Here is a 52,942-nt window from a genome sequence, read left to right on the forward strand (position 1 = left end):
GTAAAGACACCATTCATTAGCGTGAAGTTAATGGGTGGTGTTTTTAATTTTCCTATTGCACAAATATAAATACAATGCTATATTAGTGTTAGAAAACATTATAAAGCGTGAGTTGCATACAAAAGATAAACTATACTACTGTATATAGTGAATAGGAGGTGCAGCGTATGCCAGTTATACAAAGTCCGGGACAAAGAATTAATAATATGAGAGTTATAGAATTTCCATTATGGCTTAGAATTGTATGCTATATTACAGCGATAATATTTGTATTATGGATACTTCGTTCGGTATATAAGTACATTGTATATCAGAAGCTTATAGCTAAGAGAAAGAATGAAAATGCAGTTCTGATATCCAAAGTCAAAGAAGCATACCGAGAAGTAAAGGCATATAACACATCGTTAGGCTCTAACAGACCAGCACCGGGGTATGGAAGCACATCTAATAAGGGAATAGCTTATAGATTGTACTTTGATGTCAATGGGAAAGATGTTGAACTTGATGTAGATGAGAAGACATTTGATAATATTAAAGAAGGAGATAAAGGAGTACTAGATTATAAAGGCTGTGAGTTTTATTCATTTACAAAAGAATAGGACGGTTATTAATAGAACGGTTATTGAAGAATAGAACTTTCAGGAGATGTTGATGTCATCAATGAAAAGGAGGATTTTTATGGGGAAAGCTAAGAGCGGTAATAGCAATGTTTTAAAGGTTGTATCGATTGTGGCAGCGATAGTAGTGGCAGTCGGCATAATAGCTGTATTTGTAGCACCATTGATACCTGTAAGGAAGGTAGATGAAAGTGCGTACAAGAAGCTGGATAACAACGATGTATATGAGCGTGCATACAATATATATGGCGTACAGATATATAAGGACAGGGATAAGGCACTTGCGCAGTTTAAGGCAGATTATAATGCTGCTTTAGTGTATTTGGACGAAAAGCTTGGTCTGGGTGAGTTTAACACAAGCTATGATATGCTTTCACAGTATGGCGAGAATGGATGGCAGTATACATTTTCAGCTGATGAGAGGAGAGAGCTTGGGGAAGAAAAGGTCAATGAACTTAAGCAGAAGATGGCAGGAATTTCAGCATTTTGTGATATGTATGAGAATACAAACTGGCGTTATTATGTCGGACTGCAATAAGCAAAACTTAAGCTATAGATATTTTAGATGTAAATAGTCTTTTTTTGTTTCTTATAGTCTTTTTTTGTAAGGTATATTGTTATTGAATTAATGACGTGATAAATTATACCTATATAATTAAATATTCGTATTGTTATGAACATAATTTCACACAATATAAAAGCAGAGTAGAATAGATAGACAGGGGTAGATTGTGATGAATATAGCTATATGTGATAATGAGGAGATGTTCGTAAAGAATATAAGTGGGCTTTTAGAAGAATATCTTAATGAGAATAAATTGCAATATAGTATAGATATGTACAGTTCGGGCAGTGAGCTGATTGGTTTAAAAGATAAGATAGTGAATTACGACATAGTATTTCTGGATATTAATATGACAGGAATAGATAATATTAAAGTAGCTGAATGGATAAGAATGTATTCGGATAGAGTTATAATAATATCTATAACCTTAATGTCAGATTATAATATACAGGGTTATAAGTATGATGTGTTCAGATGTGTATTGAAGGATAGTATGGATTTAAAGGGTTCAATCTATGAATGTATGAATGCAGTATTATATAAGCTGAATTACATTAATTCTGATAAGAGAATTATCAGTTGTGACTCTGGCAGTAAAGAGGTTGATGTCAGTAAGATTATCTATATAGAAAGCAGTGGTCATAAAGTTACATATCATATACACGGTAAGGAATTTGGTGATTATGTTGTCAAGAGCAAGCTTGATGACATAGAGAATGAATTAAAGGAATATAAGTATCTTTTAAGGGTACATCAAAGCTATATAGTTAATATGATGTATGTTAATAACATCAGCAGTTATCGTGTGTACCTAAAGAATGGCATAGATTTGGGAGTTCCGAAATCACGATATAAAGAAGTTAAGAAGAGAATACTGGAATTTAAAGAAAATAATTAGCGGTTAAAAGTTTAAGCGAGAATATTACTTGATAATGAAATAGTGGTATTTAATATCAGATATATATTGGTCATTATAGATGACTATATATATCTGATTTTTTTGTGGTTAAATTATTCTAATAAAATGTAATAGTAAATATAGTCGTTTTTTGTCTGCTATAGTCGTTTTTTGCAAATAGGGTTGTATGAAGTAAAATAATGTGATAATTTTGGGACATAGAAGCAATGTGTGTGAGAAACGGAAGATAATAGATTAGTTGAGAGATAATAACAAGACGGAAGATGAGTCGGAAAAGGAGCAGCTTATGAAGAAATTAACATTAATAGCAGATGTATTATTAATAAGTTTATCAGCAGGTTTATTTTTGCCAAATTCTACAATCAATATGGCAAAGTATCAAAGTGATAATAATAAGAGCTTGATAACAGAGAAAGATAATATTACACCAGAGGAAGTTATGGATAATCAGATACCTGATGAGCTTTATGATGTAGGTAACGAAGACCAATGGTATATAAGTCAGGCTGTTCGCAGAGCAGTTGATAAAGAAGAAGCAGATAATAATGCAGAATTATTTAGAAAAGATGATACATCAATAGTAAATTGCAGAGAGATAAAAGACAAAGAAGACAATATATTAAGATACATATATAAATACAGTGATGGTGGATACTGTATTAGCGGCAGTGATATAGGGTACAGGAGTGCATCATATACGCAGCTTAAATATGAATATTATATTCCAACACAATATGGAATTAAGATGAGTGATGAAAGCTGGTATCAGTTAGATGAACTTGATGATTTATCAAAGGAAGATTGTTTGGCAGATGTTAGTAATATTCTTGCAGAATTAGAAATTGAAGTATGCGATGAGCCAGATATATATGTTATAGATGTTGATAGTCAAAAGAAAGTTAAAGCTAAATTACAATTGACAAGTGAATTAGACGATTGGACTAAAGATGATGAATGTTATTGTATGATATTTAAAAGAAAGCTTGATAACCAGACAATGTCAGATGTGGCATTTGATAATATTTTAAAGAGTGGTGTACCAACACAGGTTAAAGTTATATATGGAAAGCAGGGACTTATCTATCTTGATACATCTTATCAATATGATTTTATTACAAAGGAAGATGTTAAGGATAAAGTTATAAGTTATGATACTGCTGTAAATATTGCAATGACAAAGTATGATTATGTGTCAGAACAGAATATTATTCGGGCAGAATTACAATATATACCTCAGGTAACAGGTGGCGATGGCATAGATTACAATACCAGATATGAGATAGCTCCATATTGGGTGATTGTTATTGAAATACCATCTGTTATAGGAGAAAATGCATCAAAGAACGAAATTATATTTGTTAATGCGATAGATAAAACTGTGTATAAGGATACATTTTCAAATGTTATAAGGTGATGTATTAGGGGTGAAATGTTTATACCGTATTGTCATATCTAGTTAGAGGCTAGTGATAGTATATTGGGAATTGTATTCTTTTATACGAGATACAGATATAATGCAATTAATGGGGAATTCCTAAATATTGCTATTATATATCAAAATGCTATGAGAGGGGTGAATAAAGAAATAGAAATGTAGAAGGGTATTGCACAATTGCATGTGCAATCAATTGTAACTTGCCTATTTTAGGTTATGATGAGGGATAGGTGTAACTAAATTTATAGAAATTGGAGGTATTAGAATGGTTAAGAACAAGTTAGTTAGAAATGCAGTTGCAGTTGTAGTTGCATTAGGGGTAATTGGAACAATTCCAGTATTTGCAGAAAGTTATGATATGGAAGATGGACACGCTTATAATAATGCGACAAGTTCAGGAGGCATAAAGTGTTGCGATGCCGGAACTATTAATGATAGGAGTGGGGAATATGCTTCTTTGTATTTGCGTACAACATATCAGGATGGACAAGAGTCCGATTATTGGTCAGGAGTGGTACAGGGGTCGGTACACGAAAATACTGGCTGGGATTGGGCAGAAGATTATTATAGTATACATCGTTTGCACAGAACAAGTTCAGGGGAAGCAAGAGATAGAGTCGAATTATCTTCTTGCTGGTAATTAAATGAAAATATGACTTAGCTTCAATAAATAATGTATTGAAGCTAAGTTATACCTATATAAGGGAGGGGGTGGAGCTTATGAAAAAAGTATATATTATATTACTGCTTCTGGTAATGACGATAAGTGCTGGTTGTGGAACAGGAACAACATCATCTCATAATACAGAGGCAGATATAGAATTAGATAAGCCAAGTGTAACAATAACGGAAAATAATACATTGGGTAAAGATGTATCTGATATTGAGAGCGAAAAGAATTCATCAGACAACAGTGACGATAGGATTATAGATAGTGGATTTTGGGTAAATGAGTTAAAGACAGATAATGGAATGGTGTGGAAATATACTCCATTAATTAGTCCCAAAGTTGCTGGGGTATTTGATTGTGAAGATGACGCTAAATTTGTATTTTCATATGAATATTCTGGATATAATCGTCCAGATGGCACAAAGACAGCAACATTAAAGAGTTATGGATGTCAATTTATATATGTGAGCAATCCAATGTTGGGATATAATGCTGATGAAGAGGTATATCCAACACAGGAAAAGCAGATTAAAGAAACCTTTTCATTAACAGCTAATAATGGAATTAACAAATTGGGTATATATGATGTGGGATGTATAACTTTTGCGTTGTATAAAGATTTATATCCCGAATATCCAGAGATGAAACTGCAAGTGTACGGAATACCTAATAATCTGATAGAGCAGAGGTTTGGCGATATAACTAAATGCGATGGAAGAGCATATAAGGATTTTTTGGTGAAAGACTGTCCAAATGAAGATTTTGTAAGTTGTGTATATTTAGGAGAAAAATATATAACAGATACAAGTATATTTTATATAGATTATAAGAAGATGGCAGAGGAGAATGATTGTGGTCAGTTTTTACTTGTGTTAAAAGTATCTAAAACAACAGGGTTTGCTTACCTTATGAATGGTGATAATTGCTACAATATATCTGATAATGAAAAGTATCAGGTGTGGAAACAGGAACATATAGGGCAGTTCATAGGGGAGTGAGAAATATGAGAATTAGATATATATTAAAGCTTATGCTTGATGATATTTTTCAAAAAAAGATAATGATTATACTGCTTCTTGCTATGAGTTCAATATCTATATATATGACTGATGTTATAGCAACAAGATATTTTTCTAATCAGTATAGAATTAATTCAATGAGTTCGATGTTTGCGGTAAATCCGGATAAGGTTAACTATGTAAAATATCTTAATCTAATGAGTCCTGAATATACTCCTCAGATAGGTGATGAGCTTATACAATATATTCGTAATTATCAAGGTGTTGTTGCTTGTGGAAGATTTAATAACAATAAAATGATACTTAATGGTGAACTTGTAAAGACACTTGTTATAGAAAAAGATATTGCTAATATGGGTAATCTGCTGTTGGATAACGATAATCTGAAAAGCAAAAAAAATGGTAGTGAGAATATGGCATATGTGGGCTATAGTTATAGGAATGAGTATAAAACAGGAATTCAATTTAATTATTATGAGGAAAATGAGAAATCAAGTTGCGAGATTGCAGGTTATTTAAAAAAGGGAGCATCGTGGCCTTTAAAGGGAAAGTTATTTGGCGGTGTTAGTGATATAGACTCATATAATCTTGATAATACGATTGTTGTGATAACTCCCAATTATGAATATTTTGATAATATAGGAGGTATGCCGGATACACCATATTATATAGTTGATGATGAGGCAGTGGCAGATAAACTTAAGATGGACATTGTTGAATGGGCGGCAGAGCGTAATCTTGGAGTAAGTGTGATTAATGAGGCAGAGGAAATAGCAAATGAAAAAGAATTAAGAAATATAACAGCGGACAGCTCATTTAGTGCAGAAGTTTTGCTGTTTCTGCTTGCATTAATATCAATGTCTTCTGCGGCAATAGTTTCGTGTATTTTGAATAGACAACATATGGGAATTATGGTTGCTTGTGGAGTTAGCAAGCGAAGTATTATGGCAATTAATTATATGGAAAATGTCTTTGTAGTGTTAATTCCAGAAATAATTATATGGCTTATATGTCAGAAAAATATATTTGGAAAAGTATTTATGAATAACATTTCAGAGCTGGATATGATTAAATATGGTGACTGGTTTAGTCATTGTGTCGCTGTTCCAATAATGTATCTGGCAGAACTTGTGATTGTTACTGTTATAGCTGGTATTGTGCCTATGTTTATAATATCACGAATGAAAGTGGCAGAAGTTATCAAACCAGTAGATTAATTATAGAAAATACCGGGTGTGCAGATTGATGGTGAAAGCTGTTAAATCAGTAGGTTAGTGACAGAGGTTTTCAAAATATAAGATTAGCGGTGGAGAAGTTATTGAACAGCATATTCAGGGGGCATTTGAATGAGAAAAATATTTAATAAAATATTCAGATACAGGCTTGTTTCGATATATTTCATATTAAGTCAGCTTGTTATTTTAACAGCAATATTTGGAGTGCTTAATACGATTAATAAAGCTTATGCAAAAGAAAATGACAGGCTTAAGGCTCTGGCTAAGAATAGGATAGAGCTGAATATAGATACATTTGCAAAGAAAGATATATTATCATATGCGGCAGTAAATGTAGATGTAGGAAATGTGTTAGCACAAGGACGTATGTCGGTAGAAGTGGCACAAATTGGAAGTACGAACCGTTGTGAAGTGCTTTTGGCAGTTAATGAGTCAACCCCTTATCCTATGATTAGAGGACATATACCCGATAAAGAAACGGATAATGGCAGAAATTGTGTGGCATTAGGACGTGATAAATACAGATATGTATATAATAGGGATGGCAAGGATTATATAACACTTGGTCAGGAGGAATATGAGGTTGTAGGTGTTATAGGAAGTCCGGTATCTGATTATTGGGACTATAAGATTGTACTTAATATAGATTGTATGAGTGATAGTCTTAAGCAGTCATTTAGTTCACTGTCTAATATATCTTTGACAGTATATAGTAATAAGGAAGATATTATGGAAATTTATAATAAAGTATATTCAAATGTAGTCAATGTTGATAATACCTGTAATATAGTGTCATATAGCAAGAAAGATACGGGCGAAAGCACAGTGAGTGAAACTCTTCAGAAAGAAAATATTAAAACTAATGTTATGGTATATACTTTTTGCCTTATTAACAGCATAATTATATCAATATTCTGGACGGTACAGAGAAAGAAAGAGCTTGCAATAAAACGTGTATTTGGATTTAGTAATATAAGAATGATAGCCGATATCGCAGTTAATCTGTTACTGCTAATGATAATTACTGTAATAATGTATTTTGTAGGATATGTGTTATATAGCTTTATAAGGTATTCAACAATTCAGGGTATGGGATTGTGGAGTGTCAAATTAATATTATTAGCAGTTGGTTTATTTCTGATAACACTTGTTATTGCGATGATATATCCAGTTGTAGATATATATAGGGGGCAGGCATATGATAAGATTAGATAAAATAACAAAAATATATGATGCAAAGGTTGAAAATAAAAAAGCGTTAGATGAGGTATCATTAACTATAGATAATGGGGAGTTTGTAGCTATTATGGGACCATCAGGGAGTGGTAAAAGTACACTTCTTAACATAATAGGCTGTATGGATAGTGTTACAGACGGAAGTTATTATGTTGATGACATAGAAGTGTCACGATTGAATAAATTGGACATACATAGATTTAGAAAGAAGAATATAGGATTTGTATTTCAACATTTTGCATTAATGGATTATTATACAGCTTATGAGAATATTGAGCTGCCGCTGCTGGCTAACAATATAAGACGAAAAGATAGAAAAAGAATAATTAATGAACAATTGAAAAAGTTGAATATTGTGGAAGAAAAAGATAAATTGCCAAAGAAAATGTCGGGAGGACAGCAACAGCGCGTGGCAATAGCACGCGCACTTGTAACTAATGCAGATATTATTCTTGCTGATGAACCGACTGGTGCATTAGACCAGAGCACCGGACAAGAAGTCATTAATATTTTAAGAGAAATTAATAATCAGGGTAAAACGGTTGTTCTTGTTACGCACGATATCAATATCGCCAGCAGCACTAACAGAATTATTAATATATGTGACGGAAAGATTATAAGTGATGAAATGGTATAATTGACTAAAGAGTTGCCTTGCAACTCTTTTTTATTTGTGTAAAATGTGGTATTCTATTATTTATTAAGATAATTTATCAAATAAAATATGAATTTTAGCCGTAGAACATATGTAGTATTTTAAAGAAAGCTAGTACATATATTTATTCAATAATGGAAGGGAAAATGCTATGCCAGTAACAGAATATTTAATAAGAAATGCCGAGTTATACCCCGATGAAGTTGCCTTGGTTGAACTAAATCCAGATGAGAAAGATACAAGGAGAACAACTTGGAAAGAATTTGATTTAATACAGCCAAGTGCCAATATGCCATATAGGCGTGAGATTACATGGAGCGTATTTAATGAGAAAGCCAATAGGTTTGCCAATATGCTTATAAGCCGTGGAGTTAAGAAAGGGGATAAGGTTGCTATTCTTATGTATAACTGCCTGGAATGGCTGCCAATATATTTTGGTGTATTAAAGACAGGTGCAATAGCAGTGCCATTTAATTTCAGATATGACTCAGATGAGATATACTATTGCGCTGAACTTGCACAGGTAGATGTCATTGTATTTGGCTTTGCATTCATTGGAAGAATAGAGGTTAATGCTGAGAGATTATTAAGAGGAAGACTTCTTATATATGTAGGAGACAACTGTCCAAGCTTTGCAGAAAGCTATCACGAGCTTGTTGCTGATTGTTCAAGTAAAGAGCCAGATGTTAAGATAACGGAAGATGATTATGGTGCGATATATTTTTCATCAGGAACAACAGGATTTCCTAAAGCAATACTTCATAAGCACCAAAGCCTTACACAGGCGGCTGTTATGGAACAGAAGCACCATTCTACTGGCAGAGATGATACATTTTTATGTATACCACCACTTTATCATACAGGAGCAAAGTTCCACTGGATGGGAAGCCTTGTTGCAGGAAGTAAGGCGGTTCTTCTTAAAGGAACGAAGCCGGAACAGATATTGTCAGCAGTATCAAGTGAACACTGCACTATAGTATGGCTGTTAGTGCCTTGGGCACAGGATATTCTTGATGCATTGGATTCAGGAAAGATTAAGTTATCAGATTACAATTTATCGCAGTGGCGTCTTATGCATATAGGTGCTCAGCCAGTTCCACCATCACTTATTAAGAGGTGGAGGAAATATTTTCCTAATCATCAATATGATACTAACTATGGTTTGTCAGAGTCAACTGGACCGGGCTGTGTTCATCTTGGAGTTGAGAATATAGATAAAGTTGGTGCAATTGGAATTCCGGGTTATGGCTGGGAATGTAAGATTGTTGATGAGAATGATAATGAAGTCTGTCAGGGTGAAGTCGGTGAGCTATGTGTTAAAGGACCCGGAGTTATGACTTGTTATTATAGAAATGAAGCTGCTACAAAGGAAGTATTAAAAGACGGCTGGCTGTATACAGGTGATATGGCTATGCAGGATAAAGATGGCTTTTATTTTCTTGTGGACAGGAAGAAAGATGTTATTGTATCAGGTGGAGAGAATATATATCCTGTGCAGATAGAGGATTTCTTAAGAAGATTTCACAAGATAAAGGATGCGGCGGTAATTGGTCTTCCTGACAGGCGTCTAGGCGAGAAGACAGCAGCAATTATAGAGATTAAAGACGGAGTCAGTTGTACAGAGGAAGAAATCGAAAAGTTCTGTCTTGAGCTTCCACGTTATAAAAGACCTAAGCAGATAATATTTGCGGATATACCAAGAAATGCAACAGGTAAGATAGAGAAACCAAAGCTTCGTAAAATATATGGAGCAGATAAGCTTGTTGCGATGGAGAACAAAGCATAATTGTGATTATAGATTAATATGCAATACAGATATTATTATAGATGATGGAAGGAAAAGGTATGAAAGAGTTAATGTTAGGCAACAAAGCGGTTGCCAGAGGGTTATATGAAGCTGGTTGTAAGGTTATATCAAGTTATCCGGGAACTCCTAGTACAGAGATTACAGAGGAGGCAGCAGCTTACAATGAGATATATTGTGAATGGGCACCTAATGAAAAGGTTGCATTAGAGGTGGCTCATGGAGCAACACTTGGTGGTGTAAGAGCGGCGTGTGCTATGAAGCACGTAGGCTTAAATGTTGCGGCAGACCCATTATTTACAATATCTTATCAGGGGCTTAATGCAGGACTTGTAGTGTGTGTTGCAGATGACCCGGGTATGCATTCATCACAGAATGAGCAGGATTCAAGGCATTATGCAATTGCGGCGAAGCTTCCAATGCTTGAGCCATCAGACTCAGAGGAGTCGAGAGTATTTGTTAAGAAAGCATTTGAAATGTCCGAAAAGTTCAATACACCAGTCCTTTTAAAAATGGTCACGAGAGTAGCCCATTCACAGAGCATAGTTGATACAGAGGAAAGAGTTGAGCCAGATAGAGTTCCTTATGTAAAAGACCCAGCTAAAGTAATGATGACACTTAACTCAAGAAATGCTCATATAAGGGTTGAGGAGAGAACTAAGGCATTGATAGAATATGCTGAAAGCACAGAACTTAACAGAGTTGAGATGGGTGAGGATACAAGTGTGGGAATTATCACAGACTCTACTTCATACCAGTATGCAAGGGAAGTATTAGGTGATAAAGTTAGCATATTAAAGCTTGGAATGATTAATCCACTCCCAGAAAAGCTTATAAAAGACTTTGCACAGAAGGTAGATAAGGTTATTGTTCTTGAAGAGTTAGACCCTATAATTGAAAATCACTGCAAACAGCTTGGAATTAAGGTGGCTGGTAAGGATACATTTCCTATATGCGGCGAGTTCTCCCAGAACCTTGTAAGAAAATGTCTTGGTATGAAAGAACCAGAGCATATTACTATAGAAGAAAATGTTCCAGCACGTCCTCCAGTTATGTGTGCAGGCTGTCCACATAGAGGAATATTCTACATTTTAAAGAAGAAAAAATGTATGGTATATGGTGATATTGGCTGTTATACATTGGGCGCAGTTGCACCGCTTAATGCAATGGATTTGAATGTCTGTATGGGAGCTTCCTGTTCAGGACTTCACGGCTTTAATAAAGCTATAGGTGAGGAAGCAGAGAGTAACAGCGTAGGTGTTATCGGAGATTCAACATTTATTCATTCAGGAATGACAGGTATAACAGACATTTCTTATAATATGAGTAATTCGACAGTGATTATCCTTGATAATTCTATTACAGGAATGACAGGACACCAGCAAAATCCAACTACAGGAAAGAACCTTCGTGGTGAACCAGCAGGAAAGGTTGATCTTGAAGCATTATGCAGGGCATTGGGCTTTAACAGAGTAAGGGTTGTAGACCCATATGACCTTAAGGCAGTTGAGGAAGCTGTTACAGAGGAGCTTGCAGCTAAAGAACCATCTATTATTATAAGCCGCAGACCTTGCGTTATGATTAAAGGAACAGTACATAAACCACCAATCAGTGTAGATGAAAGCAAATGTGTTGGCTGTAAACAGTGTATGAGCATAGGCTGTCCAGCAATTGCAGTTAAAGATAAGAAAGCACATATTGACCCTACACTCTGCATAGGCTGTAAAGTATGTTCACAGATGTGTAAGTTCGAGGCAATATAATGTTGTAAGGCGATGTATATTAGGTGTTAATGGAATAGAAAAAAGTATTAGATGTCCGATTTGTTCAAATTAGATTTGCTTGATGTGAAATTAGGCAGGGCATCTGATAATGTCGGAAATGAGGAATATGTATGAGTAATTCAGTTAAGAATATTATGATTGTTGGTGTTGGCGGACAGGGAACACTTCTGGCAAGTAAACTGCTTGGTTATGTTCTTATGCAGCAGGGATATGATGTTAAAGTGTCAGAGGTACACGGAATGAGCCAGCGAGGCGGAAGTGTTGTTACTTATGTAAGATTTGGAGATAAGGTATATTCTCCAGTTATTGATAAAGGTGAGGCTGATTATATTCTTTCATTTGAGAAGCTTGAAGCGTTAAGATGGATTGAATATTTAAAGATTGGCGGACAGATAATAACTAACACGCAGGAAGTTGACCCAATGCCGGTAATTACAGGTGCTATGCAGTATCCAGATAATATTATTGAAAAGCTTGAGAGTGCAGGTGCAAAGGTCGATGCTAAAGATTTCTTATCAATAGCAGAAGAAGCAGGGTCGGCCAAAGCGGTTAATATTGTACTTATGGGAAGATTATCAGATTATTTCAAAGACATTCCATATGAGGTGTGGGATAAAGCAATAGATGAGATAGTCCCAGAGAAATACAGAGAGCTTAATCATAAGGCATTGAAGCTTGGCAGAGGCTGAGTAAATGTAAAATAATAAAGGTAAAATGGATATACATTTGTGATATTATGGTATCATATGTATATCCATTTTGTAATATTAGTGGCAGGAGTTATTATATAGAATTAAAGAGGCTTATATGTTTAATCTAGAAGAAGAATTAAAGAAGCTCCCAGATAAGCCGGGAGTGTATATTATGCACGATAAACACGACACAATTATATATGTCGGCAAGGCTAAGATATTAAAAAATCGTGTAAGACAATATTTTCAGAGTAATAAAAATCATTCGGCAAAAGTTGTCCAGATGGTTTCACATATTGCATATTTTGAGTATATCGTGACAGATTCTGAGCTTGAAGCACTGGTGCTTGAATGTAATCTTATAAAGGAACACAGACCAAAATATAACACGATGTTAAAGGACGACAAGAGTTATCCTTTTATTAAGGTTACTATTGGAGAGGAATTTCCAAGAGTGTTATTCTCAAGAACAATGAAGCACGGAACTGGCAAATTCTTTGGACCGTACACATCAGCAGGTGCTGTCAAGGAGACAATTGAACTGCTCTGTAAGCTTTACAAGGTAAGAACGTGCAACAGGAGACTTCCTAAAGATATAGGCAAGGACAGACCATGCCTTAATTACCATATCGGACAGTGCAATGCACCTTGTCAGGGTTATGTGAACAAAGATGAATATAAAAAAAATATAGATAAAGTAATAAGCTTCCTTAATGGTAATTATTCTGAGATTATTAATGAGCTGACGAATAAAATGCAGGATTGTTCCGAGCGTATGGAATATGAGGAAGCCGCTAGATACAGGGATTTGTTAATCAGCGTTAAGCAGATCGCACAGAAGCAGAAGATAACAGCAGATGATGCAACAGACAGAGATGTAATTGCGTGCGCTATGGACGCGGAAGATGCAGTTGTACAGGTATTCTTTATAAGACAGGGCAAGCTTCTTGGACGTGAGCATTTCCATATGAAGGTTGCAACGAATGACAGCAGAAGCGGCATTTTGTCAGAATTTATGAAGCAGTATTATGGTGGAACACCATATATTCCCAATGTGATAATGACACAGGAGGAGATTGAGGATGCTGGTACAATCGCCGACTGGCTTTCAAGCAGGAAGAAGCGGAAAGTTACAATTATCACGCCAAAGAAGGGCGATAAGGAGAAAATGGTTGAACTTGCCCATAAGAATGCACTTATGGTATTAACTAAAGATGCAGAGAAGATTAAGCTTGAGGAGAAAAGGACAACAGGTGCTATGAAGCAGATAGCAGACTGGCTTGGGCTTGTTTCGATAAGGCGTGCAGAGGCTTATGATATATCTAATACAAGTGGTGTTGAGTCAGTTGGTTCAATGGTTGTATTTGAGGACGGAAGACCTAAGAAAAATGATTATAGAAAGTTCAAGATTAAGACGGTCAAAGGGCCTGATGATTATAAGAGTATGAGAGAAGTACTTACAAGACGTTTTACAAGAGGAATGAGAGAGCGTGCAGGTGAGGAAGAGACAAGGGGGTTTGCTGTGTACCCGGACCTTATAATGATGGATGGTGGACGAGGACAGGTGAACATTGCACTGGAGGTTCTTGATGAACTTCATATTAATATTCCTGTATGCGGTATGGTTAAGGACGATAACCATAACACAAGGGGACTTTACTATAATAATGTAGAAATTCCAATAGACAGGCATAGTGAAGGTTTTAAGCTTATAACAAGGGTTCAGGATGAGGCACATAGATTTGCGATAGAATACCACAGGTCATTAAGAAGCAAGAAGCAGGTAAGCTCAGTTCTTGATGAGATTGAAGGAATCGGACCAGCAAGAAGAAAAGCGTTGATGAAACATTTTCTTGATATTGACAAAATCCGTAATGCCAATGTAAGTGAGCTTATGGAGGCAGAAGGAATTACAGAAAATGTAGCGCAGAACATATACAAATATTTTCATTGATGTGTTATTTTAATGTCTTTCAATATTAATTGCACTGTGTTAAACTATTAATAATAGATAGTCAGAAGATATATAGTCTTAAGTAAGGCAATGAAATATAAAATGTGGCATAATTGCGCAGGATTGGAGTAGATATGAACGGAAAAGAAAGAGTTAATTTATTCAAGGTAATCGAGAAGATGAATCTTGTTAATCTTACACCTGATATTGATGTTAAGGGAATATGGATTCACGTTCCAGAATTTAACAGGCCAGCGTTACAGCTCACCGGATTTTATGACCAGTTCGATAATGACAGAATACAGATTATAGGTAATGTAGAATATGCTTATCTTAAGAGCCTTTCAGAAACAGAGCGTTATGAAAGATATATGCAGTTGTTATCAAGCAATATTCCCTGCCTTATCTTCTGTAGGAATTTAGAGCCGGAGGCAGAGATTATAGAGCTTGCAAAGAAATATCAGATTCCAATATTAAAGTCTGCTGAGTCAACATCTTCATTTTCAGCAGAAGTTATAAGATGGCTTAAAGTACAGCTTGCACCTTGCATAGTAATACACGGTGTATTAGTTGATGTATATGGCGAAGGTGTGCTTATTACAGGTGAGAGTGGTATAGGTAAGAGTGAAGCAGCGCTTGAGCTTATAAAGAGAGGCCACCGTCTTGTAACAGATGATGCTGTCGAGATTAGAAAAGTAAGTGATGAAACATTAGTTGGTTCAGCACCAGGAGTTACTAAGTATTTCATAGAGTTAAGAGGTATTGGTATTATTGATGTAAAGACACTTTTCGGTGTAGAGAGTGTTAAGGAAACTCAGGAGATTGATATGGTTATCAAGCTTGAGGACTGGAATAAGGACAAGGAGTATGACAGACTTGGACTTGAAGAAGAATACACAGAATATCTTGGCAATAAAGTAGTGTGTCATTCGCTTCCAATAAGACCAGGACGTAATCTTGCAGTAATAGTTGAGGCTGCGGCTGTAAACCACAGACAGAAGAAGATGGGTTACAATGCGGCTAAGGAGTTATATAGAAGAGTACAAGAGAACCTTATGAGGGGTGATGATGAAGATGAGTTTATTTAAGGATATAGTTCTTGGCATTGATATAGGTGGAACAACTTGCAAATGCGGCGTGTTCACAACAGATGGCACGCTTGTATACAAGGATGAGATACCAACAAGGAAAGATGAGGGCGGAAGTCTTATTTTATCAGACATTAAAGAACATATTCCAGAGCTTGTGAAAGCGGCAGGACGAAGCTGTGATGAGATTAAAGGCGTTGGAATAGGAGTTCCGGGTGCGGTAAGAGAAGATGGAACAGTCAACAAATGTGTCAATCTTGGCTGGGGTGTATTTAACGTTGCACAGACTTTTAAAGATATGACAGGCTATGAAGTTAAAGTTGGCAATGATGCCAATATGGCGGCACTTGGTGAATACTGGATGGGAAGTGCGAAAGCATATTCAAGCGTTGTATTAGTTACAATAGGAACAGGTGTTGGCGGCGGAGTTATAATTGACGGTAAGCCAATATGCGGATACAATGGTGCTGCGGCAGAGATAGGACATCTGCCTATAGTAGAGGAGGAGACAGAATACTGTAACTGCGGTAATAAGGGCTGTCTTGAGCAGGTGGCATCAGCAACAGGCATAGTCAGAACAGCGACAAGAATGTTAAATGCAACCGATGAGCCATCGGCACTTAGGGCACTTCCTTATATATCTGCTAAGGCAGTATTTGATGAAGCCAAATCAGGAGATGCGTGTGCCATAAAGATTGTTGATTATGTATGCAGATATTTAGGAAAAGGCATTGCCTGTGCTTCTGCTATGACTGATACAGAGGTTATATGTATTGGTGGCGGAGTATCAGCGGCAGGTGATTATCTTATAGAAAGAGTTGCTAAGTATTACAAAGAATACGCATTTCATGCGTGCAAGAATACTAAGATAGTCAGGGCTGAACTTGGTAATGATGCAGGTATGTATGGAGCTGCCAAGCTGGCATTAGGTTAATATAAAAGATTGGAGAGTAAGAAGCTTATGGATAACAATGAGCTGTTAGATAATCTTAAATTAATTGTAGGTGACACACAGGTAAGAACTGGTGAACCTATGAATATTCATACTACATTTAGAATTGGAGGCTGTGCAGATTATTATGTACAGCCATCTTCTATTGAGGAGTTACAATCATTAATTCAATTTTTGAATAAATCAGACATCGAATACTGCGTTATAGGTAACGGAAGCAACCTTTTAGTATCAGATAAAGGAATAAGAGGAGTTGTAATACAGCTTTCAGATACATTTGACGAGGTAGAATATATTGATGATGTTACTGTAAAGGTTATGTCAGGAATGATGTTGTCAAGACTCGGTAACAAGCTGGCAGATAAGGGACTTGCAGGCTTTGAATTCGCAACGGGAATACCGGGAAGCGTAGGCGGTGCAGTTAGAATGAATGCAGGTGCATATGGTGGAGAGATTAAAGACATAATAGTTAGTGCCGATGTACTCGACCGAAGCGGCAGGCTTATAAGCCTTAGCAGGGACGAACTTGAGTTAGGTTATAGAACAAGCTGTATAGCGGCTATGGATTATATAGTTGTCAGTGCTGTGTTCAGATTACAGAAAGGTGATACTGACACAATCAAGGCACTTATAAAGGAACTTGCTGTTAAGAGAAGAGCTAAGCAGCCTTTGGAATATCCTAGTGCAGGAAGTGCATTTAAACGTCCACAAGGCTTCTTTGCAGCTAAGCTTATAGAAGATGCAGGACTTAAAGGAGTGTCAGTTGGCGGAGCAATGGTTTCAGAGAAACATTCTGGTTTTGTTGTTAATACAGGCAATGCAACAGCAAAGGATGTGTGTATGCTTACTGATATGGTTAAGGATAAAGTTAAACAGCAGTCAGGTGTAGATCTTGAACTGGAGGTTATAAAGCTCGGAGATTTTAGTTAAATGCCGTGGAGGAACTTATGAAGATAGTTATTGTAACGGGAATGTCAGGTGCAGGTAAATCAACAGCATTAAATATGCTTGAAGATGAGGGATATTATTGTGTTGATAATATGCCTATATCGCTTATACCTAAATTTGCGGAGCTGGCAGACTGTCAGGAACAGGATAACGGATATAATAATATAGCATTAGGCGTTGATATAAGAAGCGGACATTCTCTTGCAGAGTTCGAGTCCGTACTTGATTATATGAAAAAACGCCAGTATAACTATAAAATATTATTCCTTGAATCTAGTGACGAAGTGCTTGTAAAGCGTTATAAAGAAACGAGAAGGACACATCCGCTTGCGAAGGACGGACGAGTTGACAGAGGTATTGAGCTTGAGAGGGAACAGTTAAAGTTCCTTAAGCAGAGGGCAGATTATATTGTTGATACAAGTACGCTTCTTACAAGAGAATTAAAGCAGGAGTTACAGAAGATAATTCTTGAACGTAAGGAGTATAACAATTTATTTGTAACTGTGCTGTCATTTGGCTTTAAATACGGAATACCAGTAGATGCAGATATTGTATTTGATGTAAGATTTCTGCCTAATCCATATTATGTTGAAGAATTAAGGCCGCTTACAGGCAATGACAAACCAATACAGTCATTTGTAATGAAAGCACCAGAGGCGAAAGAATTTCTTAATAAGGTAGATGATCTTATACAATTTCTTCTTCCTAACTATGTAAAAGAGGGCAAGTCAAGCCTTGTTATAGCTGTTGGCTGTACAGGAGGAAAGCACCGTTCAGTAACACTTGCCAATGAGCTGGCGGCAAGAATAGCAAGTACACCATATGGCTGTAAAGCTGAACATCGTGATATAGACAAAGATGCTAAGAGAAAGGGAGATAAGTAATGTCGTTTTCTTCAGATGTTAAAGAAGAATTAAGCACCAGAATTGATATGGCAAGACACTGCCAGATAGCTGAATTTGCTGCGATTATGGGAATGTCAGGACGTATCAGGAGAGCATCGGGCAAAAGAATGCAGATAGAGATGTCTACTGAGAACGAGATTGCAAGATACAAGTTTATAGTATTATTAGAGCAGATATTTGATATTGATACAGGCGATATAATATATGTTTCAAAGAGCAGTCGTGACACAACAATCAGAATAGAAAATCAGGAATATGTCGCTAAAATATTGCAGACACTTAAATGGGCTGATGAAACATTTGATAATATTGAACCTGTATTTGTTGACCCAAGAATAGTGCAGAAGGACTGCTGTAAGAAAGCATTTATAAGAGGTGCATTTATAGCGGCAGGTTCTATAAGCGATCCTAATAAGTTCTATCATTATGAAATAGTATGCGACTATGAAGAAGATGCACAGTGCCTGTGTGATATGCTTATATTCTTCGGGCTTGATGCTAAGATTACAGTCCGCAAGAATGATTATATAGTATATATGAAGGAAGGCAGTAATATAACAGATGTGCTTAATCTTATGGGAGCATATGTTTCGCAGATGAATCTCTACAATGTTATGATTCTTAAAGAAATGCGTAATGACGTGAACCGTAAGGTTAACTGCGAAACTGCGAACCTTAACAAGACGGTTGCCGCTGCGGTAAAGCAGACTAAGGACATAATATATATAAGGGATACAGTTGGTCTTGGAAGCCTTAAGGACAGCTTAAGACAGGTTGCCGAGGTAAGGCTTGAACACGAGGATATGAACCTTAAAGATATAGGTGCATTGTTAGACCCGCCTGTTGGCAAGTCGGGTGTCAATCACAGACTCAGAAAGATAAGCGAATACGCAGAACAGTTAAGACTTGAAAGAGGGGATTGACAACAAGCGTATAATAAAAATTAGGTAAGGTAAATTATTAGTTAAATGTATAGACAGAATGGAGGATAATATGACAAAAGTAGATATTATATCAGGATTTTTGGGAGCAGGTAAGACTACTCTTATTGCAAAGCTTTTAAAAGAAGGACTTGCTGGTGAGCAGGTTGTGCTTATAGAAAATGAATTTGGCGAGATAGGTATTGATGGCGGTTTCTTAAAGGAGTCAGGCGTTGAAATCAGAGAGATGAATTCAGGCTGCATATGCTGTTCTTTAGTTGGTGATTTCGGAACATCTTTAAAGGAAGTTGTTGAGAAGTACCACCCAGACAGAATTATTATCGAACCATCAGGTGTTGGAAAGCTTTCAGACGTTATTAAGGCTGTAAAGGATCTTCATATTGAGAATGAAATCCGTTTAAACAGTGCTTCAACAGTAGCCGATGCTTCTAAGGTAAAGGTATATATGAAGAACTTTGGTGAGTTCTTTAACAACCAGATTGAGCACGCTGGAACTATTATTCTTAGTAGAACACAGAATGTGTCAGAAGCCAAGTTAAAGACAGATATTGAACTTATCAGATCACTTAATAAGGATGCTCATATTATAACAACTCCTTGGGATGATATTGATGGCAAGCAGATACTTGATGCTATGGAAAATGTTACTAATCTTGAACTTGAAATGCTTGCAGAGGCAGCAGCAAAGGTGGCAGAGGAACACGAACATCACCATCATCACGATGGGGAGTGTGGCTGCGGACACGACCACCACGATGAAGAGCATGAACATCACCATCACGATGGGGAGTGTGGCTGCGGACACGACCACCACGATGAAGAACACGAACATCACCATCATCACGATGATGAATGTGGCTGCGGACATGACCACCACGATGAAGAGCATGAACATCATCATCACGATGGCGAGTGTGGCTGTGGACATCATCACGAGCATGGTCATCACCACGCCGATGAAGTATTTACAAGCTGGGGCGTAGAAACTCCTAACAAGTATGACAAGGAAGAACTTTCAGAGATATTAAGAAAGCTTTCTGAGACAGATGATTATGGTAACATCTTAAGAGCTAAGGGTATGCTTCCTTGCACAGATGGTAAGTGGATGTTCTTTGACCTTGTACCAGAAGAATATGAAATCAGGGAAGGTAAGCCTGATTTTACAGGAAGAATATGTGTAATAGGAGCAGAATTAAAAGAAGCTGCTCTTAAAGAATTATTTAATGTATAATTGCGGAAGTTAAAGTACTGGACAATCCGCAGACATCACAGACTGGGGGCATAAGCCCCCAGTGTTATATATAGTTAGAATAGATGGAGGACATATAATGGCACAGGAAGAGTATCAGATTCCTATATTTTTAATAAATGGCCAGTTAGATAGTGGCAAGACCAGATTTATCTCAGATACTATAGCAATGGGACAGTTTGCAGAGGCAAAGAATAAGCTCCTTATCGTATGTGAGGAAGGCGAAGAAGAATACAGCGAGAAGCTTTTAAAAGATAATGGTGTGGATATGGTAGTTCTTGAAAAAGAAGAATTAACAGAAGCCAAGCTTAATGAACTTGATAAAGAGTATGACCCTTGGATAGTAATTGTTGAGTATAATGGTATGTGGGATCCAGCCCTTCTTATGGGAACAGCTAAGCCAAGAGGCTGGGAGATATACCAGTCAATAACACTTATTGATGCTACAGCATTCAATCTTCAGTGGAACAATATGAGATCAATAATTGCAGAGACTGTTAAGTATACAGATATGGTTATATTTAACAGATGTAAGTCAGGTATGGATCTTGGAAGCTACAGAAGAAGTATGAGAGCACTTAATAACACACTTCAGATTGTATTTGAGGACGATAAGGGAGAGATGATGTCGATTGCAGAACAGCTTCCTTATGATGTTAATGCGGATATTATCGAGGTTGATGATGCTGATTACGGAATATGGTATATGGATGTATCAGAAAGACCAGATGTATATGTTGGCAAGAAAGTAAGATTTAAGGGGCAGGTATTAAAGAATAAATATTTCAAAGATAAGAACTTTGTACCAGGACGAAAGGTTATGACCTGCTGTGCTGAGGATACACAGTTTATTGGCTATATAAGCTTTTATAATAACATTGCTTCTTTAGAGAATAGACAGTGGATAATGGTTACAGCAACAATCAAGAATGAATTCCAGATGGCATACAAGAAGAAAGGGCCTGTTCTTTATGTAGAAAAGGTTGAAAATGCAGAGCCACCAGTGGAAGAGATGGTTTATTTCTAGGATTGCAGGTGTAGAGAAAATGGAATGTTCTATTATACATTTTTGAATAAATCGGACATATATAACAATTAGTAATACGGCTGGAGAGAACAATGATACAGGATATATTTCCTAATAGACTTGATAACCAATATGTAGAATGTAGTCCGCAGGATAATGATGTAATTTTCTTCTTTGAGGGTTCATCACTTCTTGCGAAGTATATTAAAGAAGATACATTAACTTATCCACTGTACAAGCAGTTCATACAGGGGATAAAGACAGGCATATCAAAAGATTCTGTTGATAATTATTCATTTACATACCTTTTATCTGTGGATGATACGAAATATTTTCTTGCACAGAGAAAAGGCGAATTATTAAGAGGACAATATGCTGGTGAAATGGCAGATTCCAAAGTGCATAATGAGTATACATCAGTGGTGGAAGGATTTTCATTTGTCGGGGTAGACTCATTTAGAAAAGCCAAACCGAAAGCCACAGCATTTGCTGCGATAACAGCATATCATCTATATGGCTGGTACAGGGACAATCATTATTGTGGAAGATGTGGCAGACCTACAATACACGATAATAAAGAGCGTATGGTAAAGTGTCCTGTATGTGGCAATATGGTATTCCCAAAGATAAGTCCTGCGGTTATCGTGGCAGTTACAGATAACGACAGAGTACTGCTTACAAAGTATGCAGGAAGAACATATAAGAATTATGCTTTAGTCGCGGGCTTTAATGAGGCTGGAGAGACGATAGAGCAGACAGTCAGGCGTGAGGTAATGGAAGAAGTAGGACTTAAGGTCAAGAACCTTAAATATTACAAGAGCCAGCCTTGGGGACTTAGCGGTTCACTGCTTTCAGGGTTTTTCTGTGAGCTTGATGGTGATGATAAAATCACATTGCAGGAAGATGAATTATCACTTGGAACCTGGGTTAAGGCAGACGACCTTGACTTAGAAGATGATGGAATAAGTCTTACAAGAGAGATGATATTAAAATTCAAAAAAGAGCATACAATTATTCAGTCTAATTAGAATAATACATAATTATTAAGCATAGAATTATCCCAAACATATGTGGGGTGGTTCTATGCTTAATTGGTTATGGGGCTTTATGATTATCATAGGAATAGTATACGCCCTTATCACAGGTAATATAGAAAGTGTCACGCAGGGGGCATTTGCCTCCGCCAAGGAAGCTGTCACATTATGTATAACTATGTTCGGTATTATGTCATTCTGGTGCGGTCTTATGGAAATAGCAGAAAAATCAGGACTTATAGACAAGTGCAGATACATGATAGAGCCTCTTATAAAATGGCTGTTTCCGGGGGTTCCAAGCAGCTCCAAAGCATTTGGCTATATAGTTACCAATATGATATCTAATTTTCTTGGACTTGGCTGGGCGGCTACACCGGCAGGAATAAAGGCTATGAAAGAGATGGCAGTGCTTAATGAGAATAAGAATATAGCAAGCTGTGATATGTGTACATTTCTTGTGATTAACATTTCTTCAATTCAGTTAATTCCAGTAAATATAATAGCATACAGAAGCCAGTACAAAAGTCCTGACCCGACTGCAATACTATTTCCCTCAATAATAGCAACAACTATAAGCACGCTTGCGGCTGTTATATTTTGCAGGGTTATGACAAGGAGGGAGCGATGATGACTAAGATTTCAGCGTATATAATGCCGCTTGTCATATTGATTATTGTTGGATATGGAATGTACAAAAAGAGTGATAATTACGATAACTTTGTAAATGGTGCAGAGGATGGAATGAGGACAGTGGTTTCAATAGCACCTACACTGATTGGGCTTATGGTTGCGGTCGGAGTATTAAGAGCTTCTGGATTTCTTGATTTTATAGCTGAACTTTTAAGCGGTGTGTGTGGAAAGCTTGGAATACCGGCAAGCATAGTGCCGCTTATTATAGTAAGGCTGTTCAGTTCGTCAGCTGCAACCGGACTTAGCCTTGATATATTCAAGCAGTACGGAACAGACTCATATACAGGACTTATAACATCTATACTTATGGGGTGTACAGAAACAGTATTTTACACAATGTCAGTATATTATATGGCGGCTCGCATTAAAAAAACGCGCTGGACACTTGCTGGTGCATTAATTGCAACAGCGGCAGGCATAGCTGCGAGTGTCATTCTTGCGCGTTATTGTTAATTATTATTTTTTCAGATTTTTCATAGCAATATTGATGTCTACATTGCCTGATACACCATTTATTGAACCTGTGCTTGTATACTGCCACATAGCGTATTTGTAGGGATAATATGGAGAGGCAGTCTGATAACCGGCGAACCATTTATCATAACCTTCAAGTCTTTCAAGTTCAACATTATCCATAAAATACAAAAGATTACTGTAGATTAATGGAGTATATCCAGCAGCTTTAATTGTGTCGCAAAATGCGATTATTACGTCAGTTAATTCACTAGCCGAAAGATTTTCCTGACGGAAGCTGTCATTTTCTATAGCTTCTACGTCAATAGCGATTGGGTATGTAATATTATAAGGCTTTACAAGAGTAAGTACATAGTTGGCTTCTTCGATAGCTTCCTCTTTGTTAAGAGCCTGTGAATAGAAGTATACACCGACATCTATATTATTCTTGATAGCATTAGTTGTGTAAGTATTAAATGAACTATCTTCCACAAGAAGTCCTGAGCCATAAGCCCTGTAGCCACATCTAATCATAGCAAAATCCACACCGGCGGCTTTAACCTTGGCAAAATCCACATCAGAATTGTGCTTTGATAAATCAATTCCTGTATATGTCTTGGCATTAGTTCCTGAATAAGTCATCAATCCCTTATCATTGCGGGCAAAGGCTGATTTATCATATTCGCTTGCGGCAAGCTTAGGGTTAATATCGGCAAATACATAATTACCACTTCTATTGACATATACTATGTTGTCAGGATAAAGTTCTTTTAATAATGAGAGTGTAGATGAACCGCTCTCAAATCTGCTTCGGATAAGGTTAAGCATATCGTCTTTCTCAGTATTGCGTGCAGTTTCAATGTCCTTGTCCTCAATTCTTGCTACAGTATCAGCAGTTCTCTTGGAGTCGGTAACAAGCAGGACAATATTGGCTATTATTGAAGCGATGGCAGTAACAAGCAGAACAATTGTCAATACAGATAATTTGCTTTTGCTGCCAGTCCTGCTTTTATTCTTCTGTCTGGAATTAGCTTTCCAATCTGAACTGTTATCAGATTGGCTGTTGAAATTATTATCCATAGGTATCCCTCTTTTCTTTATAGTACATTAATGTGTAACCGCATATAAATAAATGATAACTACAGTGTAAACGAGCTGTATTTAAAAGTCAAATAGTAAAATGTAGTAATTGTATTAGAAAAATATAAAAAATATAAGAAAACATATTGACAATATACTAAATAAATAGTATATATAATGTACACCATATTTTTAATATACATCACATATTTAGAGTATATCAGATGCCTGCATAAGATATATGTTGGGTGCATATATTTCTGATTCTTTAGCCTTTTGAAGAAGGTATTTATAGCGTTTCTGCTCAGAATTCAATTGATATATATAACAATCTATAAGGTCTGGGTCAGTTGCGTTATCAAAGTTGGCATATGCGGCACTAAGCGCAGCCTTTGTCATATTAATTTCCTCAACAAGATATTTTTCATCATATGTAGCAGGATTTTTTTTCTTGCTGAACATTTTCAATAGAATTACCTCGTTTCCTCTTTTTTTATAAGTATAGTCAGTAATTGGTAATTCTATACATTAAACAGAATAATAGAATTAAGACAACTGTATTGTGGTGGCAATTTATATATAAAGTTGTCTGATAAGATATGGGAGAATTAAAGAGAATATGACAGAGCAGTACATAAGATACGCCGCTATGTTTATTATCATAATGATGGCGGTGATTGATGATTACAGACGTTTTAAGGTGTCGAATAGAATTATAATTGCAGGAATGGTTATTGGTGTTGTTATTAATATGGGAAGCCTTATGTATGGAGGTGATGTGAGAGGGTATATATATGGCGGTATGGCAGGTTTTGCAATTATGTATATGGTGTATATATTTGGCGGCGTAGGTGCAGGAGATGTTAAGCTTCTTGCTGTGTGCGGACTGCTGATTGGTGTTACATATATTGTGAGGTTAATATGTGCGGCTATGGTATGCGGTGTATTAACAGGTGTATTAGAGAATGTTGGCGTAATTAAAGGCAGACAGGGTGTATGTATAAGAGATAATGTTTTAATAAAGCAGGGAAGACATACAATACATAGATTTCATTATACATATGCCTTGTGTCTTGGAGCGGCAATTATGGTGGTATTAAATATTAAAGCATAAAGCTGTAGATACTGTAATTAAGATTATATAGTGTATGGAGGAAAGTGTATTTGGCAAAAGATAATATATGCGTGATATATGACGATGATGAGAGTTATGCCAAAAGGCTTATGGGAATAATTAACGACAGTAAGGATATTCCCTACAGGGCTAAAGTGTTTACCAAAGAGGAGGAGTTTAACAGATACATTTTAGCTAATAAGACAGATGTGTTAATGGTTAATGAAGAACAATACACATATGGCATTAATCATGAGGATATTAAGACAGATGATAACAGCGTTATTGTTCTGTGTGAAGATGAGAAAGAAGCAGGAATTATTAATGATAAGAAAGAGAAAGGGCTTATCGGTGTGTGCAAATACCAGCCAGCTTACCAGCTTTTAGGGTCAATTACAAGACAAAGACCAGATAGAACGCAGAGGGTTGAGGATATTACCAGATATATCGGAGTGTATGGCTTTAATTCGACTTTAAGAGTGACTTTGGCAATGGTTATTGCGGCGGCATATTCTAAAAAGGGACGGACACTTTTTATCAATCTTGATGAATTCTCAGGCATTGAGCATATTATGATGTCTGACGGGTGTAGTAATCTGTCAGATGTATTCTATATGTTTAAGCAGGCAGGAGAGCATTTTACACAGCAGATTAGAGAATGTATAAAGGCGAATGAGTTATTTGACTATATACCGGCTGTGGTATGTGCTGATGATATATCGTATGTTAATGACAGGCTTATAAGTGGTCTGCTGGATGAGCTGGCACATAATTTAAAATATGATTATATTGTTGTTAATATATCAGAGGGAATTAACAAGCCTTGGAGCATTATGGGAAGATGCAGTAATGTATATATATCTGACAGTGGAGATTATATAGAGAATTGCAGATTTAATAATCTGAAAAGATATTTTATTGAAAGCGGGAAGGAAGCTATTGTTGACAGAATGATGAGAATTAATCTTAAGATGAAGGATACAATGGATGAGGGTTTTCTTAAAAGAATTATGTATACAGATGCGTATGGTTATGTAAGTTCTTTATTAGATATGGTGTAGAAATGACATAGAAGAAGTTAAGCATAGCATAGGGAGTAAGTATGAATAGCAGGCATTATGGAAGAATTATTCTTTGAATTAAAACAAAAAGTCTATGAAAAGCTTGATATTAATCTGGACGTGTCCGATGAGGATTTGTATAAGGTAATAGATGTATGTATATATGAGATTTCACAGCATAGGGTTATATCTGTCCATAATAGGGAACTTTTAAGGCAGCAGCTTTATAATTCAATTAAACGTCTTGATATATTACAGGAGTTACTGGAAGATGATGATATAACAGAGATAATGATTAATGGGTATAAAGATATATTTATTGAGAAGAAAGGCAGGATAACTAAATGGAATAAACAATTTGAAAGCAGAGAGAAGCTTGAAGATATAGCACAGAGAATAGCGGCGATGTCGAATAAGACAATTAATGAAGCGATACCTATTGTAGATACAAGGCTGGCTGATGGTTCAAGAGTGAATATGGTATTATCGCCGATAGCCATAGATGGACCAGTCATAACGATAAGAAAATTCTATGATACGCCAATAGATATTGACAGATTAATTGAGTTAGGTTCTATAACTAAGGAAGCGGCAGATTTTCTTGAATTACTTGTAAAATGCCGTTACAACATATTTGTTTCTGGTGGCACAGGAAGTGGTAAAACAACATTTCTTAATGCACTGTCTAATTTTATTCCCAAAGATGAGCGAGTTATTACAATTGAAGATTCGGCTGAATTGCAGATCCAGGGGGTTGGCAATCTTGTAAGACTTGAAGTAAGAAAGTCCAATATGGAATGTGATAATGAAGTCTCAATAAGAGATCTTATAAGGTCAAGCCTAAGAATGAGACCTGACAGAATAATTGTAGGTGAAACAAGAGGTGAGGAGGCTCTTGATATGTTACAGGCAATGGGAACAGGACACGATGGCAGCCTGTCAACAGGACACAGTAATAGTTCTAAGGATATGCTTACAAGATTAAGGACAATGGTTCTTATGGGAATAGATATGCCAGCAGAAGCTATTGACAGGCAGATTGCTTCTGCAATAGACATAATTGTCCATTTAAAAAGAATGAGGGATAAGACAAGAAAGGTATGGGAGATTACAGAAGTATGTGGTTATAAGAATAATGAATTTGAACTTGTTCCATTATATAAGTACGTTGAGGAGGGCGAAGATAAAAATGGAAAGATTATTGGCACACTTAAAAGACAGAATAACAGCCTTAAGAATACTGAAAAGCTTGAGTGGTCAAAAGACACAGGAACAATGCAATGTAAATCTTAATAAATTTATTAAACGGGCACATCTATCTGGTAGGAATGATTACATTTATCTTTTGCAGGCAGTATTGATAGTAACTGCTGTTTCTTATGTATTTTATGATAGTTTAATTCCAGTAATAATATTCAGCCCTTATGTTATTTATCATATTAAAAAGCAGAGGTTTAATGAAAGGTATCAGAAGGATAATGAGCTTATAAGACAGTTCAGAGATGGGATGCAGGCAGTCTCATTTGCGTTGAATACGGGTTACTCAATTGAGAATTCATTTGCAGAGGCATTGCAGGAACTGGTTATGCTGTATGGACAAAATGCAGTAATTGTTGCAGATTTTAATATGATTGTGAACAGAATAAGAAGAAATGAAAATCTTGAAGATATATTAGACGATTATGCAGCAAGTACCAATCTGGATGACATAAAATATTTTGCTGAAATATTCAGATATGCGAAAAGGAGCGGAGGTGATGTAATAGGAATTATAAAGCAGACCTCGCATATAATTCACGAAAAGGCAGAAGTCCAGCAGCAGATAGATACAATAATTACAGGAAAGAGGCTTGAGCAAAGAGTTATGGTATGTATGCCGCTGGTGATTACATTATATCTTAGATTAACATCTCCTAAATATATTGATGTTCTTTATGGCAATGTTATGGGAATTATAGTTATGACAATATGCCTTCTGATATATGCCGCCGCAGTTATGCTGGCACAGAAAATAACAGACATAAATATATGATACATATGATACGGCAGGTGGATAATATGAGGAGTGATTTAATATATAAGATAAGTGGAGTGTACAAATGGAAATAAAAAGACCAGAGCCGGGTGAAGAACCTGAACAGATAACGCTTGACGTTAAAGATGAGAATAGTGGAACCACTATAAGCATAGATACAGTTATTAGTCCAAGAAAGATGACTTATGAGGAAACGATGTCCTGCTTTGACAGGGCATATGATGAATTGCTGGATATTTTGCAAAAAGATAATGATTCACTGGATAATATTGTTATGTCAATTCAGTTCCCTGACAGCCTATGTAATGGGATTGTCAATATACATATATATCCGGAAGATTACCGGATTATAGATTATGACGGAACGGTATATAACGAAAATATTGGTGCAGGTGAAAGTGTAGAAACAGCATTGAATTATGTAATGTCGTATGAAGATTATACAAGAAACGGAGTAATAGATATTAATGTTAAATCATTAGGGGAAAATCCGCATAGTATGCTAACGACAGATAAGCAGACACTTAAAAGAATTATAGACAACGCATTAAAGGAAAATGAGGATAAAGCTGTTATAGAACTGCCGGATGCAATAAACAACACCAGTGTTACATATGCCTATGTGCAATCACAGACAGGAAGTAAGAATAATCTTTTATTTGCAGCTATGATTGTAATTGCTGTTATAGTGCTTATTTATTACAAGAAGAAAACCAAAGCTAAAGAGGAACAAAAGCTTAGGCAGAAGCAGTTACAGTATGACTATTCAGAGGTTATATCCAAGCTTACGCTTCTGCTTGGTGCAGGAATGACAGTACGCAGGGCGTGGGAGAAGATGATAGAAGATTATATGAGGAAAAAGAAAAGTGCTAAAGATGAGAGAATTGTGTATGAGCAGATGTATATAACAGATTGCCAGATAAAGTCAGGTATAAGTGAATATAAGGCTTATGAAGAATTCGGACATAGATGTCAGACAAGAGAATACCTGAAATTGGCATCACTATTACAGACTAATATAAAGAAAGGAACAAAAGAGTTAAAAGAATTATTATATCAGGAATCCTATGATGCATTTGAACAAAGAAAGAGCCTTGCAGTTAAGAAAGGAGAGGAGGCAGCAACAAGATTATTAATGCCTATGTTTATGCTGTTGATAGTGGTAATGATAATTGTTATGGTGCCAGCAGTCATAAGCTTTCAGGTGTAAAAATGCAGGACAGGTCATAAGAATAAGTTACAAGAACAGGTAGAAGTTCTATTTATATGAAGATTGGTATCGTTGCGTGCAGGATACTAATCTTTCAGGAAGCAATACATAACTTTAAGGAGAAATATATACCTTGTAGGAAAATGTATAATTTTTGGGAGAAAATGTATGCCTTGTAGGAAAATGTATAATTTTTGGGAGGAAATGTATGCTTTTTAGGAAAATGTATAATTTTTAGAAAGAAATGCACGCAGAAAAGAGGATAAATATGGGAAATAGAATAGCACAAAATGTAATAATAAAGTCAGTTAAGAAATTCTGGAATGAAGAAGATGGAATGGGTGTTGTGGAAATAGTTCTTATTACAGTTGTTCTGATTGGCCTTGTAATAATATTTAAAAGCCAGATAACATCATTAGTCAATAAGCTTTTATCAAAGATGACTTCCCAGGCTAACAAAATATGATAGCTGTCAGTAGGGGTAATAATGCTGTTAGTTATGGTGTCAATAATATACATAATGCTGTTAATTGTGATGTCCATAATATATATAATGCTGGTTGTGGTATGAGCAGTGATATGTGTAATAAGGACATTTTACATATATCATTGCCGGCACAATTGACAGTTATGGCGGCAATGGTATTAATGGTTGTGATTTCCCTGATTACAACGTGCATTAAGTCATCACTGCAATCAGGGTATTATACGGTTGTTAAACAGAGCTGCAGGTTGTCGGAGGAGTCAGTATTTGCAAGTTATAATAACCAGCTGCTTAAAGATTTTAATATATTTGCATTGAATAAATCGGACATACTCAATAATAAACTGTGCAGTTATATTAACGAAAATATAAGCAGTTATTCACCAAATATAAGCTTATCAGATTGTGCTTTTAATACGTTTTCGTATATGACAGATAATGAGGGATATGGTGTCGAGGAGCAGATTGTTAAGGCTATGGAATATGGAATGTATAGCAATGTGCTTGATAAAGAACAACAGTCTATTCTAAGTGGCGAAGAACAGGAGAATGTCCAGAATGATAAAGAACAAGAGTCTGTTCAAGCTGATAATGAATGTAAGTATGTTAGATGTGGTGAAAATTTAAGTGAGGCACAGGCATATTCTGAGCAGTTTATGGAAGATAATGAAAACTTAAAAAAGGATCTGGCTGATATGTTAGAGCAGTCTGATGATGGTGATATGCAGTATGAAGATAGACAGAAAGAACAGATTAATACTTCGTTAAATGCAGTATGGCAGTTGTATGAATACCTGAAGTCAGGAATTTGTGAGACTGTGACAGAAGGCAGGATTTCTAACAAATATATAGAAATACAGGAGCTTGCAGATGAATACATTAAGAGCCGTGACATTTCTTTTATAAATAAAGATGAAATAAAAAGAAGCATCGAAGCAAGCAGGAATGAAGATACATTAAAGAAAAATGTATTAAGCACGGAATATGTTGCGAAGCATTTTATCTGTTATACGGACACATCACCGGGTGATAATGACAGAGCAGGAAGCAGTGCTTTATTAGATTATGAAATGGAATATATTATTGGAGGTGAACATAATGACAGAAAGAATGTATACAAGGTAATTAATCAGTTAGCTGTTATAAGAGAGGGTGTTAACCTATCTTATCTTATAAGTTCACAGGATAAGATGTCAGAGGCTTATATGCTGGCGGCGGCACTGGTGGGAGTTACTGGCTGTGATCTGGCAGTCAGGCTTGTGCAGTACATTATTGTTTCGATATGGGCATACGCTGAATCTATAGTTGAGTTAAGAAAATTGCTGGCAGGAGAAACAATAGCTCTTATTAAGAACAGGGATAACTGGATATTACAGCTAAGTTCATTAGTAGATGAAAAGCTGAATTTGCAATCCCTGATAAATAATATTACATCATATGAGGCTGTGAATAATAATAAAGTTGAGGAAAATGGCAGGGATAATGGTATTGGTTATAAAGAATATTTAAAGCTGTTAATTATGTTTATGAACAAATCGGACAGAAATTACCGCATTGCAGCATTAATGGAATTAAGAATGATTATGTATGGGCACAGCGGATTCAGAATGAAGAATTACATATATGCAGCTTTCGGAGCTGCACATTTTAAGATGAATGGTACAGGCAGTGTGTACAGGCAGAAGCTGTCATACAGTTATATTTAGCAAATGTGCCTTTCTACACAGAATAAGTTGGTTGATTATATTTAAGAAGGGAGGAAAGATAAGATTTACCCGCAGAAAAAAGAAAATGGAGTGCATAGTATTATGCGGACAATCCATAACTACAGGAATTTAATAACGCCAGTAATTAATAGAATATTATCAAGAACCATAAAGTGTAGCAAGGCACATAACTTAAATGCTTCGGCAAGTGTGGAGGGAGCAATTGTAATTCCTCTGTTTATATATGCTGTTATGTCAATTATGTTTATTATGCAGGTTATAGCAGTGCGAATCCACATCAACAATGCCTTTTATGTGACATTAAGAAAATGTGCAGGCTATGTATATGTTTATGAAAATAGTGGAAATGTCCCAAAGGGAATGGTGGCAGAGACAATAAGACGATTGCTTATAGACGAGATAGGAACAGATTATGCTGCTGACCATAACATAATGGGTGGTAATGCCGGAATTATGTTTATGAGTTCTAAGATATTAAATGACAATTCAGTTATAGATATAAAGCTTACATACAGTATCAAAAATCCTTTTGATATATTTGGTCTGTCTACAATAAGAGTTACCGACAGAAAGAGGATAAATGCGTGGCTTGGGGAGGATAAAGATAATTTTGCAGGAAATGTGTCAGATAAAGAATATGTGTACATTACAGCCGGGGGCGAAGTATATCATACTGATAAGGAATGTACATATTTGTTAAGATACATATTGGAGGCTGACAGGTCATGTATGGATGTTTTAAGGAATGCTTCGGGTGCTAAATATTATTCGTGTGAACATTGCGGACAGACAAAAGATACAACATCAATTTATTATACATTATATGGGACAAGATACCACAGCTCGCGTAATTGTACAGAACTTAAAAGAAATATTCAGAAAGTCAGTAAAGACAGTGTCAGTGACCGCAGGTTGTGCGAAAAGTGTCAGGAATAAGACAGGGGGGGAGCAGATGTTAAAGACATTATATTTGATTATATGGCTTGCGGCGATGTCATACGCAGATATAAAAAGAAGAAAGATTAACATTATAAGTATTGTGGTTATGGGAGCTGGTATTATTATGCTGCATTTAGCAGACGTTATTGATGGAAGTGAATTAGAACTACATTTATTGATTAGAGATTATTATATTCCGGCAGTTATTATAGGAGCAGGTCTTTATATTATTGCACGGATCACACATATAACAGGTGAGGCTGATGCAATAGTAATAGCATATATAACTGTGCTTACAGGAATGTATATAACGATACAGACAGTGTTGTTATCTATGTTTCTAATAATTATCGCCGGGGGAACGTTGATAGCAGGAGGAAGAATGAAGCTAAGGACGTCTATGCCATATATACCATTTTTGTTGGTGTCATTAGTGTGTTGTGTTATTGGTGGTGGAACTATATTAAGAACTTTATTACAGTAACAGTTGTCAGTGTTTAAGAAATGGAGAGATGTATGAAAGTAGTAGAAAATGCAATTATTGTTCCGATATTTACAATGATAATTATTGCACTGATAAGTGTTGGGATTTATATGCACGATAGGATAATCATAAGGAATATGGTGAGTCAGATATCGATAGAGTATGAAAAGGAAAGTGATATTACTGCAAGGAAAGAGCTGATAAAAAGAGGAGAGAGGTATGCGGCAGACAGGACTATGTTCCTTCGGGATATAAATATATATGATGACAGGGTATATCAACAGGACGAAAGCATAGTGTGTAGTGCCAGTTTTCCGGTTATAGGAAGTTACGCAGGTATGTCAGATATATGTAATATTAGTGAAAATGTAAATAAAATAGATAATGCCCGGTTGATACGAAAGACAAATGCTCTTATGGAGGTGGTTGGATAATGAGCCAGTATTGTGGTGAGGATTTAAGCATTAAATATGAAAGAAATAATAATATAAGTTATGCGGTGGTTGATATAACTGATAGCAATGAGCTGGTTGAGTATGAGATGAAAATGCTTATGCGAAACAGGCCTGATTATTTTCTTCAATTTTCCATTAACGAGATTAATTCAAGAAAATGTATATATTATGATATAACTTCAAAACAGCAGTTAAGCACATTGCTTGAATATGGCAAGGTTAATATGTCTGATGTGCAGTCATTGCTTGGCAACATATCTAAGATGGCAAGAGTTGTAAATGAATATATGCTTAATCTTGATCGTGTAATATTAGACCCAGGATGTATATATATTTCTTTAGTAGATAAGAAAGTGTATTTTATGTATTCCCTGCTGGATAATAATACGGATTTTTATGGGAAAATGCGAAGCCTGTATGAATATATATTAGAAAGATTTGACCATTCAATTGAAAAAATAAGACTTGTAAAATTCTATGAAGCGTACCAGAGAATTCTTGTAAGAGATTACACACCATATAATCTTATGCAGTTATTTGAAGATAATGAAGATGAAAGTAATTCGGTGGATAAAAGTGGTTCTGATAATACGGCGGAGGGTGGTGAGTATTCTAATATTATCAATAATACAGAGGGAATGGCAGGCTCTAAGGTTCTCAATAATGCTGATAGTGTGGTAAATTGCAGGGGTGTAAATAATAATGAGAGCACCGTCAATTCTAAATTCCGAAGAAAATCGGATAGTGTACCGGATTTTAGTTCCCAAAGAAATATTAATAAGGGAAGCAGTGCTGATGAGCCGCATACAGATATTAAAGATAAAAGATCATATGCTAATGGGAAGATATTATCAGCGGTAAGACCGGAGCCAGTTGGTGTTGAAGAGCATAATAAATGCATTGACAAAAAGACACAGCTTATATTAAAGGCAGTGGCAGTTTTATTGTTATATAACTCAGCGGCAAGTCTTTTGTTTCGTAGTTATGCGGTTGTAAAGCTGGATACAGTTGTATCGGCAGCATTACTTATAGCTGGAATTGTGTTGTTCTATATTGCAGATAAGGCGGGTGTGCTTGTTGGAGATTTAAAGCAGGCGAAGTCAGAAAATGTCAACGAAATTCCGTATCGTTTTGACCTTAACGAGGAGATTGATAATAAGCTTGTAACGGCAGAGGTTATTAAAGATAATGAGGGAAATGTAGATAATAGGGCAGAAGAATGTGAGCATACAATTCTTTTAAGTGACTATCTTAAATCACTGGCAGAAGAAGATAATAAGAATAATAAGCTTTGCCTTCAAGGTCTGACAGATGATTTGTTTCCTGATGTAAGACCTGATAATGGAGAATATGATAATGTTAATAATACCATTGGTCTGTGTAAGTTTCCCTGCACAGTTGGAAGCATCAGGGAAGCTTCTGATGTATACATAGACAATCCGGTTATAAGTAAGCTTCACGCCTGTTTTTCGTATGGCGATAAAGGTTTCTTTGTAGAGGATATGAATTCGACTAATGGTACTTATATTAATGGTGAGAGACTGAAGGTGCATACAAGAGTTAATATTAATAATGGAGATATATTAAAGTTTGCGGCGTATGAGTTCAAAGTAAGTATAGTATAAAGTAAGTGTATAAAGTCAGTACAGTAAATGTCGCCAAAATCTAATACTTGTGTTACAATTATCGGAAAGCTTAATTGATAACAGGTATATTTGGGAGGATATTAATTATATGAATGTAAACATATATTATGGTGGACGAGGTCTTGTAGATGACCCGACAATTGTCGTTATTAACAGAATCCAGGAAGTGTTAGAGGAACTTAATGTTCACGTTACAAGGTATAATCTTTATGAGATAAAGAATACAATTACAACTCTTTCGCAGTCAGTAGTTGAGGCAGACGGAGTTGTGTTTGCTACTACAGTTGAGTGGGTTGGTATGGGAGGCTATATGCAGACACTTCTTGACTCCTGCTGGCTATATGCAGACAAGAGCAGAACATCATCTACGTATATGTTTCCGGTGGTTATGTCAAGAGCATATGGAGAACGTGAAGTTGTTACAGCACTCAGCAATTCGTGGGAGATAATAGGTGGAGTTGTAGGCGAGTCATTAAGTGCTTATGTAGACGATACAACAGATTTTGAATTTAATAACGAATATAAAGAGATAATCGAAAAATATGCTGAAAATATATACAGAACCATATCAAAGGGCTTAAGAAATCTTCCTTCAAGCAGTCAGACTATAAGAAAGAATGTTATTAAAGAGGTTGTTAATTTCACACCTCAGGAGAGTGAACAGCTATCTAAGTATGCATCTGATGATGAATTTGTTAAGACACAGAAAGAGGATATAGAGTCACTTGCAAGCATATATAAAGAACTTCTTAGTGATGAACAGAATGGTGGAGATGATTATTATCTTAGCGTATTCAGAAATCATTTTAAGCCACAGCTTAATTATAATGGCAGGTATATGTTTATGATAAGCGATAAGGATAAGAATATTATAGTTAATGTTCAGGGAAGCAATCTTACAGTAGAGTTTGGTCAGGATATGGAAGCTGATGTTATTGGTAAAATGTCTAAAGAAACCTTTGACCGCATAGTTCAGGGGAGAATTACATTCCACAGGGCATTTATGACTGGAGATATGACAGCCAAAGGTAATTTCAGAACATTAAGAATGTTAGACGAAGTATTTAATTTTGAAGATTAAAAGCGAAAACTGTAGTTACTATATCATTATCGGATATGATATTCCAGTCAATGCCGCTTAAAAGGCATATCTGGTTCACAATTGAAAGACCAAGACCAGTGTGACCCTTGTGTGTTGTGTAGAAAGGCTTGCAGAGCTTACTTTTAAGTCCAGGTCTGTTACAGTTATTATCATTAATGTCATTGTTAATGCAGGAGCTGATATTATCAGGCTGGTAAATAGAGCTGCCGTTATTGGTTTTCTTACTGCCTATTGAAAGAATCAGCTGATCTTTAATGTCAGGTGACATTATAGCGGACAATATAAGTATACAATTGTTACAGTTACGCTCACTGGCGGCTTCGTAAGCATTATCAATGATTTCTTTTAAGGCAATATTAAGATAATGAGAGCTGGCATATATTGAAGCTGAACTACATTCCAGGCTGATATCAGAAGTATCAAGGGCTATAAGACCATTGTATCTTGATTTGATATATTCATTAATGTTGTTAATGATATCAGATAGAGTACAGCTTACCGTTTCGCTTTGCTTGAAGCTGTATCTGTAGATAGATGTTCTTTCAAGATAATTAACAAGTTCATCTATTGTTGAACCCATATTATTCCAGAATTTGTTACTGCGAAGTTCATCATTGCGGCTTGAAAGAAGCTGGTAGCAGGTTTTTAAATAGGCTGCCTGGTTCTTGATTTCGTGAGAGATTACAGAGCTTTCTTCAAGGGCGGCACTGCATACGCTGTTAATTGCATCAGATAACTGTTTATTATCACTACAGTTATTGGATATAGTTGTATATTCGTTAAAAGTTAGCATTACAATCCCCATTCTGCCATTTGGCTGTACTTTTTTGTCTTTTAAAGCAAATAATATTGTAATCCACCTTGCTTTAAGTTATTATACGAGTATATACTGAAACATAAAATAAGTAAATAATAAATGGGAGGAGATATGCTCTATGAAAAAAGATGATTGCATATTCTGCAAGCTGGCTAATGGAGACATACCAACTAATTCATTATATGAGGATGATATTGTAAAAGTTATATTTGATGCAGGTCCTGCATCAGATGGACACGTTTTAATTCTTCCAAAGAACCATTATGATGACATATATTCTATGGACGAAGATACAGCAGCTCATGTATTTAAGGTTGCTACAAGGATTGCCAAAGCATATAAACAGTCATTGGATTATGAAGGACTTAATATAGTACAGAATAATGGCGAGGCAGCAGGCCAGACGGTATTCCATTTTCATATGCACATCATTCCTAGATATAAGAATGATACAGTTAATGTAGGCTGGAAGCCGGGAGAAGCTAAAGAAGATGTTATTAATGCTATAAAGAATAAGGTTACACCTTATTTATAAAATATAAGCATATAATTAATAGCTAGATGTTTAATAACATATATAATATTCAGGAGGAACAATAATCAATGGTTAAGTTAAGCAAAGGTGGGGCATATCTCATTAATGGAACAGAAATTATTGAAGATAGCCAGACAGCATTAGCACAGGTAGCTGCTAAGACAGGCAGTAATATCACAAGTGAAGAGGCGGCAAAGAATACAATTGCCTATGGAATTCTTAAATCACATAATACATCAGATAATATGGACAAGCTTAAGATAAAGTTTGATAAGATGACTTCACACGATATTACATTCGTAGGAATTATACAGACAGCAAGAGCATCAGGACTTGAGAAGTTCCCAATACCTTATGTACTTACTAACTGTCACAACAGTTTATGTGCAGTAGGTGGAACAATTAACGAAGATGATCATATGTTTGGACTTACATGTGCTAAGAAATACGGCGGAATATATGTACCTCCACATCAGGCCGTTATTCACCAGTTTGCAAGAGAAATGCTTGCAGAAGGCGGCAAGATGATACTTGGTTCAGACAGCCATACACGTTATGGTGCACTTGGTACTATGGCAATGGGTGAAGGTGGACCAGAGCTTGTTAAACAGCTTCTTAATAAGACATACGATATTAATATGCCGGGTGTTGTAGCTATCTATATGACAGGTGAGCCAATGAAGGGCGTAGGTCCTCAGGACGTTGCACTTGCAATTATAGGTGAGGTATTCGCTAACGGATATGTTAAGAATAAGGTTATGGAATTCGTTGGACCAGGTGTGTCTAACTTAAGTGCTGATTTCAGAATTGGCGTTGATGTTATGACAACAGAGACAACTTGTCTTTCATCAATATGGAGAACTGATGAAAAGATTAAGGAATTCTATGATATACACGGAAGAAGCGAGAGCTACAAGGAACTTAATCCTGGCAGTGTCGCATATTATGACGGAGTTGTATATGTTGACCTTAGTAAGATTAAGCCAATGATAGCAATGCCATTCCATCCAAGTAATACATATACTATTGATGAACTTAATGCTAACCTTGAGGATATTTTAAGAGATGTAGAGAAGAAGGCACTTGTAAGTCTTGACGGACAGGTAGACTTCAAGCTTACTAATAAGATTAAAGATGGCAGGCTTTATGTAGATCAGGGAATTATCGCTGGTTGTGCAGGTGGTGGATTTGAGAATATCTGTGCGGCAGCAGACATATTAAGAGGCCATTCAATAGGTGCAGACGAGTTCACATTAAGCGTATATCCAGCAAGTACACCTATATATATGGAGCTTGCAAGAAATGGACGTCTTGCTGACCTTATGGAGACAGGTGCAATTGTTAAGACTGCATTCTGTGGACCTTGCTTTGGTGCTGGTGATACTCCTGCAAACAACGCATTTTCTATCAGACATTCTACAAGAAACTTCCCTAACAGAGAAGGTTCTAAGTTACAGAATGGACAGATATCATCAGTTGCACTTATGGATGCAAGATCTATTGCAGCTACAGCAGCTAATAAGGGCTTCCTTACAGCAGCTACAGATTGTGATGTAGAATTCACAGGACCAACATATCATTTTGATAGTGCTATATATGCTAACAGAGTATTTGACAGCAAGGGTGTAGCAGACCCAGAACAGGAAATACAGTTTGGACCTAATATTAAGGACTGGCCAGAGATGGTAGCACTCCCAGAGAACTTAATCATTAAGGTTGTATCAGAAATTCACGACCCAGTTACAACAACAGATGAACTTATCCCATCAGGAGAGACATCATCATACCGTTCTAATCCTTTAGGACTTGCAGAATTTGCTCTTTCAAGAAAAGACCCAGCATATGTTGGACGTGCTAAAGAAGTACAGAAGGCAGAGAAAGCAAGAGAAGCTGGCGAATGTATGGGAGAAGCACTTCCAGAGTTAAGAGATATTATGCATAAGATTAAAGAAACTTATGATGTAAGCAAAGAAAATGTTGGTGTTGGAAGCACAATATTTGCAGTTAAGCCAGGTGATGGTTCGGCAAGAGAGCAGGCAGCATCATGTCAGAAGGTTCTTGGCGGATGGGCTAATATAGCTAATGAGTACGCTACTAAGAGATACCGTTCTAACCTTATTAACTGGGGTATGCTTCCATTTATAATAGATAAGGGAGAACTTCCATTTACTAATGGAGATTATATCTTTATACCTAAGATAGCTGATGCGGTTAAGAATAAGGCTACATCAATGAAAGCATATGTAGTTAACAAAGATATGAAAGAATTTGAACTTAAAATGGATGAGCTTACAGATGATGAGCGTGAGATAATTCTTGACGGATGTCTTATTAACTACTACAGAAACCATTAATATAAAATAGAGGCAGATAATGGCAGAACAGAATATACTCAATGGTGACCAGCAGGTTTTAGAGCAGATTCTTGGCGATATTAATGAACACGCTGAAAAGAAAGAACGTCTTGAGCGTATGTCAGTAAGTATCAGGGATATAACCAAGGAGATAGATAGCACCACTAAAGCTATGGAAGATGAGATTTCGTCAAGAATAAGTGAAAGTACGGACTCTATATGTGCAGGTTATGATAAAGCGGTTTCACAGGATAAAGACACAATTAAGCAGGTTCAGGCAGACAGAGATAAAGCTAAGATGCAGGGGATTAAAGAGCGAATAGCTTCTGAGACAGCATCTTTAAGAGCTGAGAATAAGAGCCTTCAGAATGAGATTAATGAAGCATTTATTCAGGAGAATATACCTCGTATTGTTAATAATTCATTTTTTATGGCATTATATATTTCAAGAAAAGTCAGAGATGTATTAGTGTATACTTTATTTCTGCTCATAGTATTTGCATTAATACCTGCGGCATTATATTTATTACCAGTCATACCAGCATATGTACCGGTTATATATGCTGGCGTGATGGGAATATTACTTCTTATAATTGGAAGAAGCGTATATATTAACCTTATACTTGCACATAAGGATACTATTATGGCGGCAAGGGATACCAGGTATAAGATAAGGGATAATAAAAGAATAATCAAAAAGACACAACATTCAATCAAGAAAGATAAAGACGAAGCTATGTATGGGCTTGAAAGCTTTGATAACAGAATTAATTCTATCGGTGATAATATTAAAAAGACCGAGGAAGAGAAGCAGAATGCTTTAAGGGAATTTGAAGAAACTGTAAAGCCGGACCTTGTTAAAGAGGTAGAGGGCAGATACTTAGATAAGCTTAATCTTATGAGAGAAGAACTTGCCAAGAAGAAAGATGAATATATGAAGTTAGATGACCTCATCAAACAGCAGAGAATATATATATCATCTAATTATGAAGCTTATCTTGGTAAAGAATTTGTTAATGTCCAGCGCTTAACAGAACTTGATAATATTATCAGTTCAGGAGAAGCACAGACTATTTCGCAGGCAATGGCTGTATACAAGAATAGGAAATAACCATCAGGCTATAGTTTTTGGGGTAATAATTAATATATTGCCCGATATAAGCAGTGCATTGAGTGCGTTAAATATTACATCAGCAAGCTGGATTATAAGGTAAAGACGGGTTGTCTGAAGTATGGAGTGATTAGAATTACTGGAAGAATTAACGATTCCGGTAATGTGAACAGCTCCGACTTCAGGCAGCTTTTTTTTGACCCCGAGTCCAGGTTTTAAAGGACCTTCTCCTAAAGTGATAAGTCCGATATGTTCTTCACGTCCAAGAGAAGCATCAATCGCAATAATAAAAGGATCAACAAAGGTTTCATTGATTTTGTCTATATATAGTTGAAGATTGCCTGCGTGTACAGGATGCATTAGATCTCCATATATGTAGAATCCACATTGAGGTGCCTTCTTTAGCTTGTACCCAATAAGAGGTCCAAGACTGTCGCCGGTTGAGCGGTCACTGCCAATACATAGAATTATGATTTCCTGATTAGGCTTCTTCTTAGTGTTTATTATTGACTTAAGTCGTATGCTTAATAATAAAGCAGCTTTTTCGCTGGAAGAATCAAAATAATAATTCATAAGACCTCACTTCTTCGCACAATTTGCAATATATTTTTAAGATAATATATTTAGTGGCATCAAAAAATATTACAAAAAATAAAATTAAATTATACAGCCGACATATTATGATAAAATTCTTAAGTTTATGGTGCTATTATGCAAATATCAAAAGTGGACATACCTAATGCGGCAATACATATGTGCGCTGTCAGAATGTATTGTTGTGTGTCTATTGCTTAATATCAGCGCAGGAATGAGGAGGGTATGATTGAGATTATATGTAATAAAGATGAGTCGGATAAGAATTCGCACCATGTAAAAGAAGGTGTGACAAGCATAAGAAGACCAAAGAATATAAAGCAGATAGGTGATGTAAGCTCTGATAAGAAAATATACATAGAAGATTATGCGTTTACATACATCAATTCTATTGCATATAATAATCCAATGATAGAGCAGGCTGGCGTGTTGTTAGGCGAGCTGCAGAAGGACAGTGAGGAAAAATGCGTATTTGTAAAAGGGGTAATTAAATCTGTTGTAGAGGATAAGGGGGAGAGAATACATTTTGATGAAAATGTATGGAACAGAATATATTCAGATACAGAGAAATATTTTCCAAATCTGTCGGTTGTGGGCTGGTTTGCAGTTGTGCCAGATTTAACAAGTGAGAGAATGGCAAGGCTTAAGAAAATCCATCTTGATAATTTTGCGGGTATGATGAAGACATTATATCTTGTGGATACGGCCTGTAAAGAGGAGCATTTTTACCTGTATGAAAATGGAAGTCTTAGAAAACAGAAAGGGTATGTGTGTTTCTATGAGCGGAATTATGAAATGCAGGAATATATGCTTGAACGCAATGGAAAGAAATCCTGTGAGGATTCCAGGACTGATAAGGTTATGCAGACAATAAGAAATGTAATCAAAGAAAAAGATGAGCTGCACGAACAGAAGAAAAGTAATTCATTTATGTATGTTATGAGTACATTTCTTGTTGTGGTCATAATTGTTATTGGAATTAATCTTATGAACAGCTATGAGAAGATGAAGCAGTTCGACAAGTCGATTAATACTCTTATGAATCAGATGTCGGGAAATGATACAGACCAGTCAGACAATCAGGATGACACGGTTACAGTGAACAAGTTGTCAGGAGATGTGTATCCAACTAAAGGCGATACAGACACATCACAGAACGAAGATAATATGAAAAATGCGGATAACTACAGTAATGCAGGCAGTAATTCCAGCGGCACAGAAAGAAACTCCGGTAGTGCGAATAGTTCGGAAAGTTTGAATAACTCAGACGATGCGAATGGCGTGGGTGATGAGAACAGCTCTGACAGCAGCACGGCCCCTAAGACAGCACAGGGTGTTTCGTCTGGTGATGATACGGCGGCTTATACAGCTTATGTATATACGGTAAAGACAGGGGATACGCTTATGAGCATATGCAAGAAGCATTATGGAACTACAACTAAATATACAGAGGTTCTTAAGTATAATGAATTAGATGATGCCAATGTTCTATATGTAGGACAAGAAATAAAACTTCCTTGAATATTTATGGGGATAATGTATAATAAAATCAGCTTTTAAGCCTTGATTATAATAAAGGGGACAACAGATGGCTGATATAATTTCAGGAAGTTCAAGATTTAATGGAGATAAGAACGCTCCGGCAAGAAAAGTAATACAGATGAATAATGTTTCGGAGGCGGCGACGCACGAAACGGAAGATGATGAGATTGTCAAACACAGAATAAAGAAGCATAGAAGACATATGGTAATAATAGCTGCTATTGGCGTGATTGTAATCGCAATTGCGGTAGTGCTTGTTATGAGGCTTATTGATGGATATGTATTTACCTCGTATTCAGTTACAGGTTCTCTTAACAGGGAAGATATTGAGTCTTCTGGCTATATAGCATATGGTGATGGTTATATAAGATACAGTAATGATGGTGCAGCATATTATACGGCCAAGGGCAAGGCACTGTGGAACCAGACATATTCTATGCAGAAGCCGCAGGTTAAGATATGTGAGGACTGTGTTGCAATAGGAGATATTAACGGCAATACGATATATATTTTTAATAAAAATGGCAATATAGGAAAAGTAGATACTTCACTTGTCATATCGCAGATTGAGGTTGCAGCTAATGGAGCAGTTGCGGCAGTGCTTGAAGATAATGAAGCTAACTACATCAATATGTATGACAAGGAAGGCAATAAAATCTACAGTGTAAAGACAACACTTGCAGGAGATGGATATCCGCTTGATATAAGTATTTCCAACGACTCAGCCAAGCTTATCGCCTCATATGTATATGTAAGCGGTGAAGAGATTAAGACTAATGTGGTGTTCTACAACTTTTCGGAGGTGGGACAGAATGAAACTGAGCGAGTTGTTGGTGGTTTCAATCATTATAATGACGTGCTTGTTGGAGATGTCCAGTTCTTAAGCAATAATATAGCGGTAGCAGTTGGAGAAAATGTAATAAGCATATATAAGATAAAGGAATATCCAAGTCTTGAAAAGGAAATACAGATAGATAATACAATAGACAGGGTATTCTTTGGCACAGATTATATTGGCCTTGTGCTGGATAACTCAGACTCAGGAGAATTATACAAAATGGTTGTATACAATTTTTCTGGTTCAAAGGTGTGTGAAGCTGAATTCGGAACACAGGTTGATAATATACAGTTTGATGGTTCAAGTGTAGTTATGAATAATTCGACTTCATTTTCTGTATTCAATCTTAAAGGAAAGAATGTTGCTAATATGAGCTTTGATATGCCGGCTAGTAAGGTACTTCCAACAGGTACAAGAGGTGAATATATATTAATTAACACCAAGTATATCCAGAATATTAAACTCAAGTAACTACAATTTAGATAATAAATAATGTCTGGAATGACTCAATGACGGATAATGAATTATATGAAATATAATGGTAATTTTATAATATTTAACAGGAGATGATATGGTACTAATATGCGTTGCGGCTATTTTATGTATAGCGGCTTTTAATGGAATGAAAAAAGGTGCAATAAGAATGGCGGCATCACTCGTTGCTATGATTATAACAATAGCTGTCACAACATTTGCATCACCAATAGTAAGTGAAAAAGTAAAGAATGATACGGATATGGACGAGCGTATTACACAGAGTATATATGAAAATATCATAAAAGACGGCAGGAAATATGGAGAAGATGATTCACAGGTTATAGACAGCAGTACTGTTGTATACAAGGATGCGATACAATCAAAGGTTGATGCCATAAGTGAATATATGAAGCTTCCACAGAGCCTTTCTGACAATATAACAGAGTCAGCAGCTATGAAAATACTAGACTCAGCTGGAACATCGGCTGAGGTTACAATAAAAGAGATGGCGGCACAGATATTTGCAGCACAGCTTAGTGCTATCATAATTAATGCAATATGCTACTGCATAGTATTTGTTATATTATACATAATTCTTAAGGTGTTTATGGGAGTGACAGGCGTAATAAGCAGGCTTCCGGTTATTCATCAGGCTGACAAATTGTGCGGAACAATAGCAGGTATAGTTGAAGGACTTATTATAGTGTGGGTAGTATTTGCAATAGTTACAGCATTTGGCAATAATGTATGGGCTTCGGATATACTTGCACAGATTCATAGCAGCAGCTTTTTGGAATTTATATACGATAATAATATTATAATGAAGATGATAATATCATAGACAGAGGAATAATATGCGTATAGCTATATGTGAAGATGATAAGATACAGGCGGGAACATTGGAACATCTTCTTGATGACAGATTGAGGGAAACAGAATGTGAAGCAGAAGTAGATGTATATTTTGGCGTAGATGACATAAAACGAGAACTTAACAATAAGCATTATGATGCTTATTTTCTTGATATTGAACTTGGGGCGGATAATGGTGTAGAGCTGGCAAAGAATATTAAACAGTCAGATATTAATTCAATAGTAGTGTTCACGACAAGCCATACAGATTATATGGCGGAAGCATTTGATGTACACGCTTTTAATTATATTGTGAAGCCTGTTACAATGCAGAAGGTGGACAAGATTGTAACACAGCTTGAAGAGGTTATTAATTCAAGAGATGACAAGCTTATATTCAGATGTAACAGAGAGTTAGTCAGCACATACTATGACGATATCGTGTATATGGAGTCGTCCAAAAGAATAATTAACCTTATAACCACTAATATGGAATATCAGTTCTATGGAAAGATTAATGATGTATATAATGAACTTCCAGAGCTGATATTTGGAAAGACAAGAAGTGGCTGTATTGTTAATTACAGATATGTAAGCAGGGTTGATAAATCCAATGTCTGGTGCAGGAGAGGCGTAGATGGCAAAGAGATAAGACTGGACTTGGGACGTGGAAGATATAACGATTTTATGACAGATTATACGAGCTATATAACATCAGAGAGAGGCAAAAGCAGAAGGCTCTGGTAGTTTAATATTAAGAGGTGCACTTAAGATATGTTAGATAATCATATGTTTTTATTGTGTATGCTGGCAGGTATAATAGACTATATTATATATATTGGGTATCAGAAGAATTATATATATGTGGAACATTTGAAACCAGCAGATAGTTCATATGGGCTTAATGTACGGCTGTTAAGTTATTTTAAAATAGCTGTTTATTATGTATATAATATTCTTCTGGCGGCAGTTGATATATTATGTATGTACAGTTTTCTGATTAACAACAGCTATACGATGTATATACTTCTTCTTGTTATTATGCTTGCAGGTTTTAAGTATAGTGCTTTTGATGTATACACGGTAACAGCCAGTACGGCATATCATATAAGTATGTCGGTTACTGTTAATATTCTGGTTCGTCTGATATTGGAGAACTGTTCTCTTACGAGAATTGAAAAGTACAGTTCAGACATTAGTAGAGAAATTAGCTGTATTATTATGGTAAGAATACTGATTGTAATACTTGTTGATGTATATGATAAATATATAGGCATAAAGCTTGGAAGGCTTGCAGGGACAGCTATAGCTGTGACATCACTTGGCATAACTGTGGCATGTATTATGGTAAGCAAAATGGCATATAAATATGTTGACACAAGACCAATTGTGCTGTCAGTTCTTATTATTCTATGGTGCATAACTAACATAATAGCGATGCTTATTAATATGATTGAACAGAACAGCCGTCATAGTTATGAGATTATTATGCTTGAACGTGAGCGGCAGACTAACAGGGAAATATACGATAATATCAAATCAGGACAGGAAGAATTAAGGGATATAAGGCACGATATCAAGAACAGGCTTAGTTCCTTAAGGAGTGTTATAGTACAGAATGACAGCAGTGCGGCACTTGATTATTTAGACGGAATGATAGGAAGTGTCGATATGGTTAAGGGGAAAATATACTGTAATAATCTTGTCATCAATAACATTCTGACATACAAGCTCAGTGGTGTTGCTGATAACATTTCGGTGGAATGTGAGGCGGAAGTTCCAGAGCAGATTAGTGTGGATATGGGAGATTTAGGAGTTATAATAGGTAATCTGTTAGACAACAGCATTAAAGCTGTGAATAATATTAATACAGGTGGTTATATACATATAATTATAACAGAGAGCATAGGAAAGCTTATAATAATAATAGAGAATAATTACCTGAAAGATACAGAAAAGAAGCCAGCCATATATTACATAGATCACGGCAGGGGCATTAATAATGTGCGCCGTATTGTTAAGAAATATGGAGGAAGTTATAAGGAAAATGTGTCTGAAAATGTGTATCAGACCAAGATAAGCATTTGATGTGCAAAAAGTTACATTAATGAATACAACTTTTTACATTAACCGAATATCGCAAAATGCGTATGATATAATCCAGTGCATAGAGATTAGAATCTATGTGCTGGATTTTTTTATGCGGCTGGGCTTAACACAGGAATGGAGGATATTATGAAGCAGATGTTAAAAATAGAGCTGGAGAGGGCGTTTAAAAGTGCAGGTTTAAAAGTGTCGCTCCTGATAGGTATAGTTATAAGTGCATTACATTTTTTTCAGAAGGTATTACCAACGGCACTCGATCCATTACATTTTTATAAAACAGGTAATCTTGAAACAGTAGCCAATGTTAATAATATGTGGATGGCAATGGGTGAAGGCTGGCATTACACATTGTATGTCAGGCTTATTCCGTTACTTGCTGTTGTGCCTTATGCCGTTACATATTATACAGATTATAAAAAGGGGATTGTAAAGAATTATTATACAAGAACCAAAAAGATTAATTACATATCAGCCAAATATATTGCAGTGTTTCTTACAGGTGGAACGGCGGCAGTTGCTCCGTTAGTACTGGATCTGATTGCTACATCAGCAGTGATGCCATCTTTTATAGCAATTAGTCATACTGTTCCCTGTAATGGCAATGGAATATGGTCATATATATTATTCTCACATCCGTATATATATTATTTGTTATATTTTATTCTCCAGTTTATATGTGCAGGACTGATGGCAACAATGTCTCTCGTTGTATCGCTGTATGTTAATAATGCATTTATTGTACTGTTGTTTCCAAGTGTATTATGTGAATTCATTAATGCAGTTTCAACATGGATTCCTGTTAAATATAGATATATAAAAGGGGCGGCTCCATGGAGATTGTTCAGGATTGATCAGGTGGCAATAAATTACTGGCAGAGTTATGTGATATTTATATGCGTGGTTTTGTTGTTTGATCTTGTTATATATGTGTGGAGAGGGGTGAAGAATGATGCACTCTAAAAAGAGAATTATAAAGCGTGTTGTTATAGCCTGCCTGATATTAGTAGTATCTGGTGTGTGGCTTGTAGGTTACATAGATGTCAATAAAAGATTTCCAAAGCCAGAGCAGCAGGTACATTCAATTGGAGAATGGGTAAGGGCGGGCGATACGAGCATAAAAGTTAATTCTGTAGAATATATGCCGCAGGAAGAAGCGAACAGCCAATATGGATCAGAACTTCTCCATGATAACGGGAATAATAGTAATACTTATTATTTTATAGCGAAGATTGATGTTAAGAATGAAACAGATAAGGAAATCAAATTATCAAAAACACTTTTAGAGCATCTTGGATTGGAGATATATCCTGTTGGCGTATTAATATATGGAGAAGTGATGGAAAATGGAGAATTGACAAGCATAAAGCTTAAAGCACAAGAACAAAGGGAAATTGTATTGCATTTTATAATGTCACAAGGAGTGTTGCGGGATGATAGAAGATGGATGTTGAAAAAGTCACAGATTCGTATTGTACTGTCTAATTATCCTGTACACGAAATTATAGTTCTTGATGATATTAAGGGATTGTAAAGAGGAGTTTATTTATGAAAAGAAAAAGTATAATATTTGCTATTTTATGTGTATTAATGCTGGTATCAGGCTGTAGCAGCCAAAGTACTGATGATATATATCAGATGATGGAAAATGCATCATCAAAATCAAATGGCAGTGAATCATCTGGACAATCAGATATGGTTTCTGACAATTCACCACGCGTATATACAGAAGATTATAAGGAGTGCAATAAAAATTATATGCCGGAACTGGTACAGACTGGGGAGACGGCTAAGGTTACAATTGGTAGTAGAAATGATACGTTATCATTTACAGTTACAGATGCCCTTATTACAGATGATTTTAGTGATTTAAGACAGCTTACATCACAGGCGGCATATGATAATATAAGAAATTTCCTGCTTTATGTAGAAACAGATGATTATATAGATGAACAGGGGAATATATTAGACAGTGAACGTGGGGTTGAGAGGAAAGCGCTTTTTGTAAAGCTTAGTATAAAAAATGAGAATAATAGTGAATACACATTGCCTATACACAGCCTGAGTCTGTATAGCATAAAAAAGGAGAATTCTGTGATGAAATACAGACGCTTGAAAGGGACAAATGATGGAGGACCTATTTGTGCAAATGCACCAGATGCATTTACTTTGAAATCGGCTTCTAAAATTACATTACAGCCGGGCGAGGAAAAAGAAGAAGTGTTAATATATTTTGAAGAAGATAAGTGGGTTGAACAGTATACATATCGTTATGATAAGGATATAGGAAAGGGTGTATATGGAGATCTGGTGTATGGAGATGATATTTCATATGACAATATATATTTTTCAACTTCATTTATGTACGAAAGTAATAATCAAAACAAGGACAGAGGCTACTTTGAGAAGATTAAGAGTCTTATTAAACTGGATATAAGACAGGAATAATGGAACGTGAAGAATTGCAATAACAGGTGGTATGATGAAAAGATTAGTTGATTTATTGCGGGTAAATGAGTCAAGGTTTACAGCTATTATATTAGGTGCAATGACAATTGCTGCTGTTATTAATTTTAATGGGCAGCTTGGGAGCGGCGGAGGAGTGCCGTGCTTATATGATGTCTATATAATAGGTATTTTGCATGTGGTGGATACATTTGGTGTTCCATTGCTGCTGTTTTATACATTATTTGTCGAAAGGCATAACCAGAGAATAATGCAGGTTGTCAGGGAACGCACAGTTAATGATGTATGGAAAAGATGCGTGATAGATTTACTCATTTTGTGTACGTTTTTTACGGTATATGTCTTTGCTTTAACCACGATTGTAGGTTTATTGCGGACAAATACATTTTATAATTGGGGAGAACAATATAGTCGCTGTGCAAAATGGCTTGGAAAAGTATGTGAAGAACAGCCATCATTTGTTATGCTGCTGGTGGCATATGTAATAGAGACATTTCAGTGCTTTTTAATAACGGGAATTGTAATGATCGGAGTATGGTGGTGCACCAATAAAGAATGGGCAGGATATATATCTGCAATAATATTAATTACTATAGACAGAAGCTTTGAAAGCCATGGCTTAATATTTGGCAGTTATCAGGTATCAAGCTATACATACAAGGTTGGCTTAAACTTAGGTGTAAATATAATATATCCGCTGATAGTTATGGTAATAATATTTGTCCTTGTGAACGTGGCAGTAAGATTTAAGAAAAAGGAATTCTTAGGGACATAGATTGTGCAGAAAACTTATAACTTTGCAGAAAAGATAAGGGAGAGAGTGTGGATGTTGTGGTGGCAGATAAAAAGCGACATAAGAGAGGGCATTGTACAGCAATGGAAAAGATTTGCAATGCTTGGAATAATATATGCAGTATGTGTAATATATTTTATTATGATATGCAGCTTTAGCAGACATATTGACTCGTATACGTGTGGAGATATGATTTTATGGGTGTTAAGGGGTGTTAAGAAATATGATAGTGGTGTGATTAAAACCGTAGACATATCCTCTGTGTATATGCTTCCTAATATATTTGTAGCTTATATTGTCGGCAATTATGTCATCAAAGACCTGTATGGCTTTGGAAAGAATATTATCGTCAGAACAGGAAGTAGGTTTAACTGGTGGATAAGCAAATGTATATGGGGCATATTAACAGCAGTGCTAAGTTATGCAATATTGTATGCTGTAATAATAGTGGCTGGAATATGCACAGGAGGCGTTAAGCTTGCACCGACACCAGAAGTATGCTATTCGGCTATTTCTATGGATAAACAGATTATTATACAGAACACTAATCTGACAGGTCTGGTGATAAGTCTTATGGCTATGAGCCTGCTTATGACAATAACCTTCTGCATTATCCAGATTACAGTCGGACTTATTATATCACCAGTCATTGGATATGTTATTGTGATGTCATATCTTATTATAGGTGCATTTTCAGATAATCCATTCATTATATCCATATATTGTATGGCTTTAAGAAATGGAATATACAGCCCAGAAGGATATAACATATTATTGGGAGTAATTATTATGGCGGCAATAACAATCTTCTGCATAGTAGCAGGCTCATTATATATAAGAAAAATGGATATAATTAACCAGAAACAGGAGTGACAGGGACACGAATAATGCTTAAATGCATTATAAATTGGGAAAGATTTCAATTTATTGCAAAAAAGAAAAGGATATTTTAAGCCATAAATATAAGAAAAACAGATTAAATTGAGGTAAAAAATAAAAAAATCTCCAAAATCAAGGAAAATATTAAAATGCTGCAAAGCTAGTAAATACGCGGCTTTGCAAAGAATTAGCTTTGCTAAATCAACAAAAATCTCAAAAAAATTAAAAAAAATTGAAAAAAGTTGTTGACATATGTGATGGGTGGTGCTATTATAATCAAGTCGCCGCGATACGACAGCGACACAAAAGCTTCTCAAACACAGATAAATACTGAGTTTGAAAGCAATGAACTTTGATAACTGAACAGAAAGAC

General features: G+C 36.0%; 52 protein-coding genes. 48 read left to right on the plus strand and 4 right to left on the minus strand.

The features are described from left to right. Window positions 1–167 precede the first annotated feature (167 nt). The 23 genes from WMO14_RS11435 to WMO14_RS11545 all read left to right on the plus strand — a co-directional run bounded on the left by WMO14_RS11435 (window position 168) and on the right by WMO14_RS11545 (window position 23,872). Entirely contained in the window at window positions 168–599 is a 432-nt protein-coding gene (locus WMO14_RS11435; RefSeq protein ID WP_055306963.1) for a DUF2500 family protein, read from the plus strand. Window positions 600–678: 79 nt separating this feature from the next. Further along, window positions 679–1,155, plus strand: a complete 477-nt coding sequence (locus WMO14_RS11440) for a hypothetical protein (protein ID WP_055306962.1) — start codon at window positions 679–681, stop codon at window positions 1,153–1,155. A 196-nt stretch (window positions 1,156–1,351) separates the two neighbouring features. After that, a complete protein-coding gene (locus tag WMO14_RS11445) occupies window positions 1,352–2,080 on the plus strand; it encodes a LytR/AlgR family response regulator transcription factor (protein WP_055177477.1) in 729 nt (242 codons plus the stop codon). Window positions 2,081–2,387: 307 nt separating this feature from the next. Further along, entirely contained in the window at window positions 2,388–3,515 is a 1,128-nt protein-coding gene (locus WMO14_RS11450; protein ID WP_156333771.1) for a hypothetical protein, read from the plus strand. 286 nt (window positions 3,516–3,801) lie between these two features. Then, window positions 3,802–4,176 (plus strand): hypothetical protein, encoded by a 375-nt coding sequence (locus WMO14_RS11455; protein WP_055177484.1) that lies wholly within the window; start codon window positions 3,802–3,804, stop codon window positions 4,174–4,176. Between the two features lie 80 nt (window positions 4,177–4,256). Then, entirely contained in the window at window positions 4,257–5,204 is a 948-nt protein-coding gene (locus WMO14_RS11460; RefSeq protein WP_055177486.1) for a hypothetical protein, read from the plus strand. A 5-nt stretch (window positions 5,205–5,209) separates the two neighbouring features. Then, a complete protein-coding gene (locus tag WMO14_RS11465) occupies window positions 5,210–6,442 on the plus strand; it encodes an ABC transporter permease family protein (protein WP_055177489.1) in 1,233 nt (410 codons plus the stop codon). A 129-nt stretch (window positions 6,443–6,571) separates the two neighbouring features. Continuing rightward, on the plus strand, window positions 6,572–7,675 hold the full coding sequence (locus WMO14_RS11470; RefSeq protein ID WP_055177493.1) for an ABC transporter permease family protein: 1,104 nt from the start codon (window positions 6,572–6,574) through the stop codon (window positions 7,673–7,675). Further along, entirely contained in the window at window positions 7,659–8,333 is a 675-nt protein-coding gene (locus WMO14_RS11475; protein ID WP_055177496.1) for an ABC transporter ATP-binding protein, read from the plus strand. The genes WMO14_RS11470 and WMO14_RS11475 overlap by 17 nt, the downstream gene beginning before the upstream one ends. A gap of 169 nt (window positions 8,334–8,502) precedes the next feature. Beyond that, on the plus strand, window positions 8,503–10,137 hold the full coding sequence (locus WMO14_RS11480) for a class I adenylate-forming enzyme family protein (RefSeq protein WP_055177498.1): 1,635 nt from the start codon (window positions 8,503–8,505) through the stop codon (window positions 10,135–10,137). Window positions 10,138–10,196: 59 nt separating this feature from the next. After that, on the plus strand, window positions 10,197–11,918 hold the full coding sequence (iorA, locus tag WMO14_RS11485; RefSeq protein WP_055177499.1) for an indolepyruvate ferredoxin oxidoreductase subunit alpha: 1,722 nt from the start codon (window positions 10,197–10,199) through the stop codon (window positions 11,916–11,918). Between the two features lie 131 nt (window positions 11,919–12,049). After that, the gene (locus tag WMO14_RS11490; RefSeq protein ID WP_055177500.1) at window positions 12,050–12,628 is read left to right on the plus strand and encodes an indolepyruvate oxidoreductase subunit beta; all 579 of its coding nucleotides are present in this window, start codon (window positions 12,050–12,052) and stop codon (window positions 12,626–12,628) included. 118 nt (window positions 12,629–12,746) lie between these two features. Beyond that, a complete protein-coding gene (gene uvrC / locus WMO14_RS11495; protein WP_055306960.1) occupies window positions 12,747–14,585 on the plus strand; it encodes an excinuclease ABC subunit UvrC in 1,839 nt (612 codons plus the stop codon). Between the two features lie 134 nt (window positions 14,586–14,719). Beyond that, complete coding sequence (gene hprK, locus WMO14_RS11500) at window positions 14,720–15,673, plus strand: HPr(Ser) kinase/phosphatase (protein ID WP_022502479.1); 954 nt, start codon at window positions 14,720–14,722, stop codon at window positions 15,671–15,673. Beyond that, the gene (locus tag WMO14_RS11505) at window positions 15,654–16,607 is read left to right on the plus strand and encodes an ROK family glucokinase (RefSeq protein WP_318295694.1); all 954 of its coding nucleotides are present in this window, start codon (window positions 15,654–15,656) and stop codon (window positions 16,605–16,607) included. The genes hprK and WMO14_RS11505 overlap by 20 nt, the downstream gene beginning before the upstream one ends. A 27-nt stretch (window positions 16,608–16,634) precedes the next feature. Then, entirely contained in the window at window positions 16,635–17,555 is a 921-nt protein-coding gene (murB, locus tag WMO14_RS11510; protein WP_349153860.1) for a UDP-N-acetylmuramate dehydrogenase, read from the plus strand. 17 nt (window positions 17,556–17,572) lie between these two features. After that, entirely contained in the window at window positions 17,573–18,457 is an 885-nt protein-coding gene (rapZ, locus tag WMO14_RS11515) for an RNase adapter RapZ (RefSeq protein ID WP_349153861.1), read from the plus strand. Next, window positions 18,457–19,401 (plus strand): DNA-binding protein WhiA, encoded by a 945-nt coding sequence (gene whiA / locus WMO14_RS11520; RefSeq protein WP_022502475.1) that lies wholly within the window; start codon window positions 18,457–18,459, stop codon window positions 19,399–19,401. Before rapZ ends, whiA begins: the two co-directional genes overlap by 1 nt. A 70-nt stretch (window positions 19,402–19,471) precedes the next feature. Further along, on the plus strand, window positions 19,472–20,650 hold the full coding sequence (locus WMO14_RS11525; RefSeq protein WP_022502474.1) for a CobW family GTP-binding protein: 1,179 nt from the start codon (window positions 19,472–19,474) through the stop codon (window positions 20,648–20,650). A 97-nt stretch (window positions 20,651–20,747) separates the two neighbouring features. Then, on the plus strand, window positions 20,748–21,695 hold the full coding sequence (locus tag WMO14_RS11530) for a TIGR03943 family putative permease subunit (RefSeq protein ID WP_055177505.1): 948 nt from the start codon (window positions 20,748–20,750) through the stop codon (window positions 21,693–21,695). 92 nt (window positions 21,696–21,787) lie between these two features. Then, window positions 21,788–22,723 carry an NAD(+) diphosphatase gene (nudC, locus tag WMO14_RS11535; protein WP_349153862.1) on the plus strand — a complete coding sequence of 312 codons (936 nt, stop codon included), beginning with the start codon at window positions 21,788–21,790 and terminating at the stop codon, window positions 22,721–22,723. A gap of 55 nt (window positions 22,724–22,778) precedes the next feature. Beyond that, on the plus strand, window positions 22,779–23,357 hold the full coding sequence (locus WMO14_RS11540; protein WP_349153863.1) for a nucleoside recognition domain-containing protein: 579 nt from the start codon (window positions 22,779–22,781) through the stop codon (window positions 23,355–23,357). Then, window positions 23,354–23,872 (plus strand): spore maturation protein, encoded by a 519-nt coding sequence (locus tag WMO14_RS11545; RefSeq protein WP_349153864.1) that lies wholly within the window; start codon window positions 23,354–23,356, stop codon window positions 23,870–23,872. Before WMO14_RS11540 ends, WMO14_RS11545 begins: the two co-directional genes overlap by 4 nt. Before the next feature lie 3 nt (window positions 23,873–23,875). Here WMO14_RS11545 and WMO14_RS11550 read toward each other — a convergent pair whose 3' ends face one another. After that, the gene (locus tag WMO14_RS11550) at window positions 23,876–24,952 is read right to left on the minus strand and encodes a glycoside hydrolase family 25 protein (RefSeq protein WP_349153865.1); all 1,077 of its coding nucleotides are present in this window, start codon (window positions 24,950–24,952) and stop codon (window positions 23,876–23,878) included. Window positions 24,953–25,162: 210 nt separating this feature from the next. After that, window positions 25,163–25,414 (minus strand): DUF2508 family protein, encoded by a 252-nt coding sequence (locus tag WMO14_RS11555; RefSeq protein ID WP_090140389.1) that lies wholly within the window; start codon window positions 25,412–25,414, stop codon window positions 25,163–25,165. A gap of 157 nt (window positions 25,415–25,571) precedes the next feature. Between WMO14_RS11555 and WMO14_RS11560 the strand changes: the two genes are divergently transcribed. The 12 genes from WMO14_RS11560 (at window position 25,572) to WMO14_RS11615 (ending at window position 37,188) form a co-directional block, all read left to right on the plus strand. Further along, on the plus strand, window positions 25,572–26,066 hold the full coding sequence (locus WMO14_RS11560) for an A24 family peptidase (RefSeq protein WP_055177515.1): 495 nt from the start codon (window positions 25,572–25,574) through the stop codon (window positions 26,064–26,066). A 50-nt stretch (window positions 26,067–26,116) separates the two neighbouring features. After that, a complete protein-coding gene (locus tag WMO14_RS11565; RefSeq protein ID WP_022502466.1) occupies window positions 26,117–27,127 on the plus strand; it encodes a P-loop NTPase family protein in 1,011 nt (336 codons plus the stop codon). A 57-nt stretch (window positions 27,128–27,184) separates the two neighbouring features. Next, window positions 27,185–28,420, plus strand: coding sequence for a TadA family conjugal transfer-associated ATPase (locus tag WMO14_RS11570; RefSeq protein WP_349153866.1), 1,236 nt, complete (start codon window positions 27,185–27,187; stop codon window positions 28,418–28,420). Window positions 28,421–28,484: 64 nt separating this feature from the next. Next, the gene (locus WMO14_RS11575) at window positions 28,485–29,159 is read left to right on the plus strand and encodes a type II secretion system F family protein (protein ID WP_349153867.1); all 675 of its coding nucleotides are present in this window, start codon (window positions 28,485–28,487) and stop codon (window positions 29,157–29,159) included. Window positions 29,160–29,226: 67 nt separating this feature from the next. After that, a complete protein-coding gene (locus WMO14_RS11580) occupies window positions 29,227–30,372 on the plus strand; it encodes a type II secretion system F family protein (protein ID WP_349153868.1) in 1,146 nt (381 codons plus the stop codon). 268 nt (window positions 30,373–30,640) lie between these two features. Next, window positions 30,641–30,838 (plus strand): Flp1 family type IVb pilin, encoded by a 198-nt coding sequence (locus WMO14_RS11585; protein ID WP_022502462.1) that lies wholly within the window; start codon window positions 30,641–30,643, stop codon window positions 30,836–30,838. Beyond that, on the plus strand, window positions 30,835–32,562 hold the full coding sequence (locus tag WMO14_RS11590; RefSeq protein ID WP_349153869.1) for a DUF5702 domain-containing protein: 1,728 nt from the start codon (window positions 30,835–30,837) through the stop codon (window positions 32,560–32,562). The genes WMO14_RS11585 and WMO14_RS11590 overlap by 4 nt, the downstream gene beginning before the upstream one ends. 102 nt (window positions 32,563–32,664) lie before the next feature. Beyond that, window positions 32,665–33,519, plus strand: coding sequence for a hypothetical protein (locus WMO14_RS11595; RefSeq protein WP_349153870.1), 855 nt, complete (start codon window positions 32,665–32,667; stop codon window positions 33,517–33,519). Window positions 33,520–33,535: 16 nt separating this feature from the next. After that, window positions 33,536–34,006, plus strand: a complete 471-nt coding sequence (locus WMO14_RS11600; protein WP_055177565.1) for a prepilin peptidase — start codon at window positions 33,536–33,538, stop codon at window positions 34,004–34,006. Between the two features lie 32 nt (window positions 34,007–34,038). Further along, window positions 34,039–34,440, plus strand: a complete 402-nt coding sequence (locus WMO14_RS11605; RefSeq protein WP_022502458.1) for a TadE family protein — start codon at window positions 34,039–34,041, stop codon at window positions 34,438–34,440. After that, a complete protein-coding gene (locus WMO14_RS11610; protein WP_349153871.1) occupies window positions 34,440–36,086 on the plus strand; it encodes a DUF6382 domain-containing protein in 1,647 nt (548 codons plus the stop codon). Before WMO14_RS11605 ends, WMO14_RS11610 begins: the two co-directional genes overlap by 1 nt. A gap of 109 nt (window positions 36,087–36,195) precedes the next feature. After that, window positions 36,196–37,188 carry an SCP2 sterol-binding domain-containing protein gene (locus tag WMO14_RS11615; protein WP_022502456.1) on the plus strand — a complete coding sequence of 331 codons (993 nt, stop codon included), beginning with the start codon at window positions 36,196–36,198 and terminating at the stop codon, window positions 37,186–37,188. Here WMO14_RS11615 and WMO14_RS11620 read toward each other — a convergent pair. Beyond that, the gene (locus tag WMO14_RS11620) at window positions 37,172–38,002 is read right to left on the minus strand and encodes a hypothetical protein (RefSeq protein ID WP_349153872.1); all 831 of its coding nucleotides are present in this window, start codon (window positions 38,000–38,002) and stop codon (window positions 37,172–37,174) included. The two genes, WMO14_RS11615 and WMO14_RS11620, sit on opposite strands and share 17 nt — an antisense overlap. Window positions 38,003–38,144: 142 nt before the next feature. Here WMO14_RS11620 and WMO14_RS11625 point away from each other — a divergent pair, with 142 nt between their 5' ends. The 3 genes from WMO14_RS11625 to WMO14_RS11635 all read left to right on the plus strand — a co-directional run bounded on the left by WMO14_RS11625 (window position 38,145) and on the right by WMO14_RS11635 (window position 42,026). Then, window positions 38,145–38,561: an HIT family protein gene (locus tag WMO14_RS11625; protein WP_349153873.1), complete on the plus strand. Its 417-nt coding sequence runs from the start codon at window positions 38,145–38,147 to the stop codon at window positions 38,559–38,561. Window positions 38,562–38,629: 68 nt separating this feature from the next. Next, window positions 38,630–40,915, plus strand: coding sequence for a hydratase (locus WMO14_RS11630; RefSeq protein WP_022502453.1), 2,286 nt, complete (start codon window positions 38,630–38,632; stop codon window positions 40,913–40,915). Between the two features lie 19 nt (window positions 40,916–40,934). Continuing rightward, on the plus strand, window positions 40,935–42,026 hold the full coding sequence (locus WMO14_RS11635; protein ID WP_055306944.1) for a hypothetical protein: 1,092 nt from the start codon (window positions 40,935–40,937) through the stop codon (window positions 42,024–42,026). Window positions 42,027–42,029: 3 nt separating this feature from the next. On the opposite strand, the gene yyaC is transcribed toward WMO14_RS11635, so the two are convergent. Then, entirely contained in the window at window positions 42,030–42,599 is a 570-nt protein-coding gene (yyaC, locus tag WMO14_RS11640; RefSeq protein WP_022502451.1) for a spore protease YyaC, read from the minus strand. Window positions 42,600–42,845: 246 nt separating this feature from the next. On the opposite strand from yyaC, the gene WMO14_RS11645 reads away from it, so the two are divergent. The 10 genes from WMO14_RS11645 to WMO14_RS11690 all read left to right on the plus strand — a co-directional run bounded on the left by WMO14_RS11645 (window position 42,846) and on the right by WMO14_RS11690 (window position 52,563). Next, on the plus strand, window positions 42,846–44,141 hold the full coding sequence (locus WMO14_RS11645) for a LysM peptidoglycan-binding domain-containing protein (RefSeq protein ID WP_349153874.1): 1,296 nt from the start codon (window positions 42,846–42,848) through the stop codon (window positions 44,139–44,141). Window positions 44,142–44,208: 67 nt separating this feature from the next. Next, the gene (locus WMO14_RS11650) at window positions 44,209–45,471 is read left to right on the plus strand and encodes a DUF5711 family protein (protein ID WP_022502449.1); all 1,263 of its coding nucleotides are present in this window, start codon (window positions 44,209–44,211) and stop codon (window positions 45,469–45,471) included. 100 nt (window positions 45,472–45,571) lie between these two features. Continuing rightward, window positions 45,572–46,318 (plus strand): CvpA family protein, encoded by a 747-nt coding sequence (locus WMO14_RS11655; protein ID WP_022502448.1) that lies wholly within the window; start codon window positions 45,572–45,574, stop codon window positions 46,316–46,318. A 13-nt stretch (window positions 46,319–46,331) separates the two neighbouring features. Continuing rightward, window positions 46,332–47,075 carry a LytR/AlgR family response regulator transcription factor gene (locus WMO14_RS11660; RefSeq protein ID WP_022502447.1) on the plus strand — a complete coding sequence of 248 codons (744 nt, stop codon included), beginning with the start codon at window positions 46,332–46,334 and terminating at the stop codon, window positions 47,073–47,075. A 27-nt stretch (window positions 47,076–47,102) separates the two neighbouring features. Continuing rightward, window positions 47,103–48,416 (plus strand): GHKL domain-containing protein, encoded by a 1,314-nt coding sequence (locus tag WMO14_RS11665; RefSeq protein ID WP_349153875.1) that lies wholly within the window; start codon window positions 47,103–47,105, stop codon window positions 48,414–48,416. Window positions 48,417–48,563: 147 nt separating this feature from the next. Further along, window positions 48,564–49,394: a hypothetical protein gene (locus WMO14_RS11670; protein WP_022502445.1), complete on the plus strand. Its 831-nt coding sequence runs from the start codon at window positions 48,564–48,566 to the stop codon at window positions 49,392–49,394. Next, entirely contained in the window at window positions 49,381–49,965 is a 585-nt protein-coding gene (locus WMO14_RS11675; RefSeq protein ID WP_349153876.1) for a DUF5028 domain-containing protein, read from the plus strand. The genes WMO14_RS11670 and WMO14_RS11675 overlap by 14 nt, the downstream gene beginning before the upstream one ends. A gap of 14 nt (window positions 49,966–49,979) precedes the next feature. Then, the gene (locus WMO14_RS11680) at window positions 49,980–50,879 is read left to right on the plus strand and encodes a hypothetical protein (protein ID WP_055177594.1); all 900 of its coding nucleotides are present in this window, start codon (window positions 49,980–49,982) and stop codon (window positions 50,877–50,879) included. Between the two features lie 34 nt (window positions 50,880–50,913). After that, the gene (locus WMO14_RS11685) at window positions 50,914–51,672 is read left to right on the plus strand and encodes a hypothetical protein (RefSeq protein ID WP_055306940.1); all 759 of its coding nucleotides are present in this window, start codon (window positions 50,914–50,916) and stop codon (window positions 51,670–51,672) included. Window positions 51,673–51,675: 3 nt separating this feature from the next. Beyond that, a complete protein-coding gene (locus WMO14_RS11690) occupies window positions 51,676–52,563 on the plus strand; it encodes a DUF2705 family protein (protein ID WP_318295693.1) in 888 nt (295 codons plus the stop codon). The last annotated feature ends 379 nt before the right edge of the window (window positions 52,564–52,942 follow it).

The sequence above is a fragment of the Lachnospira rogosae (ex Hitch et al. 2025) genome (assembly GCF_040096455.1).
GTDB classification, from domain to species: Bacteria; Bacillota; Clostridia; order Lachnospirales; family Lachnospiraceae; genus Lachnospira; species Lachnospira rogosae.

Bases quoted from the DNA above. Each gene is read 5' to 3' on its own strand.
- WMO14_RS11435 (WP_055306963.1), top strand. From the start codon at position 168: ATGCCAGTTATACAAAGTCCGGGACAAAGAATTAATAATATGAGAGTT.
- WMO14_RS11440 (WP_055306962.1), top strand. From the start codon at position 679: ATGGGGAAAGCTAAGAGCGGTAATAGCAATGTTTTAAAGGTTGTATCG.
- WMO14_RS11445 (WP_055177477.1), top strand. From the start codon at position 1,352: ATGAATATAGCTATATGTGATAATGAGGAGATGTTCGTAAAGAATATA.
- WMO14_RS11450 (WP_156333771.1), top strand. From the start codon at position 2,388: ATGAAGAAATTAACATTAATAGCAGATGTATTATTAATAAGTTTATCA.
- WMO14_RS11455 (WP_055177484.1), top strand. From the start codon at position 3,802: ATGGTTAAGAACAAGTTAGTTAGAAATGCAGTTGCAGTTGTAGTTGCA.
- WMO14_RS11460 (WP_055177486.1), top strand. From the start codon at position 4,257: ATGAAAAAAGTATATATTATATTACTGCTTCTGGTAATGACGATAAGT.
- WMO14_RS11465 (WP_055177489.1), top strand. From the start codon at position 5,210: ATGAGAATTAGATATATATTAAAGCTTATGCTTGATGATATTTTTCAA.
- WMO14_RS11470 (WP_055177493.1), top strand. From the start codon at position 6,572: ATGAGAAAAATATTTAATAAAATATTCAGATACAGGCTTGTTTCGATA.
- WMO14_RS11475 (WP_055177496.1), top strand. From the start codon at position 7,659: ATGATAAGATTAGATAAAATAACAAAAATATATGATGCAAAGGTTGAA.
- WMO14_RS11480 (WP_055177498.1), top strand. From the start codon at position 8,503: ATGCCAGTAACAGAATATTTAATAAGAAATGCCGAGTTATACCCCGAT.
- iorA (WP_055177499.1), top strand. From the start codon at position 10,197: ATGAAAGAGTTAATGTTAGGCAACAAAGCGGTTGCCAGAGGGTTATAT.
- WMO14_RS11490 (WP_055177500.1), top strand. From the start codon at position 12,050: ATGAGTAATTCAGTTAAGAATATTATGATTGTTGGTGTTGGCGGACAG.
- uvrC (WP_055306960.1), top strand. From the start codon at position 12,747: ATGTTTAATCTAGAAGAAGAATTAAAGAAGCTCCCAGATAAGCCGGGA.
- hprK (WP_022502479.1), top strand. From the start codon at position 14,720: ATGAACGGAAAAGAAAGAGTTAATTTATTCAAGGTAATCGAGAAGATG.
- WMO14_RS11505 (WP_318295694.1), top strand. From the start codon at position 15,654: ATGAAGATGAGTTTATTTAAGGATATAGTTCTTGGCATTGATATAGGT.
- murB (WP_349153860.1), top strand. From the start codon at position 16,635: ATGGATAACAATGAGCTGTTAGATAATCTTAAATTAATTGTAGGTGAC.
- rapZ (WP_349153861.1), top strand. From the start codon at position 17,573: ATGAAGATAGTTATTGTAACGGGAATGTCAGGTGCAGGTAAATCAACA.
- whiA (WP_022502475.1), top strand. From the start codon at position 18,457: ATGTCGTTTTCTTCAGATGTTAAAGAAGAATTAAGCACCAGAATTGAT.
- WMO14_RS11525 (WP_022502474.1), top strand. From the start codon at position 19,472: ATGACAAAAGTAGATATTATATCAGGATTTTTGGGAGCAGGTAAGACT.
- WMO14_RS11530 (WP_055177505.1), top strand. From the start codon at position 20,748: ATGGCACAGGAAGAGTATCAGATTCCTATATTTTTAATAAATGGCCAG.
- nudC (WP_349153862.1), top strand. From the start codon at position 21,788: ATGATACAGGATATATTTCCTAATAGACTTGATAACCAATATGTAGAA.
- WMO14_RS11540 (WP_349153863.1), top strand. From the start codon at position 22,779: ATGCTTAATTGGTTATGGGGCTTTATGATTATCATAGGAATAGTATAC.
- WMO14_RS11545 (WP_349153864.1), top strand. From the start codon at position 23,354: ATGATGACTAAGATTTCAGCGTATATAATGCCGCTTGTCATATTGATT.
- WMO14_RS11550 (WP_349153865.1), bottom strand. From the start codon at position 24,952: ATGGATAATAATTTCAACAGCCAATCTGATAACAGTTCAGATTGGAAA.
- WMO14_RS11555 (WP_090140389.1), bottom strand. From the start codon at position 25,414: ATGTTCAGCAAGAAAAAAAATCCTGCTACATATGATGAAAAATATCTT.
- WMO14_RS11560 (WP_055177515.1), top strand. From the start codon at position 25,572: ATGACAGAGCAGTACATAAGATACGCCGCTATGTTTATTATCATAATG.
- WMO14_RS11570 (WP_349153866.1), top strand. From the start codon at position 27,185: ATGGAAGAATTATTCTTTGAATTAAAACAAAAAGTCTATGAAAAGCTT.
- WMO14_RS11580 (WP_349153868.1), top strand. From the start codon at position 29,227: ATGGAAATAAAAAGACCAGAGCCGGGTGAAGAACCTGAACAGATAACG.
- WMO14_RS11585 (WP_022502462.1), top strand. From the start codon at position 30,641: ATGGGAAATAGAATAGCACAAAATGTAATAATAAAGTCAGTTAAGAAA.
- WMO14_RS11590 (WP_349153869.1), top strand. From the start codon at position 30,835: ATGATAGCTGTCAGTAGGGGTAATAATGCTGTTAGTTATGGTGTCAAT.
- WMO14_RS11595 (WP_349153870.1), top strand. From the start codon at position 32,665: ATGCGGACAATCCATAACTACAGGAATTTAATAACGCCAGTAATTAAT.
- WMO14_RS11600 (WP_055177565.1), top strand. From the start codon at position 33,536: ATGTTAAAGACATTATATTTGATTATATGGCTTGCGGCGATGTCATAC.
- WMO14_RS11605 (WP_022502458.1), top strand. From the start codon at position 34,039: ATGAAAGTAGTAGAAAATGCAATTATTGTTCCGATATTTACAATGATA.
- WMO14_RS11610 (WP_349153871.1), top strand. From the start codon at position 34,440: ATGAGCCAGTATTGTGGTGAGGATTTAAGCATTAAATATGAAAGAAAT.
- WMO14_RS11615 (WP_022502456.1), top strand. From the start codon at position 36,196: ATGAATGTAAACATATATTATGGTGGACGAGGTCTTGTAGATGACCCG.
- WMO14_RS11620 (WP_349153872.1), bottom strand. From the start codon at position 38,002: ATGCTAACTTTTAACGAATATACAACTATATCCAATAACTGTAGTGAT.
- WMO14_RS11625 (WP_349153873.1), top strand. From the start codon at position 38,145: ATGAAAAAAGATGATTGCATATTCTGCAAGCTGGCTAATGGAGACATA.
- WMO14_RS11630 (WP_022502453.1), top strand. From the start codon at position 38,630: ATGGTTAAGTTAAGCAAAGGTGGGGCATATCTCATTAATGGAACAGAA.
- WMO14_RS11635 (WP_055306944.1), top strand. From the start codon at position 40,935: ATGGCAGAACAGAATATACTCAATGGTGACCAGCAGGTTTTAGAGCAG.
- yyaC (WP_022502451.1), bottom strand. From the start codon at position 42,599: ATGAATTATTATTTTGATTCTTCCAGCGAAAAAGCTGCTTTATTATTA.
- WMO14_RS11645 (WP_349153874.1), top strand. From the start codon at position 42,846: ATGATTGAGATTATATGTAATAAAGATGAGTCGGATAAGAATTCGCAC.
- WMO14_RS11650 (WP_022502449.1), top strand. From the start codon at position 44,209: ATGGCTGATATAATTTCAGGAAGTTCAAGATTTAATGGAGATAAGAAC.
- WMO14_RS11655 (WP_022502448.1), top strand. From the start codon at position 45,572: ATGGTACTAATATGCGTTGCGGCTATTTTATGTATAGCGGCTTTTAAT.
- WMO14_RS11660 (WP_022502447.1), top strand. From the start codon at position 46,332: ATGCGTATAGCTATATGTGAAGATGATAAGATACAGGCGGGAACATTG.
- WMO14_RS11665 (WP_349153875.1), top strand. From the start codon at position 47,103: ATGTTAGATAATCATATGTTTTTATTGTGTATGCTGGCAGGTATAATA.
- WMO14_RS11670 (WP_022502445.1), top strand. From the start codon at position 48,564: ATGAAGCAGATGTTAAAAATAGAGCTGGAGAGGGCGTTTAAAAGTGCA.
- WMO14_RS11675 (WP_349153876.1), top strand. From the start codon at position 49,381: ATGATGCACTCTAAAAAGAGAATTATAAAGCGTGTTGTTATAGCCTGC.
- WMO14_RS11680 (WP_055177594.1), top strand. From the start codon at position 49,980: ATGAAAAGAAAAAGTATAATATTTGCTATTTTATGTGTATTAATGCTG.
- WMO14_RS11685 (WP_055306940.1), top strand. From the start codon at position 50,914: ATGAAAAGATTAGTTGATTTATTGCGGGTAAATGAGTCAAGGTTTACA.